Raw genomic sequence first — 57,362 nt, forward strand, 5'->3', positions numbered from 1 at the left:
TGAAGATCAAACAAAAGATGTGTTTCGCGTGACCGTGAAGGAAGGCTCCACACGATTTGCAGCACATGCAGAAATTTATTTTCATCCGGTGACGGGGCATTTGATTAGTATTAACGTGTTTCGGCTATAAAAAAGCACCTCTTTTAAAAAAGAGGTGCTCCAGCCGTAGTCAAACCCTCGCATTCGGTGTCAGTCCGGCACTGGTGCTCACGAATGTCAAATTCGCTCTGCAAAAGCTGCTGTTCTTCCTAAAATCATGTTGAAAAGAAGATTTATTTCATGCTTCCTTGAAGATATGAGCGAATATCCACACCGAGTGAATCCGCTAAACGCTGTCCGTAATCTTCATCTGCACGATAGAAGTTACAGATCGCAAGTAATTTCGTTTTTTCATTTACGTCTTTCAAGTCAGCTGTCAGGTTTTTGATCAATGCTTGTTTCTCTTCTTCAGAGTAGCTTCGATATTTTTCTCCAGCTTGTTTGAAATCATTTGGTTTTTCAATTTTTTGTCTCACCATACGGTCACCATGAAGAACTGGTTCACTTTCTTTGTAGTGAGGGTTTTCTTTTGGCTGATCGTCATAACGGTTTGGTTCATAGTTAATATGACCGCTTGGACGAGTTGTTGTCATAAAGCCATCCTGTTGGTTATTGTGAACAGGCGCATAAGGACAGTTCACTGGGATGCGCATGTAGTTTGCACCTAGGCGGTGACGCTGCGTGTCAGGATAAGAGAACAGACGACCTTGAAGCAGTTTGTCTTCAGATGCTTCAATTCCTGGTACTAGGGCACTTGGCGTGAAAGCAGATTGTTCTGTTTCAGCAAAGAAATTTTCTGGATTGCGGTTCAGTGTCATGCGGCCCACTTTTTGCAGCGGATAATCTTCCTCGCTCCACGTCTTCGTAGGATCACATGGATCATAATCTAGTTCATCATAATCACTGAGCGGCATAAGCTGAACGTAAAGATCCCATGCTGGATAATTTCCTTTTTCAATACGATCATACAAGTCTCTTGTCGCATGCTGGAAGTCGTTTGCTTGAATTTCTGCAGCTTCTTCCATCGATAAATTGCGAATGCCTTCTGATGGTCTCCAGTGATATTTCACATATTTTGTTTCTCCGTATTTGTTTACCCATCTAAACGTATGAACACCAGAACCGCGCATTTCAGCGTAGTTCGCAGGAATACCTTCGTCAGAGAAGAGCCATGTGAGCATGTGAGTGGATTCAGGTGTTAACGTCATAAAATCCCAATAACGGTCAGGATCTTGAATGTTGGTTACAGGATCTGGCTTGAGAGAGTGAACCATATCAGGGAACTTGAGTGCATCACGAATAAAGAAGATCGGCAAGTTGTTACCAACTAGATCATAGTTGCCTTCTTCTGTATAAAATTTGACAGCGAAGCCGCGAGGGTCACGTAATGTTTCAGGTGAACCTTTAGGGTGAATAACCGTTGAGAAACGGACAAAAACATCTGTTTGTTTTCCTTCTTCACTTAAGAAAGCTGCTCTTGTATGTTTCTCCATGCTATTTTCTACTTCAAATACACCATAAGCGCCGGCGCCTCTTGCATGAACAACACGCTCTGGAATACGTTCACGGTCAAAGTGTGCAAGTTTTTCAATCAAATGGTAATCATCAAGAAATGAAGGCCCTCTGTGACCAGCAGTTCTTGAGTTTTGATTATCGCCAACAGGTACGCCTTGGTTCGTTGTCAAATTTTTATGATTAGAATTTGTCATTCTTTTTCTCCTCCTGTAAACAAAAAATGGTTTCTAGCAATCTATATACCCTAATTATATTGAATCAAACATGATAGTCAATATTTATTTATAATAATTTTAAATAAATTATTATTACAAGGAGGTAAAGAAAAAGACGAAAGAAATAAATTCTTTCGCCTTAGAGCAGAAGCTCTCTTAGAGCATCTTTGTTTTGTGTTAAATCTTTTAATGTGTATTGGTCAAGAACGTGTAAATAAGCAGTGAGTGCTTCATGAAGTACGTGCTTTAATGAACAAATCGGGGAGATAATACAGCTGTTTTTCTTCGGATCAAAGCATTCAACCATGACTAAATCATCCTCTGTATAGCGGACAATCTCACCAATATTAATGCTTTCTGGGCTTTTCCCCAGCCTAATCCCACCATTTCTTCCGCGGATCGTTTCTACATAACCACGTTTTCCAAGATGGTAAATGACCTTTGTCAGGTGATTTTTCGAAATGCCATAAATATCGGCAATCTGCTGAATATTTGACAGTTCATTGTTTTCTCTCGAAGCTAAATAAATGAGTACCCTTAATGAGAAATCTGTATAATTCGTAAGTTTCATTTGGACGACCTCTAAACCTAATAGAGTTTTGTATCATCGTAACACATTTTAGACAAAAACTGTTCGAGAAAGTGCTAAATGTGACAACATTTAAAACATGTATTATAAATATTGTTTTTACAGGCCGTCATCCATTACGATAAAGATGTATTTAAAATACATCTTTTGAAAGAAGGAATAACGATGTTATCCACAGATCAAATGAATGCCATTAAACAATCAGCCCCTCTTCTAAAAGCTGAGGGAACAAAACTTGTGACGGTTTTTTATCAAAATATGATTAGACAGCACCCAGAGCTACTCAATCAGTTTAATAAAACAAATCTCATGAATGGAAGCCAGCCAGAGGCGCTTGCCGCAACACTTTATCAAGCTGCACTGCACATCGATCGGTTGGCAGACTTGCTTCCTGCTGTGAAACAAATTGCCCATAAGCATGTCAGTGTCATGGTGAAAAAAGAGCAGTACCCAATCGTCGGATATCACCTTCTTGAAGCAATGAAAGAGGTATTTGGGTTATCAGAGGAAGATGACACATTGTCGGCTTGGAAGGCTGCATATGACATCATTGCGAATATATTCATCACCATTGAGGCAGAAATGATGGCTGAAAATGTGAAAAAACTTGGCGGATGGACAGATGTCAAACCGTTTATGATTAAGAAAAAGAAACAAGAATCTCCATCACTCATTTCCTTTTATTTAGTACCAGAGGATGAATCTGAGCTGCCAATGTATGAAGCTGGTCAATACATTACGGTGCAAGCAAATATGCCGGGTGAAGCTTATGTATGTAGCAGACAATACAGCTTATCAGACCAATATCACCCATCTTATTACCGTATCACAGTGAGACGAGATGGGCATGTCTCCACATTCCTGCATGATGAAATGAGAGAAGGCGATATTCTGCACGTGAGTATGCCGCAGGGAATGTTCTGCTTGCAAGATGAGACCAAAGAACCCGTCTATTTGATTAGTGCCGGTTCTGGTGTCACACCAATGATTGGTTTAGTGAAAACAGCGTCGCATAACAATCAGCCATTCACGATGATTCATGCAGACAGACTAGAGGATGTGACCGCTTTTGAACAAGAGTTTGAACACGTTCTCGCTTCATCTCCAGAGGGGCGTATTATCCTTTGTAACGAACAATTTGATAAAAGTGGAAAGAGTGAGCTGGTTGAGAAGGCGGCTTCCCGTATTGACCGGCCATTTCTCCAATCAGTCATTGATGAAGGGAAAGGCCAATTTTATGTTTGCGGGTCTCCATCATTTACACAAGAGATGATCCTTATTCTAAAAGCGATGGACATCCCGGAAGAGAATATCCATTATGAATCGTTCGGTGGGCAATCTATGAAAGAGATGGAAGTCGTCTAAACAACCGGCTGAACATCATGTTTTATTAGGTACGCTCATATAGTAGGGATAAGTCCGATGAGGAGGGATGGTTTCCTTGAGCGTATCTGAAAAGCGTCTTTTACAACGAGCCATTGATGAAATTACAGAAATTGCAGAAGGATTTGGTCTAGATTTTTATCCGATGAGGTATGAAATCTGTCCCGCGGAGATTATTTATACATTCGGTGCATATGGCATGCCAACACGATTTAGCCACTGGAGCTTTGGAAAGCAATTTCACAAAATGAAGCTTCATTATGATTTAGGATTAAGCAAAATTTATGAGCTGGTGATTAATTCAAATCCTTGCTATGCCTTTCTCCTTGATAACAATTCGCTTGTTCAAAATAAACTAATTGTGGCTCATGTCTTGGCACACTGCGATTTCTTTAAAAACAACTGCCGTTTCCAAAACACAAAACGAGATATGGTGGAAAGTATGTCAGCGGCAGCAGAGCGAATTAAAGAATATGAACATATCCACGGTACAAAAGAAGTCGAGTCCTTTTTAGATGCTGTATTGGCATTGCAGGAGCATATTGATCCGTCGCTTGTTCGTTCAAAATTAAGCTGGAATCTCGACGATGAAGATGAATATGAAGAGGACAAACCAAAACGTCAAACGCCATATGATGATTTGTGGGGAATGGATGAACCGAAAACACGTGAGAAAAAGAAAACGATCAAGCAATTCCCACCAAAGCCAGAAAAAGATATATTGCTCTTTATCGAGGCACATTCCCGGGAGCTAGAGCCTTGGCAGCGGGATGTGCTAACGATGCTGAGAGAGGAAATGCTCTATTTTTGGCCACAGCTAGAAACGAAAATCATGAATGAAGGCTGGGCATCGTATTGGCACCAGCGGATTATGCGTGAACTTGATTTAGATTCAAGTGAATCGATTGAATTTGCAAAATTAAATGCAGGTGTCGTGCAGCCATCTAAGACAGGAATCAATCCTTACTATTTAGGGCTGAAGATTTTTGAAGATATTGAAGAGCGCTACGATCATCCATGCGAGGAATTAAAAAAAGCAGGAGTGGCGGAAGGGTCCGGTCGCAGCAAAATGTTTGAAGTGCGAGAAATTGAATCAGACATTTCTTTTATTCGAAATTACTTAACGAAAGACCTTGTGATGAGGGAAGACTTGTACTTGTTTCAGAAGCAGGGGAGAGACTATAAAGTCATTGATAAAGAATGGAAGGCAGTCCGTGATCAGCTAGTCAGCATGAGGGTCAATGGCGGCTTTCCGTATTTGACAGTCATCGATGGCGACTATTTAAAAAACAACGAACTCTATATTAAACATTGGTATGAAGGCATTGAGCTCGATCTCAAATACTTAGAAAAGGTGCTTCCATATTTGTATCAGCTATGGGGAAGAAGTGTGCACATCGAGTCAGTTCTTGAAGGAAAAGAAGTGATGTTTTCATACGATGGAAAAGGGGTTCATAGGAAGTATCTCGCTTAATGATCATAAAAGATGTCTACGACTAGACATCTTCAGCGTGTAGACAAACCCTCGCATTCGGTGTCAGTCCTGCGCTTCGGTGCTCACGAATGTCAAATTCGCTCCGCGCCGATGCTCGTCCTTCCTAGACTGCAAAGGTTTTCTATCACGCTGAAAAGAAGACAAAGGGCTAAAATAAAGTTCATTTAGCCCTTTGTCAACAATCTGAAGATGTCTACGACTAGACATCTTTTTTTGTGATTAGCACTTTATTGGTTTTTCAGCAGTTTGAAAATGTGTTTCGCTTGATCTGTATTTTCCATGAGCCCTTTTAGCTGTTCGCTTGTTGGTCCATAAGCATAAAATGGTACTTCATCCCCTGTATGACCTGATGTGGTCCAGCCTGTATGAGACCTCGTATTGATGACTTTTTCAATTGCATCATCAATTTGAACAGGATCTTTTGTTTCAGCTGCCTTTTGAATAGAGGCGATCTCCTCTTTTGTGAAATCAAGGTCGATGTATTGTTTGAGCGCAGCCTCGACCGTCATACCCCCTGCAATTTTGTTTGCAATGAAATCAGGTGTCTTTTTTGCAGCTTTGACAGGCTGATAATCCCAGCTGCCCGAGCCGTCTGCTCCGAAGGAAAGACCACCAGTTGAATGATCTGCTGTCGTGATGACTAACGTGTTTTTATCCTTTTTTGCGAAACGAATGGCTTCTTCAAAGGCTTTTTCAAAATCCTTCATCTCACTCATCGCACTGACAATATCGTGGTCATGTCCGGCCCAGTCAATTTGACTGCCTTCAACCATGAGGAAAAATCCTTTTTTGTTTTTAGACAGCTGTTTGATGGCTGAGGATGTCATGTCTTGCAAGGAAGGGGTCGTTTTATCACGATCAATTGCTTTATCGAGACCACCATCAGCAAAAATGCCTAACAGTTTTTGGTGTTTGTTTTTTTGTAAGTCAGCTTTATTGGTTACGTAACGATAGCCTGCTTTTTGAAATTCTTTCGTCAAATCACGATCTTTGCGGACAAAATCGATCAGTCCTCCGCCAAGCATGACATCGACTGTATGCTGTTTGCCAATTTTCTCATCGAAGAAATCATCAGCAATGGCTGCTGTGTTTTTTCTAGAAACATCGTGGGCGGCATACGCAGCAGGTGTCGCATTGGTTAATTCAGATGTGACGACGAGACCAGTAGACTTTCCTTTGCGTTTTGCTTCTTCTAATACTGTTTTTAGTTTTTTGCCATTTTTGTCTACGCCAATAGCATTGTTGTATGTCTTTTGACCAGTTGCCATGGCTGTCCCAGCTGCTGCTGAATCAGTAATGTTACTTTTAGAATCATCAGGGTATGTTTTATGCATGCCAGTGAGGTAAGGGTCAAACGCTGTTTGCTTGGAAAGGTTACCGTTGTGTTTAAATGAGCGGTAAGTTGAAAGATAAGGTGTTCCCATGCCATCTCCAATGAGCACGATCACATTTTGTACGTCATTTTTTGGTTTCTTTTTAGCCTCAGCTTTGTCAGCCTGTCCAAATTCAATTCCTGAAAAAATACCAATCGATAACACAGATGCGGCTGCGATTGCAGCTATTTTCGTTTTCGAGCTTTTCAACACACTCATTCATTTTGCCTCCTCATTGTTTATGTATCGCTCTTACGTTTACAATGGTAGAGCAGAAGTGTGGATTACAAATGACAGCACCGTAAAGTTCACTTTAAAATTGTAAAGGTCCACTTTACATAGAATGAACCAAAAAGAGAAATGAATGTATGATTTATCTATGACAAGATGCATTTGTTTTGTCATGATTGTGTAATAAAAATGAAATAAAAAGAACCCTAAAAAAAAATAATTTTTGCCGAATTAATAAGCATAATGTCGTAGGAAGTCAAGACTATTTCTTCTGGTATTCGATCCTTATAATAGAAAGTAGATAAAAATTCGGATCACGATAGATACATACAGGAGGAACAAATGAAAAAACAATTGATCACAGCTGCAAGTGCAGTTCTACTTGGGACGACATTATTTGCCGGAGCTGCCTCAGCACAATCAGTAAAGGTTCAAAAAGGTGACTCTCTTTCTGTTCTAGCGAAAAAATACAAAACAACCGTGAGTAAGATTAAATCAGACAATAAACTGAAATCTAACACGATTTATGTTGGACAAACCTTAAAAGTGAATGGTACTTCTTCAAACAAGGTAACGAAAACATCAAAAACAACAACAAAAGTAAAAGCGTCTTCAACGACAGCCACTCATAAAGTTGTCAAAGGTGATACTTTATCTAAAATCGGCAAAAAATATGGAATGACAGTGAAAGAGCTGAAATCGTTAAATAAACTCAAAACAGATCTGATTAAAATTGGACAAAAGCTGAAAGTGAAAAAGACATCCAAAGTGAAACCAACACCTGTCAAAGAAAAAACAGTTGCTACTTCTTCTTTAAACACGTCTAAACTCGTAGCAGATGCGAAAGCACAAAACGGTACACCATATAAATGGGGTGGAACGACACCGAAAGGCTTTGATTGCAGCGGTTTTATGTGGTATATCATTAACAAACAAACAAAGATTTCAAGACAAACAACTGAAGGTTTTTGGGGATCAATGAAAAGCGTCTCAACACCTAAAGTTGGAGATTTTGTCTTCTTTACAACCTATAAATCTGGCCCATCTCACATGGGTGTCTACCTTGGGAACAACAAGTTTATCCACGCTGCTTCTGATGGTGTGACGATCAGCGATATGACTTCAAGCTATTGGAAGCCAATTTACCTTGGCGCAAAGACATTTGTAAACTAACATCATCTAGAGACTGCTTATAAAGCAGTCTCAGATTGTTGACAAAGGGCTAAAATGAATTTTATTTTAGCCCTTTGTCTTCTTTTTTCAGCGTGATAGAAAACCTTTGCAGTCAATGAAAGAAAATAAAAACGATATCCTAAAAAGCCCATGCTGCTTGGCATTAGCCAAGTAACACGGGCTTTTTATCTCATGAGATTTAAAAACCTAATTGAAGATCGACATCAATGGAGACGATCGCATAGACACAAACGATGACAAAAATATTCAGAACGACGCCTAGGAAACCTGGTCCAGTGCGGCCTTTTTTAATGAACAGTTCAATCACACCGAATGGAACTGCGGCCATTGCAAAAGGAAGCATTTGAAACGAATAAAATGTCACATTGCTAATAATGGCGAGGTTCAGCATGAGCAGCGATAAAATAGCGGTGCCGACCGAAATCCAGCCAAACACATTATGCTCTTTAAAAATTCTTACCAATTCCATAATTCCACCTCGCTCACTTTGGCCGTTTTAATGCGTTTTGTCTTCACAAATTTCTCTATTTCTTTAGAAGGACCTGTGACAACAGAACCGTAAACCGTGACACCATTTTGATTGATGTAGCGTATTCGGTTAGAGAGGTCAAGTTCAGGTCTGCCAGAGATCATTTTTGCCCAGGACGGATGCTGGTTGACATAGGCGAGGGCATCTTTGAACTGATCAACCTCTGTTTTTGATGTGTGCTGAAGCTCTTTTAAAAATTCAGAGTCTTTCCCTGGGAAACCGATTGGACGCTGATTTCCACTTAATGAATCTTCTGTTTTTATCGCATTCCAAAGCACTTTCATATCATATTTTTTAGCAAATGAATACACGTCTTTCGGTGAGTATGCTTTGTCATAGGATACATACACTTCACTCACTGTTCCTTCAGGCAGCTTGTCTAAAGTGATGAGTGTTTGTTTTTTAGATGTATCTGCCTGCGACGAAGGGTGCGTAAAGAAATCCTCCGTATTACGTGCACTGTCGCCATAATAAGAGATTGTAGGCTGCTTTAATTTATCGAAAAACATTTCAATTTGTTCACTGCCGATGGCTTCTGTTTTATTGCCAATTTGTTTTTGTAGCTTAAGTTCTGTGTTCATACCAAACAGTTTGACCTGCCCTTTTAAATCCTTCATATCAATGGCGACGTTCGGTTTTGTTAGGGCGACTGTTACAGCGGCCGTTTCCATAAAATGATTGCCTTTACTGTCTGCTCCGCCAACGCCGTAGTATAGATAACTACCTAGTGTACAAAGTGGTAAAATAATCAGTGTAGAGATGACAGCCAGCACAGAAATTCGTAAATAGGACTTTCTTTTTCCGTATTGTAAAATGGCTTTTTGTTTTTCAGGACTGATGGAGAAGTCTGTCCAATCTGAGTCATTCAGTTCTTGGCTTAAGCGTTTTTCATTTTCTTCGAGCTCTTCTTCAAACGCCATCATTTCTTCCTCGTTCATCTCGCCATTATTATATTGTTCCCATCGCTTATTAAACTCTTCATTCATCATTAACACCTCTGTTATATAGTGCTTTTAGGCGCTGCCTTGCACGAAATAAAACACTTTTAAAATTTGCTTCAGTAATATTCATGACCTTGGATGCTTCTTTGTAATTGAGTTCTTTTAAATAATACAATGTCAACGCTTCCTTGTAGTTATCTGGAAGCTGTTCCAAATACATGTTGAGGACTTCTTTTATTTCAATCTGTTCAGCAGGACTTTGTACAGACGTTTGTAAAAGGCCGCCAATGAGATCATCCGATATGGTCACTTCTTTTTTATGTTTCCTGACATAATCAATAAAAGCATTTCGTGCCACCTGAAATAACCAAGGTTTCACTTTGCTATGGTCGTAGGAATGAATATGTATATAAGCTCGCATAAAGGTTTCCTGCAATAAGTCTTCTGCCAAATGTTTGTCTTTTGTCATGGAGAGCAGAAACCTGTAAACATCGTTCATATACATTTGATAAATTTCATCGATCGTCACTGATTTTTCTCCCCTCTATGTTATACACGCATAAGAAAGGCATAAAGTTGCACGAAACTTCTCATAGGCCGTACATTACTCATCTCTTTCACCGAATCAAAATCATTTCTCCTTATCATAGCGAAATTTGCATCATTTATAAAGTATTTTCAATAGAACAAATCAGGAAAGAAACTCAAAAAACGACAATTTTGGACACAATTCTTCCTCTATTCTCTCCTAAAAACACATGCTTGAGTACAGAAGGAGCGGTCATCTTAAGTGAAAAGATGATTTTAGTGAACCATCTCTATTTTATCATCACGAGAAAATTTTTAGTACCAGGTAATAAAAAATTTGTTATAATAGAAACAAATCCTTCATTCTTCAAACAAAGGAAGTGCACTATGTATAAATTTTCAGGCTATACCGTCAAAGCATTTTTTGCTCTCCGAGGCGGAATCAAAGTATATCAAAAAGAGAATCTGCCAACAGACCGGGGGTTTGTCATTGCTTGTACGCATGAGGGTTTTGTGGATGTTCTTGCATTAGGCGCAGGAATTCTTCCGTTTGAGATCCACTACATGGCGAAAAAAGAATTGTTTGCAAATAAATGGATCGGCGGATTTTTAAAGAAAATTCATGCTTTTCCAGTTGATCGAGAGAACCCTGGGCCAAGCAGTATTAAAACGCCCATTAAATTATTAAAAGAGGGAAAGATCGTTGGGATTTTTCCAAGCGGAACACGTACATCAGAAGATGTTCCTTTAAAAAGAGGGGCCGTTACAATTGCGCAGCTCGGCAAATCACCAATCGTTCCAGCGGCGTACAAAGGACCTTCTAATGCAAAAAGTCTTTTTAAGAAGGGGAAAATGCGCTTAATTATTGGTGAACCGATTGAGCTGTCTGAATTTGATCATTTGCCGCCAAAAGAAAGATTAGGTGCGATGACAGAAGTATTAAACACAAGAATCAAAGAACTTGAAGCTAAGTTAATCGAAAAGGGATAAAGAAAACGACCACTTGCCTAAGGCAAGGGTCGTTTTTTTTTCTTAAGAAGCGCCTTCTTCAGCTGCTTCTAATAGTTGTTCGTTTAGTTTTTTGACTTCGATGTATGCCACATGGTGTCCATCGACTTCATTAATGATAAATTCATAGCCTTGTTCACGAATCGCGTCATTTTTCTCGACTTCATATTTCTGAGTAAGGAACCAGCCGCCGATTGTGTCGACTTCTTCGTTATCAAGCTGAATACCTAGTAGCAAGTTGACTTGATCCACAAGGACCTTACCATCAAAGATATAGTGGTCTTCTCCAAGTTTACGCACTTCGTTGATTTCATCAATATCGAATTCATCACGAATTTCACCGACGATTTCTTCAAGGATGTCTTCAACTGTCACAAGTCCTGCTGTACCGCCATATTCATCTGATAAAATGGCCATGTGTACACGCTCACGCTGCATTTTAAGCAGTAGATCATGAACAGGAACTGTTTCAATTACATGAATAATCGGGTTTACAAAATGTTCGATCGTATCACTTGTGGAACATTCGCCACTAATACATGCAGTGAGTACTTCTTTAATATTCACAACACCGATAATGTTGTCTTTATCGCCATCTTCAATTGGATAACGTGTATATTTCTCGACTTTAGTCACTTTCAGCATTTCCTCAATCGTAATATCGTGCGGGAAGCTGACAACTTCGGTACGAGGAATCATAATTTCTTTCGCCAGACGGTCATCAAATTCAAAAATTTTATTCACATATTTGAATTCAGACTGGTTAATCTCGCCGCTTTTATAGCTCTCTGATAAAATAATCCGCAATTCTTCTTCAGAGTGCGCCATGTCATGCTCAGAAACTTGCTGAAGACCGAACGCTTTTGTTAACAAACGAGCAGATCCATTTAATACCCAGATAAACGGGAACATCACTTTGTAAAAAATCATAAGCGGTCTAGCAAATAGAAGGGATACTTGCTCAGCCTTTTGAATGGCGAGTGTTTTTGGTGCAAGTTCTCCAACCACAACGTGTAAAAACGTCATAATACTAAACGCAATAATAAAAGTGACAATAGAACTAGCTGATTGAGGAATGGACAGCTCTACAAATAGTGGAGCAAGCATGTGCGCAATTGTTTCTTCCCCTAACCAACCAATCCCAAGGGCGGTAATGGTAATACCGAGCTGACAGGCCGACAGATACTCATCAAGGTGAGTCGTGACATGCTTGACAGCAACTGCTGTTTTATTACCTTCTGCGATTAACTGATCAATTCTTGAGCTTCTTAAGCGAATGATCGCAAACTCTGATGCAACGAAAAATGCGGTTAAAGCTATAAGCAAAGCAACTATAAGTAAATTAACTATGTCCAATTAAGGCCTTCGTTCTGACTTTGAGAACGAAGGTAACACCTCCTGTTTAGTAAAAATTTTAACTTAACAGCAGTAAAAATGATTGGACAGCCGTCATCTTCTCAGGTGTAAGCTGTTCTTTTAATTTTTCACGTTGTTCTGGCTGAAGCTGCTTACAACGTGCCAAAATGCGGTCCATATGCTCATTCATCCGATCAATATCAGATGTTAAATGGACAAGTTCATCAGGATCTTCCTTTTGAGAAGGGAATTGTTCATCTAATCTGGATTTGATGTCAGAAAGAGCCAATCTCTGCTGTTTGCAAAGAACGATTAATTGTAATCGTTTTAAAGCATGTTCATCGTAATAACGATAATTTGAGCAAGATCTAACAGGCGCAAGCAACCCTAGATTCGTATAATAATCTACAGTTCGTTTCGTCACCTGTGCAATCTGTGCTAGTTCACCAATACGATACTTTTTCTCAGCCCCATCTGAACATCTCCTCCTAACCGTCACGTTATAGTTTATGAAAATAGTTTAATATAATTCTAGTCTGAAATACAAGATAATTGTTCAGATTTCCTGCCAATATGAAGAAACAAAGGGCATTTCCTTCAATTTAGGTTGTCATCTTTAAAATACTGTAGCGATACAGGAATTTTCAGATTATTTATGGTAAGATAAAATGAATACCGTTTCATATATATGTAGAGAGACGGATTTTACGTGAACCGGAGGTGGTTAAGTGGGGCCCTCAAAGTAGTCTTATTTAATCAGTTAACCGTTTTGCAAAAGATAACATCATCAATCAGGAGGTGACTCCTTGTTCTTCTAAGAAAGAGCAAGGTTAAATGGACGATATTGTTAATCTGAGTATAGTCGGAGTTTTGATTGCTTTAACAGCTTTCTTTGTTGCATCTGAATTTGCCATTGTAAAGGTGAGAAGTTCAAGAATTAATCAGCTTGTTGCCGAAGGGTCCAAAAAGGCTATCATGGCGAAAAAGGTGACATCAAGGCTAGATGAATATTTGTCAGCCTGCCAGCTCGGTATTACAGTGACATCCCTTGGTTTAGGGTGGATCGGTAAACCGGCAGTAAAAGAACTTTTAGTTCGAGGTTTTGGTTTGACAAACATTCCTGATTCAGCAATCAGCCTGATCTCAGCAACACTTGCGTTCTCTATTATTACCTTTTTGCATGTAGTTGTTGGCGAGCTTGCACCAAAAACACTTGCCATACAAAAGGCAGAAAAAATGACGCTTTGGCTGTCAGGACCGCTGCATGCATTTTATATCCTTATGTACCCTTTCATTTATGTGTTGAACGGGTCAGCCCGTGTACTAACGAAAATGATGGGTATCGATATGGGGTCTGAAAAAGAACATTCCCATTCCGAAGAGGAATTAAAGATTTTATTATCTGAAAGCTTAAAAAATGGGGAAATCAACTCATCAGAGTATAATTATATGAACAAGATATTCGATTTTGATAATCGAATCGCAAGAGAAATTATGATACCGCGAAGAGAAATTTGTGCGATTCCAGAAGATATGCCGTTAGACGAAATACTGGCGATCATGACAAAGGAAAAGTACACACGTTTCCCCGTGTTTTCAGGGGATAAAGACCATGTCATTGGCATGCTCAACAAAAAGCAGCTCTTTGCAGATATTGTGTACCAAGGAGAAAAAGATCAACTGAAGCTTCAAGATTATATTTATCCAGTGATTGAAGTGATTGACACGATTCCAATTCAAGAGCTTCTCGTCAAGATGCAGCGCGATCGAATGCATATGGCGATTTTAACGGATGAATATGGCGGGACATCTGGACTTGTCACAACGGAGGATATTTTAGAAGAGATTGTTGGAGACATTCGAGATGAATTCGATGAAGATGAGCAGCCAGTTATTCAAAAAAGAGCGGATCATCATTATATATTAGATGGAAAAGTGAGATTAGAGGAAGTTCAAGATTTGATCGAAATGTCATATCATGATGAAGAAATTGATACGATAGGCGGGCTAATCTTAAATGAGAACATTGATATCCGAGAAGGACAATCCATTTATCTTGATGATATTCGGATGAAGGTCTTGGAGATGGATGGGCGCTATGTGAAAAAGATCGACCTGAAAAAAGGCGTCACATCATCAGAAAAAGAAAATACACGCACAGGGCTTGATATAAAAGAGCCGCTGCTAGTAAACGAAATGACCTTGAGCGAAAAATAAGCTCAAGGTTTTTTTAGGTATTTAGCCTCTTTTTCAGGAATGTACGTTCGTATATAATGAGAACAAACGTTCGTTAAAGGGGGATGAGACATGCTCTGGTATGAAACAGCAAGTATCACGGAGAAAAAGACCTCAATGAAACGAATTGAGTTTCATTTGAAAAATTTCAAGAACTATCAAGCAGCTATTTTAAATATCGAAAGACAGCTTGAAAAACGGAGTTCTCTCCAACATCATCATATGGCACGTCAAAAATTAGAAGAGCAAAAAAATCAGTATGAACTGATCGTTGCTTGTATTGAAACGGCTCTAAAAGAATTGGATGAAATAGAGCAGCAGCTCATTGATTACAAGTATTTTCGGGATTGGCGTATGGCAAAATGTGCAATAGAAATCGGTTATAGTGAGAAGACACTATTTTTGATGAAGCGCCAGCTGATGGATCAACTGCTCATCAGCCTAGCTGCCATCACAGATATTTAAAACAGAAGTTGTCCTATTTGATAAAACGCCGCAAAAAGGCATAAAGAGCCGATAATCGTCACAAGTAAATAGGCAGCAAGTTTCCCAATTTGACGCTGCATCAGCATCTTCGCAGATTCTACACTAAACGTAGAGAATGTGGTAAAGCCGCCAAAAAAACCGGTTCCTATGATCACAAGCAGTGGATGATTGGACGTTACAGCGCCTGTGAGAAAACCTAAACCGGCTGCACCTAATAAATTAATGAAAATAATACTGTACGGGAAAAGGGCATGGGATGGGGTTTTCTGGATTGTTTGGCTGATGAAGAAACGACATGCACTACCGATCCCTCCAGCTACAGCTGTATAAAAAACAATCATTTATCTGCTTCCTTTCTGCTGCTTATTTTGATGAAATAGCCGTTCTGCAATGATCAGGCCAGCTAAAGCAGCGGCTACTCCAGCCATGACTGAGAGCAGGATGTACATCATACTGAAATTGAACTGCCCTGCCTGTAACAGGAGAACGGTCTCTTTAGAAAAGGTGGACATGGTCGTAAACCCGCCGCAAAACCCAGTTCCAATCAAAGCAGCAAGATATTTTTTCCCTTTCTGAAATAGAAAGTACCCTGTCGCAAAACCAAGAAGCAGACTGCCGGAAATGTTTTCAATCATCGTTGCATAGGGGAATGTCTGGCTGATGACAGTTTGGCTTAGTTCATATCTGCAAAGTGTACCCATCAATCCACCGATAAAAACGGCGAAATAAGTTTTCATCTGCATCATTTCTCCTTTTGAAAGAATAGCGGGTTATCCGTTACCACACCATCAATTGGGTATTTTTTGATTCGATCAGCTGTTTCTTGATCTTTTACAGTCCATATGAATATATCCATTCCGAACGAATGGATGCGATTTATCCACCAGCGGTTTATCATCGTTTTCTTCATATTCAAACAATCTGCAAAGGAGCTGTACATCGATAAATTCCTTTTTGCCAATTTTAAGATAGAAGGCTTTATGATAAAAGCAGTTCGAAGAGAAGGGGCAAGAGCTTTTATTCTTTGAAGTGCAGTCTCATCAAAAGATTGAACCATGAGATGACGAGAATACCCAAATCGACTGATAATATCAGCAACAGCTTTTTCAATTCCAACTTGACGCTTAGGGTGCTTCAACTCAATCAGGATCCCGATGCGCTCACTGTATCTCCCCATCACATCTTGTAATGTAGGAATTCGTTCGTTTGCGTACAGAGGATCAAACCAGCTTCCTGCATCGAGCTTCTTCAATTGCTGAAGAGTATAACTTTTGACCAAACCGCTTCCGTTCGTCGTTCGATCAACGGTATCATCATGGATGACGACGACATGCTGATCCATTGTCATTTGTACGTCTAATTCAATATAATCTGCTCCTTGTTCGACAGCTGCATCAAACGCAGCGATTGTATTTTCTGGGGCAGCGCTTGATGCCCCTCTATGTGCGATAATATACACTTGCTCCAGCTCCCTGACATAAGTTCTGGTCTTATCATATCAAATGCTTTGGTGGTTTTCCTTCTTTACTATATGGAGAAGAAGAGCGCCGTATTATCAAGGAGCCTCATGTACCGAAAAAGCTTGATGTATCATTTTGAAAAGTTAGAGGAATAGAGCAAGCCATGATTGAGTAAATCTGAATAACATCAATTTTTCTTCGATCAATTTTGTCCAAATCGTCAGCGTTCGCCAAAATATTAGTGCTTTCGTCATGTTGACTGAAAATTCTGATGTTTTATAATGATGAAAAGGAGGCGAGATGATTGGGTAAAGGGAGAATTAGAGTGGAAGAACGTATTAAGGCCGAAACGGATGCTGAAATGTTTAAAGCGACTCTCCTTGATCAGGCTCAGAAGAAAAAGTAGTTTGCTGCCCGTCGATATGTCTCAAGCCAAAATTTCATAATTGAACATCATGCCTCGGGATAGGTCCCGAGGCTTTTTATATAGAGGTCAGACATTTAAGAGAGGACATAAACGAAGGTTATATTATAAACTAGAGAGGATTGTTTTAAAGGAGAGAGAAAGAGATGTTTACACAAAAATGGATGGATACATATTTTACAGTCGATATTGCGATCCAAATAGGCATTAGCCTTTGTATTTTATTGCTTTTTTTATTGCTTCGAAAAGTATTTACGAAATACTTGTTTCACCTGCTCTTTAAGCTGACAAATCGGTCAAAAACCGAAGTCATTAATCAAATTGTCGTGGCGTTTGAAAAACCTGCGAGACTGTTTTTTGTGGCACTAGGTTTATATTTTGCGTTACGACAAGCCCCATACTTTGAGCACCATATGGATGTCATTGTCAAATTGTATAGATCCTCTATTATTTTGATGCTGACGTGGGGCCTTTGTAATTTAACCGCAGCTTCTTCCTTCTTATTTCAAAAAGTGAATTCAAAATTTGAATTAGAGATGGATGACATCTTAGCGCCATTTTTATCAAAGGTTCTTCGGTTTATGATCATTGCACTGAGTATTAGCGTCATTGCACAAGAATTTAATTATGATGTGAACGGACTTGTGGCAGGGCTTGGTCTAGGTGGTCTTGCTTTTGCGCTCGCTGCGCAGGATACAGTGGCGAACTTTTTTGGAGGAATTGTGATTATTACAGAGAAGCCTTTTACAATGGGCGATTTTGTAGAGACTCCAAGTGTACTTGGGACTGTAGAGGATATTACTTTCCGAAGCACAAAATTTAGAACACCTGCTGAAGCGGTGGTGACTGTGCCAAATTCGACCCTTTCAAAGGAGCCGATCACAAATTGGACGAGAATGAATAAACGTCAAATTACGTTCTCCGTTCGTGTATCGTACAATACACCGAAGGAAAACATTGATAAGTGTATCAAACGTCTGAAGCAAATGCTTTATGAGCATGATGGGGTTCATAAGGAAACGATTATGGTGAATCTCGATGTGCTGGCAGACAGCTATTTAAACTTATTCTTCAACTTTTACACAAACACAACCTCTTGGTCTGAAAACCTGGATATTAAGCAGGATATTAACTATCGAATCATTGATATTTTCCATGAAGAAGGGGTAGAATTTGCTTTCCCTGGACATACCATTTATATGAAACAAAAAGGTGAGAAACAGCTCGGTGAATAAAGGAGGAATGGTGGTTGGATCAAACAAAAGTGGCAGCGCTAATAGAGAGATTATCAAAGGCCTCACATATTACGGTCCTTTCAGGTGCTGGGATGAGCACAGAATCGGGAATTCCCGATTTTAGATCAACGGGTGGACTATGGACAGAAGATACCTCTCGCATGGAGGCAATGAGCCGGTCCTACTTTTTATCACATCCTCATCAATTTTGGCCGAAATTCAAAGAATTGTTTCAAATGAAGATGAGTGGAGAGTACGAGCCAAACGATGGACATGCTTTTTTAGCCAATTTAGAAAAGCAAGGAAAGCACGTGGATATTTTCACGCAAAATATCGATGGCCTGCATAAAAAAGCGGGAAGCCAGCATGTGTATGAACTGCATGGTTCCATTCAAACAGCTACATGTCCATCATGCGGATCAACATACGAACTGCCTTATTTATTACAAGAAGAGGTGCCGATTTGTGAGCGGATTTCATCAGACGGCCGCGCGTGTGGACGAGTGCTTAAAACAGATGTTGTCCTTTTTGGAGACATGGTGAAGCACTTTGATCAAGTGGAGAAATCACTCCAGCAAACGGACATGCTGCTAGTTATGGGAACTTCCTTAGAAGTGGCACCAGCACGCTATATTCCAGAAGATGCTGCTCATCATCCTTCCATCTTTAAGGTCATGATGAATTTAAGTGAGACGGAATTTGATCCGCTGTTTGATCTTGTCTTTCACGAACGAATTGGCGAGGTTGTGAATGCTTTATAAATCATAAAAAACCCGCATCCAACAGGTGCGGGTTTTCATTATTGCTGCAGTGGTTTCATTGTTTCATCAAGGACTTCAAAGGTGTAGCCCTTCGCCTTTAATTGTGTGATCAGACGGTTTAAGTATTTTGCGGTAGCTGGTTGATCATGCATTAAGATGATTTTTGGCTCTTTCGGGTACTTGGTTTCAAGCACTTGCAGCTGATTTAATACTTCTGGTACATATTTTGAGCTTTTATATTTCCAGTCAAGACTGTCAATGGTCCAGTCCCAGTATACAAAGCCTTTTTGTTTTAAACGTGTTTTTTGCTGGTCTGTTAAGTTTGGAGAACTGCCATAAGGTGTTCTCACAAGATGTGTATATTCACCAGTAACAGAAGCCAATATACGTTGATCTTCTTTCATCTCATTTACAGGAGAATCACTTTTTTGATAAAAGCGTTTCACATCATGCGTGATGCCATGAAGTCCTAATTGATGACCTTCTTGATGAAGTCTTTTTACAGCTGCCGGGTGTTCTTTGATTTGTGGTCCGAGCATAAAGAATGTGGCCTTCACTTGCTGTGATTTTAGCACATCTAACAGCTGATTTGATGTAGCAGAAGGGCCATCATCAAAGGTCAAAAAGATCGTTTGATCCGTTACATGTTTGTTTGGATTGATCTTAAAATGTGCATCTAATGTTTTTGGCGAATCATCTTTTGCTTTCAGACTTGTACTTGTGTCTCGAAATGGACTGCTCGCAGACACTTCATTCGGTTGATCTGCTGCCTGCATATTGGTTTTAGACATATCCCAAATGAAAAAAAGGATCAATGTCAGGATGACTAGACCAATCGCCTTTGAGAGCAGCATCGTGTTTGAAGGTGTCTGTTTTTTCGTAACCCGTTGCATTACAATCGCTCCAATAAATCAGTAGTTTGTGTCGAATCATGTAGTGGATTCTGTCTTTTTTCGCTGTTTTTTGTCGTGCTTATATGGAGTAAGTATACAGGAAAAAAGAGCCTATGAATATAGAAGATGCTAAAAAATTGGAATCTTTTTGGTTATGAATCTATATTTGTTACAATAGAGGGTTATCCAGTCAAATGGATATGAAATAATTCTGAATAATCATTGAAACGTTTACATTTATTCGCTAAGATAGCATCAGACTCAACCATTAAGCGAAGCGAAGGGGAGATTCCATATGAAAGTATTATACAATGGGGATTTTATTGAAAAAAAAGATGCACATGTTGATATTGAAGACAGAGGCTATCAATTTGGCGACGGAGTCTATGAGGTCATCCGCGTATATAATGGGACTTTGTTTACATTAAAGGAGCATACTGAGCGTCTATTCAAGAGTGCAAAGGAAATCGGCATTCATCTGCAAGGTACAGTATCAGATATGGAAGAGAATTTGAAGAAGCTAGTCGCAGATAATCAAGTGATTGATGGCGGCGTGTATATTCAAGTCACGCGAGGCGTCGCACCTCGAAAACATCAATATGGTTCGCTTACCCCTCAGATTACGGCATATACATTTCAAGTGAAAAAGCCTGTTCAAGAGCAGACAGCTGGTGCGAAAGCTCTATTGTCTGAAGATCTTCGCTGGTTAAGATGTGATATTAAAAGCTTAAACCTTTTATATAACGTCATGGAAAAGCAGAAAGCATCTGAAGCTGGTGCGTTTGAAGCGATTTTAATAAGAGACGGCTTTGTGACAGAGGGGACGTCCTCGAATGTATATGCCGTCATTGATGGTGTCATTCGTACACACCCAGCAAATAACCTGATTTTAAACGGCATTACACGTAGAAAGCTGCTAGAGGTTTGTCAGGAAGAAGGATGTCGTGTGGAAGAAACCCGTATTAGTAAAGAGGAACTTTTGCATGCACAGGAAATTTTCATTAGTTCAACGACAGCTGAAGTGATACCAATTGTTGAGATAGATGGTCAGCCAGTTGGGAAAGGTGTTCCAGGGGAGATCACGAAGCGTGTACAGGAAGGGTTCCAGAAAAAAATTAAGCATGAAAGCGAAGCATCTATTTCTTCGTAAAAGGAAAAAGGCTGTAAACCAATGTTTACAGCCTTTCAGCGTGTAGACAAACCCTCGCATTCGGTGTCAGTCCTGCGTGCTGGTGCTCACGAATGTCAAATTCGCTCCGCTCCAGTACTCGGCCATCCTAGACTTCAAAGGTTTTCTATCACGCTAAAAAGAAGACAAAGGGCTAAAATAAAGTTCATTTTAGCCTTTTGTGATGACATTTATTTCACGATCAGTACAGGTATATCTGATTTGGACGATAACTTTTCACTCACACTGCCAAAGAGCATTTTTTTCAATCTGCTTTGGTCACGTGCTCCCATGACGATGAGGTCTGCTGAAATCTCTTCAGCGTATTCGATAATCGCTTCTGCAGGCTCCCCTTCAACAATTTCAATCGCAGCTTCAAACTGCTCTTCATTTAACAGCATTCTTGCTTCTGCAACTACCTCTTCTGTATGGTCTTCAAAAATCAAGGGACTTTGTTGTTCATCATGAGGTACATACACAGGGGGTGTTTGAAGGTCAGCCATGCCGCCTCCGATATAAGCGCCGCCAGTCATTGGGCGAGGTGCATCAAACACCTGTCTGCTGGATTTCCCATTATGAGCGTAGGCAATGGTCAGCTTGGCATGCAAAGTTTTGGCTAAAGCGATTGCCTTCTTTAATGCTTTCTTACTGTCTTCATGTCCATCAAACGCAACGACCATCCGATCAGCTTGAAACAATGTCCTCATTCCTTTCAAAAGGAGTCTATACGTTCATGGTATACCCGATATCTGAAAAAGATACACATAAAGGGTATGAACTTTTTGTTAGAAAATTTCATTTATTGAAAAATATTTATTGACAAAATAGTGACAGCCACTATAAGATAAAAAAAGATTCAAGAGCCAAAAGGAGGAAATGTCATGTGCAACATTGGAAGAATGAAATCAAACTTCATGAATGAGTTGATTCACGTGACAATTACACCTTCATTGGTCATTGAAAAGGAACTCGTATGTTCCAATTGATCGGATGAATCAAGGCGTATGTTGCGTATTTGTCAACATGCGCCTTTTTATCATGTATAAAAGAGGCGTACCAGTCAGCTGGTTGCCTCTTTTTTTGTTGTATACATTTCGCATCTCGAAATAATGGGATGCATCAACAACTAAATGAAGAGGAGTGAAAGCATGTGAACATGCCAAAGGCAAGACAAATGACAAAAGCTCAAAAAACGAAACAAGGTGACAATCAGGAAAATATAGAAAGCGGCTAGCTTTAAAAGGAGAGACAAACATGTTTTCAGTATTTGTGAAATTAGGCTGGTTCTTTAAACAAGAGTGGAGGCGCTATACAATCGCCATTACGTTGCTGCTCATTGTGAATGTGCTTGAAATGCTGCCACCGAGGTATCTAGGTCAAGCAGTTGATGACATTCGGTCTGGTCAATTTACAACATCCAGTATTCTGTTTTACGTAACCATTTTTTGCTTACTTGGTGTCAGTGTCTATGCGCTCACCTATTTTTGGATGTATCAGTTATTTGGCGGCGCGAATGTCATGGAGCGTGTGATGCGCGGAAAATTAATGCGCCACTTACTTAAGATGACACCCACCTTTTATGAAAAGAAAAAAACCGGAAATTTAATGGCGTTAGGTACAAATGATTTGAATGCTGTGGCTTTAACAACAGGCTTTGGCGTTTTAACATTAGTCGATTCCACTGCTTACATGCTGATGATCTTTTTTACGATGGGGCTGACGATCAGCTGGAAATTAACTTTAATGGCCATTATTCCAATGCCACTGATGGCGATTTTGATAGCGTTTTATGGCAGTAAAATTCATGAACGCTTTACAGTCGCTCAAGATGCATTTGGTGATATGAATGATCGTGTATTAGAATCAGTTGCCGGCGTTCGGGTGATCCGTTCTTTTGTACAGGAGAAACAAGACGTGAATCGCTTTCGAGAAATGACAGATGATGTCTTTCAAAAAAATATGAGAGTGGCGATCATTGATTCATTGTTTGAGCCGACGGTGAAATTGCTTGTGGGGATCAGTTATTTAATCGGTATCGGTTACGGCGCATATCTTGTGTTCCAAAGTGATTTAACCATTGGTGAGCTTGTCGCATTTAACGTCTATCTGGGGATGATGATCTGGCCAATGTTTGCCATTGGTGAATTGATTAATATCATGCAAAGAGGAAATGCCTCATTAGACCGGTTGAATCATACACTCAGTTATCAACCGGATGTAACTGACGCAGCCAAGCCAAAAACATTACAAGAGCCTGGCGATATTCAATTTGAACATGTGACATTTAGGTATCCAACTTCCTCTAAAGATAATCTAACGGATGTCTCCTTTACTGTACGAAAAGGGCAAACGATTGGTATTACAGGAAAAACGGGAAGCGGAAAAACAACGATTGTCAAACAGCTTCTTCGTCAGTATCCGACAGGTGATGGAAAGATCTTGTTTTCAGGTGTTCCAATTGAGGACATTGAATTGGATCAGCTGTTCCAATGGATTGGCTATGTTCCGCAAGATCATGTCCTTTTCTCAAAAAGTGTAGAAGAGAATATGCGTTTCGGTCATAGAGACGCGAGAGAAGCTGAATTAGCACAAGCGATTAAAGATGCTTACTTTGAAAAGGATTTACGCCTTTTACCAGAAGGCTTGGAAACGATGGTTGGAGAAAAGGGAGTGGCGCTGTCAGGAGGACAGAAGCAGCGGATTTCCATTGCACGTGCTTTATTAATTGATCCAGACATTTTGATTTTGGATGACTCGTTATCTGCAGTTGATGCAAAAACAGAAACGGCTATTTTAGAGAATTTAAGACAAAATCGTCATGGAAAAACGACATTTATTACAACCCACCGTCTATCAGCTGTAGAGCATGCGGATCTCATTCTTGTCATGGAAGAAGGACGTATTGTTCAAAAGGGAACCCATCAAGCGCTTATTCAGCAAGATGGATGGTATAAAGAGCAATTTCTGCGTCAGCAGCTGACAAATCAGCTGGAAGGAGGGGATGAGGCATGACAACAGGGAGAAGACTTCTTGCCTATGCACTCCTATATAAAAAAATATTGTCTGTTGCTTTAATCTTTCTGATCATTGCAGTTGGTGCTGAGTTGACAGGACCTTTCATTGGGAAAAAAATGATTGATGATCATATTTTAGGTGTAGAAAAACCGTATGTTGAAGTAAATGAAAAAACAGATAAAACGGTTTATTACCAGGGAAATAACTATATACGAAGTGACCGGCTACAGAATCAAAATGAAGCTGGAAAGCAAATCAATGTGGTGCAAGTCGGATTTGGATACTATTTTGTGAATGAACCGATTCGATTTGACGGAAGCCGGACAATAGAAGGGGATCAGCTCATCATTGAAAATGGGAGTAAGCGAGAGACGTATCAAGTACAGCGTTTATCCAAAGAGGAAATTTTCGCTTTTTATCAGCCGGAAATCAGTGGTTTGGTGCAGCTTGTTCTATTTTATTTTGGGATGCTCGTCATTGCGATTTTCTTTCAATATGGGCAGCACTATTTACTCCAGCGTATTGCAAATCGCATTATTCAAAAAATGCGAGTGGACGTATTTGAACATATTCAAACGCTTCCGATTCGGTATTTTGATAATTTACCGGCTGGAAAGGTTGTCGCGCGGATTACGAATGACACAGAAACCATTCGTGATTTGTATGTAACAGTACTCGCTAATTTCGTCACAAGTGCCATTTACATGGTTGGAATTTATATCGCCATGTTCTTATTAAATGTGAAGCTGGCGCTTATATGTTTAGTGGCTGTTCCGATTATTTTCCTATGGTCGATGACTTATCGAAAGTTTGCGTCGGTTTACAATCACCGCATTCGATCCATCATCAGTGAAATTAATGCCAAGCTAAATGAAGCCATTCAAGGAATGACGATTATTCAAGCTTTTCGACATGAACAAGCAACGAAAGAAGAATTTGACGAGCTGAATAACAATCACTTTCGATATCAGCGGAAGATGCTTCATTTAAATTCACTTCTCTCACATAACTTGGTGAATCTGCTTCGGAACTTAGCATATGTGGCACTCATTTGGTATTTTGGAGGTGCGTCCTTAAGTGCCACGAGCATTGTATCAATTGGGGTGCTCTATGCATTTGTCGATTATTTAAATCGATTGTTCCAGCCGATTACAGGCATTGTGAATCAATTTTCTAGATTAGAATTAGCAAGGGTTTCATCTGAACGGGTCTTTCGATTATTAGATGAGCCTGGTACTGAAGTGGAAGAACCGGTTCAGAAGAAAATCGAGGGGCACGTTCAATTTCAGGATGTTACCTTTGCGTATAATGAAGGGAAAAATGTATTAAAGAACATCACCTTTGAGGCGAAAAAAGGTCAGACGGTGGCACTCGTTGGACATACCGGTTCTGGGAAAAGTTCGATCATGAATTTGCTGCTGCGTTTTTATGATATTCAGCATGGGGATATCCTCATTGATGGAAAAAGCATCTATGATCAGTCGCGCCAAACGCTGCGTAAACAAATGGGCATTGTACTTCAAGATCCTTATTTATTTTCTGGAACGATTGCATCCAATGTCAGTTTAGGAAATGAAGACATTAAAAGAGAAACGATTGAAACATCGTTAAAGCAAGTGGGCGCAGTAGAACTATTAAAGCATTTGCCTGAAGGTTTTGATGAACCAGTTGTTGAAAAGGGGAGTACTCTTTCCTCTGGGGAGCGTCAATTGATTTCATTTGCCCGAGCACTGGCATACGATCCAGCGATCTTAATTCTAGATGAAGCGACGGCTAACATCGATACAGAAACAGAAGCCATCATTCAACGGGCACTAGATGTCGTCAAAGAAGGACGAACCACTTTTGTCATTGCACACCGATTATCTACTATTAAGAAAGCTGACATGATTTTGGTGTTAGAAAAGGGTGAGATTGTCGAGCGCGGCAGCCACGAAGAGCTCATGGAGCAAGGCGGATTGTATGCGCAAATGTACGAATTACAAAAGGGAGCTGTGGCTAGCAGCTGATAGGATGAACAGCAAAAAGCCTCTTTCAATTTGAAAGAGGCTCTTTTTCATGGCAATGAAAAAAGTCGAGGCTTCATGATGATCTCGACTTTTACTGGTTGTATATCATTTACACGAATTAAATGGTCAATAAGCGATACCGACGCGTTGATGCACAAATTCCTTTGAGTTTAACTGCTGATACAAAAAGTGTGCGGTATCTTCAACTGAAATTTTCTGTCCATCTATAGGGAGAAAATTCTTTTCATAGCGATATGACCGTGTCACTTCTCCATCTGGTAAATAGGTTGGGCAAATGATTGTCCAATCTAGTTCAGTTGATTGAAGAATTTCAAATGCTTTGGCATGTTCTTTAGCAGCTCGGGAAGTGGTTCGCCTTGATTCATTTGTTTCAAAGCGGTAAAGCTCAGGCTGCTGCCTTGCTTTTAAAATCCCCGCAGTGCCAATCGTTATAATTCTTGATGTTCCTGTTTGCTTCATGGCTTGTACGATATGCTCCATTGAAACAGATAAAGTATCATCACCATCTGTTGATAGACAGCTCACGACAATATCTGATCCTTTAATCGTTTCAAGCACATCCTCTTGATTTCTGGAATTGCCGGTGACTTGAAACATACCCGCAAGCATTTCTTCCCGGTTTGTCCGAATTAACGAGCGAACCATGTAACGATCATCTTCTTTTACGAAACGAAGAAATGCTTGTCCTACACGTCCATGAGCACCGAAAAGAGCTATTTTCATCTGATCGATCCCTCCACTACATACTATAAGTGAAAAGAACTTAAAATGGTACAGTTTTATGTCATGCTTTTTTTATAAAGATGAAAGGACCGAATACTATGAGCATATTCACATAATAGAGAGAGACCGACAAATTGTAGAAGTTCAAAATTCACACCTGAAATAATGTCCATGAAGATCCGCTCCTTTCTAATACATCATATGAATTCAAAAGGAATCGGTGAGGGATAAAACCAAAAAAAGAAGACACCATAAGAGGTGCCTTCTATGATCCAGATATGAAATTAAGCTTTTGTTCCACCAAGGTTTTGCTGAGCGTAAGATACAAGACGTTTAGTGATTTCTCCACCAACTGAACCGTTAGCACGAGCTGTTGTTTCTGCTCCAAGGTTTACACCAAACTCAGAAGCGATTTCGTATTTCATTTGATCGATTGCTTGCGCTGCTCCAGGAACTAGTAATTGATTTGAACTATTAGAATTTGCCATGATGTGAATCTCCTTTTTATATATGATTTTTTGGTTGGGTTTGCTGGAGTCGCACCAGCGAAATGATCAAGTCATTTGCCACTTGGCGAAACCCAATGCGGTAACTGCTTTGTACTAAATATTATGGTTCGCTTCGAAAAAATCATACGGAAAAATAAGATGGTAAATGTTGTTTTTACATACAAAAAACCACCACCCAATGGTGATGGTTTGTGGAACGTCTTCTTATTCAGCTGAGCGAATGCGTAGCTCAGTCTCTGTATCAAAGAAGTGCGCTTTATTCATATCAATGGCAAGAGGGATCGTCTGACCTGCCTGAATATCTGTGCGAGAATCAACACGTGCAATAAACGTTTGACCAGCGAGAGAAGAATAAAGCATCGTCTCGGCTCCCATTAATTCAGCCACTTCTACGTTTGCTTCAATTTTTGTTCCTTCAGAAGCCTCTATAAACACAGGCTCATCATGAAAATCTTCTGGTCTGATGCCTAGAATCACATCTTTTCCGATATAGCCCTGACTACGTAATACTTTCATTTTTCCTTCTGGTACACGAATGTGTGTATTCCCAATGGCAATGGCTCCGTCAGACAGTTTTCCTGTAAAAAAGTTCATCGCTGGAGAGCCAATAAACCCTCCTACAAAGACATTCTCTGGGTTTTCATACACATCTTTTGGTGCGCCAACCTGCTGAATAAAGCCATCTTTCATGACAACAAGCCGAGTAGCCATTGTCATGGCTTCTGTTTGATCGTGTGTGACATAAATGAATGTCGTCTGCAGCCGCTGATGAAGTTTAGAAATTTCGGCACGCATCTGAACACGAAGTTTAGCATCTAAATTAGAGAGGGGTTCATCCAAAAGAAAGACTTTTGCATCACGCACAATGGCCCTTCCAAGTGCAACACGCTGTCTTTGACCTCCAGACAAGGCCTTAGGTTTTCGATCTAAGTACTGTTCAAGCCCTAATATTTTTGCAGCGTTTCGTACCCGCTCATCAATTTCTGCTTTAGGAAATTTTCGAAGCTTTAATCCAAAAGCCATATTATCGTATACATTCATATGAGGGTATAAGGCATAGTTTTGGAAAACCATTGCAATATCCCGATCTTTTGGTGCCACGTCATTCATCCGTTTACCGTCTAATAAAAAGTCGCCTTGTGAAATTTCTTCAAGCCCTGCAATCATGCGGAGGGTTGTTGATTTTCCGCAGCCTGATGGACCAACAAACACAATAAATTCTTTATCCTCAATATGTAGATTAAAGTTATCTACTGCCGTTACTTTGTTATCGTACACTTTATAAATTTGATTCAGCATCATTTCAGCCATAGGTGGTAGCCTCCCAGTCCTTTTTTGAAAGCGCTTTACTTATAAAAGAAGTGTATAAAAAGGAAGGGTGTCTGTAAATGGACAACGTGCACAACATCTTATTTTCATTTTTAGGCAAGGTGCTCATGTTAGGATCATTTAAGAAAGATCGAGAAGATTCATCATGAAATAAGCAGCTGACGCTTCTTGAAAATGCCGTATATCTAGCCCTGTCCGTTCAATAAATTTATCAATCCGATACTGAAGGCTGTTTCGATGAACATATAAAGCTTTTGCTGCCTGCGATGCATTTAAATTACATTGCATATAGGTCATGAGAGTCCGGTAAACGTCCCGATCAAAGATTGTTTCTGTAAATGCATCTGATATAGCGGCAGAAACCATGTCTGTATCATGGCGAATGAAGGCAGGTAGACATTGATAAAATGTTGCAACCCCTGACCTAAGTTTTCCTTGCTTCAGATGCCATAAAAAGAGCTGATGTTCATTTAATAATCTCATTTTTAAATTTCCATTCGGCAAATGCAGCTGTCCTTGCATGAAGACAACGTCTGTTAAAAAATCACTTGTGATGGCTTGAGACAAATCATGTAGCTGTTCAAGTTGACCATTTTCTGATGTAGCGTTTGTTTGAATGAGCATAGCTGTTTCAGTGCCTGTCCATATGAAATGAATATGTTCGAGGCTGCTGTTCACAGCCTCTTTTATTTGCTGCCTTTGTTCTGCTTGGTGATCCATTTTAAAAAAATGAACACGGACGGAGTGATCGATGGTGATTGATTTGTTTTCAAAGAGATAGCTGTACCATTTCTGTTCTTCTTCCGTTTCCTGCGTATGAGGTACATCAATTGGTGTGAGGAATGAATTGAGAAGAAGCGTTTCCCTTTCTGTTAGCTCCGTTTTGTTTACTCCGAATATTTCGCCTTCGTCTGTTTGATACCAGAGAATTTGTTTATCATTTGTTGGTGAACTGATGATATGGTGTCCGTAAACAAGTTTTAGCTTTTCTAACATGGCGAGGCTCCTTAAACAGTTTAATCATATACATGAAATAGCATTAATTCGTGGATTTCTTCTTTTAAGGTTGGTTCAACTTCATGAGGCGGAAGCTGAGAGCCCCATTCAATATCACCCGTTTTGTGATAAATGCCTTCATAGTGTGAACCATTGTGAAAAAAGGATATTTTCCAGCCAGGTAATTGCGCTTTTTTAAAGAGAGGTTTCCATTGAAAATGAGAAATCATATCATCATTGCCTCCTTGCTTTTATTGATGAAGCAATAAATACACACGACAATACGGAAACAACCTTGAACTTGGTTTTATTGTATCTCATCTGATGAAAAGAGCATAGGGAAAGCACAGATTTCAGAGACAAGAAAAGAAAACATCAGTAGGCGTTTGCATGGTCTGTAGGAGTAAGAGCCATTTGTGTTAGGTAAGATGCGTATTCAACGATTCTTTTCCCAATCAGCCATTCTGAGTTTTTCAATGGTGCATGCAGAAAAATCTCGCGGCCAGGACGAGAATTGGCTTCAAACATCCAGATAGCACCTGAGTGATCAATACCTAAGTCAAAACCAATTTCGCCAATTAGACCGGGCATTTTTTCATCTATCACACGACTAAGTGCGAGGGCAGTATCAGATAGCTCTTGCAAAACGTTCAAACGTTTCTCTGCATTAGGAAAGATATCATACAGTGTTTTTACTGAACCACCATGCAGTTGATGGGTTGTGACTGTGTGATCTCCTGAAACCTTTCCAGCAGCGGCTGTAACAGTCCAATGACCATACTTATTTTTATTCGTATGGATTCTAAAATCCAGTGGTTGATTGTCTATTTGAAGAAGCTCAATGCCTTGTTGTGCAATCAAGTCGTGAATTGCCCAATTTTTTCGCAGTTTTTTCACGAAATGGTCTACGGAATGATATGAAGTGGATTTCCCTTTATTTGAGCAGACAGTGATCCCGTTTTCCGTCTTCTTTAACTGATAAATACCGTCTCCGTGACTGCCGTTCGTTGGTTTTAAATAAATGACATGATGCAGATGAAGGAGTGTTTCTATTTTATTTAAAGCATCAACAGGATCTAATCGGATGGAATGTGGCAGGAAAGAGCTTGTTTTTTCATCTGTTAATAGTTGCTCATGAATGTCCCATTTATTAAAAAAATAAGGATTGAACCAAGGGATATCGTAGTCTTGAGTGAGTTTTCGTTTTGTTTCTTGAATGAATGCCGACTGAGTAGCCTTTCTATTAGGCAGCCGGTCATAAACAACGGATGGGAGGGGCATCTGCTTTTTTACCCAGCGCTCCTCTTGGTAAAGCAAACCTTCTACTATTCCTTTTTCCCAATCGATAGAATGAGTACCAAAAAGATATGCAAAACCAGCATGCTGCCTGCAAGATTGCAGCAGTTTCATAAAATAGGAAGACCTAGCGCCCAAAGGTGATGAATTTTGTTTGAATCCTGCAGTGAAAATGCCAATGAGAGGTCCTATATAGAGTGTATGTTGAACAAATAGAACATCAGCTTTTGTTTTGTATGGAATGAGTAAAGCGTGATAAAGGTCTTCTGATAATAAAATCCTTTGAGATTCATGATGATAGGAAATGGTGAAATCATCTACTAAACAAGAACCTAAAGCAATCGATAAAATTGCCCCCTCGTCTTTAAACTGGACAGGGAGGTGTACTGTTTTTTCACTTGCGAAATGAGGAGCGATGATGTAGCGTTTTCTCTTCATAAGGGACCTCCTTTTCTTCAGCCATCATTGATTTGGCATGTTCAAGTATGATCTGAATCAATTGATTCTCCTTCTCAGGATAAACTTTTAAAAAAGAGGATCGTCCTGGCTTTGATCTTACATTTGAGATAAAAAGTCTGCCTTCATTTGTATGAAGCAAGTCTACAGCGAATTCAATACACGGTGAGAAATTTTTGTCTATAAACGCTGGAAGAGAAGACTGAATGGAGGCAATATCATCTAACAGCAGCTCCTTGATGTGTGGCTTTAAAGAGTTTATATAGTGATCAAAGGCTACCACATGAACGGAATTTTGTTTATTGCTTAAAAGACTGTTTTCTACTGATGATTTTGTAAGAATCCCTATGCTATTCCATTGATTTTGTAAGTTTTTTATAAGAAAAATCCTAATTTCATTGAATAAAACGTCTTTTTGATCATTCGTGTTAAAAAATTGAAGGAAAGATCGGCCGATATACTTTTTGCACCAGCGCTCAACCTCTGCTGAATGTGAAAAGGTGATGATTTGCCCAGAGTTTAGCTGCACAGTAATGAGTGATTTGTCTCTTAAAGAAATGAAGCAAGAGGGTACTGCGTGCTGTTGAGAAAGCGGCTGTATTTTACAATATCCGCCCTTTCTGACCAAGTTGAGAAGGTCTGAAGGCTCTGTCAATAGAGAGCAGACAGGTAAGTAAGGTTGTATAGAAGGAAGGAGACGGAGCTGCTCGAATAGCCGCATTTTATTTGAAATTCCAGTATTCAAAAAAATGGTTTTTGGATACTTTTTTAACCAATTCATGATAGGTTTTGCTTTTTTAGATTGTGCGTCATGCTGATAAAGACAACGATCATAAATCAAGTCAGGAATCTGAAATTCTGACGCTTCAAATCCTTTGCCAGTCGTAAATTTTTGACCGTGAATGACATTTGAAGCAGGCTTTAAATCTAGAGGTGAAAAACGAACAACTTCTAAATCAAAAGTAGAGGCAGCTTTGGCAAGCTGAAGTGTGAATGCCTCTTCATGCTTCGGAGAAAGAGTGACAATGCCGAGCGTTGACGTCATGAAACAACACCTACTTTTCAAATTCTTTTTTTAACATCTGAAAAACACTTTTTGTTGATTTTACATAAACTTGGCGTTCCTATATCATTACGACAGATCGTTGTCTCATATGTCACATTGAATGCTTCATTTGCTTGGGCTCTTGACAACAACTATAATACGTATAGATAAAAACAATAAACTTCAGGTGTTGTTTGAAAGGTAGATGACGACTTTGGATATATTCACAACGTTTATCTTTATGATTGTGATAGGTGCAGTGATAGGTGCAGCAACAAACCATCTCGCAATTAAAATGCTTTTTCGTCCGTATAAGCCATATTATTTATTTGGGAAGCAGCTCCCATTTACACCGGGTCTCATTCCTAAAAGGAGAGATGAAGTAGCCAAGCAGGTTGGTGTCATGGTGATGGAGCATTTACTAACGCCAGAGGGTATTAAAAAACGAGTTGAATCATCAGAGGCAAAGCAAGAGGTATTGCAGACAGTGCACCGATACATTGATAAAGGTGCTGACATGGAAATGACGGTTGTCTCCATGTTAGAAAAATACGGTTTTTCACAGGCTGATATTAAAGCTGACGCATGGCTTCATCAGTGGACTGATCATAAGCTCCACTCACTGCTTGAAAAGTATGATCAGCAAACGTTGTCTGAGCTGCTGCCACAGGATGTAGAAAACAAGATTGCATCAAAAATTCCAGATGCCGCAGATTATATTTTAAAGAGAGGCATTCATTACTTTGAAAGTGATGAGGGGAAAGCAAGACTCGGTCATATGATAGATGATTTCTTAAAAGAACGAGGAATGCTTGGCAGTATGGTCCAAATGTTTTTAGGGAATTCAAGCTTAATTGATCGCGTGCATCCTGAAATGATGAAGTTCTTAAAGAATGCAGAGACAAAAAGGTTTTTATCAGATTTACTTGTTCAAGAATGGGACAAGGTAAAGCAATTTTCTTTACATGAGCTTGATGAAAAATGGAATGTGAAGGAGCTTCTATTTAGTGTGAAAAAGCAATTGCTTTCACATTTTTCTACAAAGGTGCTGTTAGATAGACCAGTAGGCGTTTATATCAGTGCAGTAGCGGATGATCTTAAAACTAAGTTTGCTCCATCTCTCATTGATAAAGGGATTGAAGCCGCATCTAATGCGCTTGAGGGGCTACTCGCAAAGCTCCAATTTGAAGAAATTATTCGTGAACAAATTGAACTTTTCCCGCTTGAAAAAATGGAAGAGCTTGTGATCAGCATATCTAATAAGGAGCTGAAGATGATCACATTTTTAGGCGGTCTTTTAGGTGGATTGATCGGTGCTGTACAAGCGATTTTTGTCACCTTATTCTAAGGCAAGATCGAGAAATTTCGATGAATTTATTGTATATATGTGAAACGAAAGCCATAGTTTGTTATAGTGGAGTGGTGTCCGCCGATCCATATCGGTGATAACGGATAGAAAGGAGACATAACATGTCTGTAAATCTTTATGATGTTGCATATGACCTTGAAAAAGCACTGCGTCATAGCGAAGAATATTCAGCGTTAAGAAATCTTTATGATGAGGTAAACGGGGATGAGTCCTCTAAAAGAATGTTTGAGAACTTCCGTGACATTCAAGTAAACCTTCAACAAAAACAAATGACTGGTCAAGAGATTACACAAGAAGAAGTAGAGCAAGCGCAAAAAACGGTTGCACTTGTGCAGCAGCACGATAAAATCTCTCAGTTGATGGAAGCAGAACAACGCGTAAGTGTTCTCATCGGTGAATTAAATAAAATTATCATGAAGCCTCTTGAAGAGCTTTATGGAAATGCAGAAGAAAATTAATTGAAAGGGCGATCATATTCGCCCTTTTTTTCATTCATATCGCCGCTTCTATATCTTTAAAAAAAGGGTTGTCGAAGCTCATAAATTCTGCGATAATACTTATTGAAAGTGCTTTCAAAAAGCGCTATCGTGATGAATTGGGTGCGTTCCACTTTGGGTTTACGGCGATGAGCCAAATGAGAGAGAAGCGCTTCTGGGAGAAAAGCAAAGCATAAGGGGATATGATATAAGCAATGCTTTGGTGTGTGAAAGATGAGGGGATCATGGGGAGCTTCATCACGCCATTGTTACGCATCCAAACCATACATAAAAAAAAGCCTAGGGGTAGGCTTTTTTTATTTGCGATTGAGGCATAAAACAAGGGCTGCTTCAACTGCATGTTCTAAAGCGATAAGCTAGGGCATATCCTCATCGTAAGTACAGTCATCAAGAAGGGGGATGCCTCAGTGTCAAAAAAGCTACTTGCACTCAATATAGATGGAACGTTACTTCGTTCCAATGGGAAAATCCATTCCGCTACAAAAGAAGCTGTGGAATATGTTAAGAAAAAAGGGGTTTACGTGACGATTGTCACCAACCGTCATTTTCGATCTGCACAAAAAATTGCCAAGGCGTTGAAAATACCAACTTCAACTCTTGTGACGCATAGTGGTGCATTTATCGCGGATAAGCTTGATGAGCCGCTCCATGTGAAGAAATTAACGGAAGAGAAAACATTTAATCTTGTGCAGATCCTTGAAAGCTTTGATTGTAATGTTCGCTTGCTGCATGAAAAATTCTCAATCGGCAATCGGAAAAAAACACAGTCTCAACTGATGGGGAAAACGTTGATTCATCCGTCTGATCCAATTTTCTATCCCGTTCAATTTGTTGAATCATTAAGTGATATGCTCATGGATGAACCGGTTAGTACACCTGTCATTGAAGTGTATTCGACGGCAGCACTTCAGCCTGAAATCCACACAACCATTCAACAAGCATTCCCATCTGTTGATCTGATTAAGATCAGTGATGAGAAAATGAATATTGTATGCAAAGGGGTATCGAAAGAAGCAGGACTTTCTCTTTTAACCTCAGCACTAGGTTTTACATTAGAAGATACGGTCGTGATCGGTCACGGGACAGACGACATCCCGATGCTTGAGTTAGCTGGCTTAGGCGTTGCGATGGGGAATGCACCTCATTCGGTCAAACGTAAAGCCGATTGGGTGACACGTTCTCATGATGAACAGGGTGTTGCTTATATGATCAAAGAATACTTTAGAATGCAGCAAAGGGAAGGTTTTTTACATCAATTTGATATTAAACGATAATACAGTGAAGGCCCTGTCTATTAAGAACTGACAGGGCCTTCGTCTGTTCTCTTCATTGCTTTTCCTAGATGAATTTTGTAAAATGAAACAAGTTTGAAGATAAAGGTGATACGATGCGAATTTTAATTAAAGGGCTGTCTGATGAACGATTTCATCGACCGCTTGTCAATATAGCCAATTTATTCGAAGAAGATAGTGAAGTGCTGTTTGAGTCCGGTGAAGTGGATGATGGCCTAGTGATGGTGTTTGATTGGAAAGAAACCCATGGTAGGGTGGAGGCTTCTGGCCATATCGCTGGATCCGATATGACGAGTCGTTTTTCAAGAGAGATGTCAGAGGGCTTGAATGAAAAAGAGCGCTGGAAGCAAATCAAAAACACTGTGCTGTCTGTTTATTTACATCTGCTTCAGGAACATACAGGAATGACGCAAAAATGGGGGATTCTTACGGGGATACGCCCTACAAAATTACTTCATAAGATGCTAAGAGAAGGCATGACAAAGGAAGAAGCACATGCAGCGTTAAAGCGCGATTACTTGATTCATGATGAAAAAATCAATTTGATGCAGGAGATTGTTGATCGCCAAATCAAAGCCATTCCAGATCTGTACGACCTACAGGAAGAAGTGAGTATTTATATCGGTATTCCTTTCTGTCCAACAAAATGTGCTTATTGCACGTTCCCTGCTTATGCCATTCAAGGACAAGCTGGAAGAGTAGGAACGTTTCTTTTTGGGCTGCATTATGAGATGCAAAAAATGGGCGAATGGTTAAAGGAACATGGGATTAAAGTGACGACAGTTTATTTTGGCGGAGGTACTCCAACGAGTATTACAGCAGAAGAAATGGATTTGCTGTATGAGGAGATGTATCGCTCATTTCCAGATGTGAAACATATTCGGGAAGTCACTGTAGAAGCGGGACGACCTGATACGATTTCACCTGATAAGCTGGAAGTGCTCAACCGTTATCATATTGACCGGATTAGTATCAATCCGCAATCATATGAGAATGAAACATTGAAAGCGATTGGCCGGCACCATAGTGTGGAAGAAACGATTGAAAAGTATCATCTATCAAGGCAGTATGGCATGAATAATATTAACATGGACTTAATCATCGGGCTGCCAGGAGAAGGGCTAAAGGAATTCCAGCATTCCTTGAACAAGACAGAAGAACTGAAGCCTGAATCTTTAACGGTGCATACCCTTTCCTTTAAGAGAGCGTCTGAAATGACCCGCAATAAGGAAAAGTATCAAGTGGCAGACCGAGAAGAGATCACACGTATGATGGATGAAGCGGTTGCTTGGACAAAGGCACATGACTATTATCCGTACTATTTATACAGACAAAAAAACATTTTGGGGAATCTCGAAAATGTCGGGTATTCGTTAGATGGACAGGAAAGTTTGTATAATATTATCATTATGGAAGAGGTGCAGACGATCATTGGCATTGGATGCGGCGCTGCGAGTAAATTCATTGATCCGCGAACCGGAAAAATTACGCAGTATGCCAATCCAAAAGATCCAAAGTCTTATAATGATCGTTATGAGCACTATACGGAAGAGAAGATTCAGTTTCTTGAGTCATTATTTGTTTCTCACATGTAAACACTGCGGTGACGCAGTGTTTTTTTCATTTGTAAAAGGGTATATAGGGGGTAAAAAGGTAAAGCAGGTGTACATATGATGGATGTGATCGGAATTGGGATTGGGCCAGCAAATTTAGGATTGGCCGCTTTATTAGAGGAGTATGAAGATGTGACATGCTGTTTTTTTGAACAGGAAACCGAATTTGCTTGGCATCCTGGTATGCTGATCAAAGGAACGGACTTACAAGTTTCCTTTCTAGCGGACCTTGTGACAATGGCTAATCCAAGGAGCAAGTATACATTTTTAAATTATTTACATGAATCAAACAAGCTTCACCGCTTTTATACATTTGAACAATTTGATATCCCCCGGAGAGAATTCAATGAGTATTTATCATGGGTTGCAGATGAATTAGACAGCTGTCAGTTCGGGATGAAGGTGGAGGAAGTGACCGACTGTGAAGGCGGGTATCTTGTAAAAGTTCGGCGGTTGAAAGATGGGGCGCTTTCTGAATATCGTGCAAAGCATGTCGTCCTTGGAACTGGAAGCAAGCCGATGATTCCTGTCGATGTGCCAGAAGTTGCGTTGCCGGATGTGACCCATAGCAGCCGTTATGTAGATCAACAAAAAGAACTTCATGAAGCTGAAACGGTGGCGGTGATTGGTTCAGGTCAGAGTGCAGCTGAAATTTTCTTAGACCTGCTTCAGCATCAGAAGAAAGGACAGCAGCTTTCATGGTTTACACGTTCAAGTGAATTTAGAGAACTAGAGACAGCGGAGCTTGGTCAGGAGCTATTTACACCTAAGTATGTTGAATATTTTCATTCCCTTCCTTATGAAGAACGGATGAACACATTGCCTAGACTGGCAGGATTAAGGAATGGCATAGATGCATCGACGCTTTCTCGCATTTATCAGGAATTGTACCATCGCTCCGTTTCAGGTGAAGAGCCTTCTGTACTCATTCAGCCAATGACGGAGCTTGAAGCGATACATATGGAGAATGACCAGCAGTTAGAGCTGCATTTGAAACAATGGCAGCTGAAGAAAGAAAAGAAAATCACAGTCGATCATGTTGTATTGGCTACAGGATATAAGCCTAATATTCCGGAATGGTTTAGCGCATATGAACCATTGATTGAATGGGAAAGCGATGAGCATTTTAAAGTGACAGACGACTTCAGGCTTGTGTTTAGAGACAAACGGTCTCATCATCTCTTTACATTCACGAACCTCGATCACTCTCATGGAACAGCGGCGACCAATTTAAAACTATCGATCTACCGCAATCAGAAAGTCATCCGAACCATTCGCGGGGATACGCAAGAACAAGAGAAGCAAGAAACAGCATTTCAGCAATTTGAATAGTTATAAAAAAGGGCCCCTGCACAGGGCCCTTTTCAATTAAATGGTTGTTTCTCTTTTTACTTTTGGTTTTTCAGTTTTCCATTTGAAGATTTTGTTTAGGATTTGATAGATACGCTTTGATTCTTTCGTCACTAGCGGTCCTAAAATCGCAAGGATTAATACATATAATGCAGCAAATGGCTTCAATGTAGCGGCAAGCCCGCCTGCAATCCCAAGTTCGGCTACAATGATGGAAAACTCTCCTCTTGATACGATGGTTAATCCAATATTAGAAGAGGCTTTATGAGAGAAACCGGCTCTTCTTCCAGCAAACATCCCCGCGGTGAAGTTCCCGATCAAGGTGAGAATGACAGCGCCGATCGCAAGCCAGAAGGCATCTCCTAATGTAAATGGATCAATACTTAGTCCAAAGCTGAAGAAGAACATGGCGCCAAAGAAATCTCTAAAAGGAACAACGAGATGTTCAATGCGGTCTGAGTGCTCTGTTTCTGAGAACACAAGACCGAGTAAGAGAGCGCCAATGGCCTCTGCGACGTGAATCGTCTCTGAAAAACCAGCTACGAAGAACAAAGCGGCAAAAATGACAATGATAAATACTTCATTTGAACGGATATCGAATAGTTTGTTTAATAGTTTTGGCAGCTTACGCGCGATGATAAAGAAAATCATCATGTAACCAAAAGCGATTAAAATAGATAATAAGGCACCGCCAACGGATGTGGCATCTCCAAGGACAAGACCGGATACAACAGATAAATAGACGGCGAGAAAAATATCCTCAAACATAATAATCCCGAGAATTAACTCTGTTTCAGGGTTCGCTGTCCGTTTTAAATCGACAAGGACTTTGGCTACAATGGCACTTGATGAAATGGTGATAACGCCTGCCATAATGAGAACTTCAAGGAATCCAAAGCCTGTGATAAACCCATAAAGCAATCCTAAGCTAAAGTTGATCAAAATATAAATAGATCCGCCGACTGCAATGGATTTACCCGATTTTATGAGTTTGCCGACAGAGAACTCAAGCCCGAGGTAGAATAGAAGGAACAGGACACCCATTCTACCGAAAAACGAAATAATCTCGGTGCTCTCGATAAACTTCAAATCAATGATTCCGATGGTTGGTGCATGCGGACCAACCATCATCCCAAGGACAATGAGAAAAGGAATGATAGAAAATTTAATTTTATTGGCGATTAAGCTGGCAATGGCGATGAGAATAAGCGCCGTTCCAACTTCAAAGACTAAATGATCCATTCATCACTCTCCCCCTCTAGAAAGAAAATCACGTATCAATCGCTTCAAGTGTTTTCTTTCGCCTGAAATGACCATCGTATCATTTGCTTGAATAATCGAATCGGCACCGGGGTTGAGTAATTTTTCATTTGTATGTTTAATGATCGCAATGACGGTGACTTCATAATTTTGTCTCACATCTAAATCGCCGAGTGTATGTCCAACCGCTTTTGCGTCTTTTTCAACCTTAAACCATTCAATGATCAAATCATTGAACGCCATTTCGATCGTTTCAAGTGCTTGCGGCTTATACACCATACCGCCAATAATGGCAGCAATTTGCCGGGCTTCAGCATCATCGAGAGAAATGGTGGACAGTACTTCATCTGGATCTTCATCGTCGAAACGATAAATCTCCCGTCTGCCATCATCATGAATCACAATCGTCATCTTTTCTCTATTTCTCGTTTCAATTTCAAATTTCTTTCCAATCCCAGGAAGATCATTTTCTTTAATGTTCATTTTATCCCTCCGAATATGATAGGTTTTGTTTTTCATATAGTGAGTACGGATGAAATAAAATGAATCAGTCGAGGTAATTTGATTGGTACATAATGGGGATTGCACACTTCATTTCTAAAAAACATAAATCAATAGACAACGCTATGGTTGGTGTAAGCTTTACAAGAAAAGCTTTTGAAGCGCCCATTGATAACCTCTGTTTTAACAGAAGAGATGCGGCATGTTTTTTTGAAAATGGAGGTGTCTTCACAGCATTGATTTCTTCATCATAAATCGATGGAGAAATCAGGCTGGGTGTGCTCGCTTCTGCTTGTGAAGCAAAAACGACATTTGAAAAGGGAGAAAACATGACGATGCAGCTAATCAATATACATATGGAACTTCTTATCAATCATCCTCCCCCTTTCAAATGATTTTTATTTCTTATTTTACTATATAAAAATATATTTCTTGTTTCAACAATTATGCTTATTTTAGTATCAATTGATCTTGAAATTTTTTATGTAGAGGAAAAGGAATTACTTGATGGAAATTGAAGTAAGTCATGAGCTTGAAAAGAAAGAGGGGGAATAGTTGATGGCATATATCAATTGTCAGGTAGATGGGGATATTTTTGAAATCGCTTTCAATAGATCTGAAGCGTATAACTCGTTTCATGTTGACATGTTTGCTGAATTGAAGGAAGCGTGTGATACAGCCAGTGAAAGCAGTACAAAAATTGTTGTACTTAAGGGGATGGGCAAAGGGTTTTCAGCAGGCGGAGATATTGGAATGATGCTAAAGCAAGATCGTGAAGAAGATTTTCATCGCGTGATGGATTTGATCGAGGGAATTACACTTTCTTTAGCCGGTATGAAAAAAGTGACGATTGCACTTGTCCACGGGGCAGCGGCTGGTCTTGCTTTTAGCTTTGCCCTTAGCTGTGACTATTTGTTTATGCATCAAGATGCTAAACTTGCCATGAACTTTAATGGAATTGGGTTAATCCCAGATGGCGGAGGGCATTTTTTCCTCACCAAAAGAGTTAGTGAACAAACCGCCAAGCAATTGATTTGGAGCGGACAAAAGTTGCCGGCTGAAGAAGCGCTCAAGCTTCGCCTTGCAGACGGCGTGTTTCAAGATGAGGTGGATACGTATCAAAAAGCGTGTGTCAAGCCATTTTTAAATATGCCGCTCCAAGCCTTTGTTGAAACAAAGATGATTTATTTTCAGCAGTCAGAATCACAGCTGTTAGCCGTTCTTCAAAAAGAGCGTGCTGCACAAGCTAGACTGAGACAAAGCCGTGATCATCAGGAGGGTGTTCAAGCGTTTTTAGAAAAAAGACGTCCTGTGTTTCATTAAATAGAAGAATGAATGGCCGGCGGATGCCGGCTTCAGCGTGTAGACAAACCCTCGCATTCTTTGTCAGTCCTGCGCGCTGGTACTCACGAATGTCAAATTCGCTCCGTGCCAGTGCTCCTCCTTCCTAGACTGCAAAGGTTTTCTATCACGCTGAAAAGAAGACAAAGGGCTAAAATCAAGTTCATTTTAGCCCTTTGTCAACAATCTGTGGCCGGCGGATGCCGGCTTTTTTAACGTTCAAATAAAAGCAGTTTACCTGCATCATTTACAAGTCGATGAGAATGCTTTGTGTATTGTTGTTCGATTAAAAGGTGACGTCCTAATTCCTTTGCTTTTTCATCACTATCTGTGGTGATTTTTTCGTTTAATAAGGTTTCACCTGAAGAATCAAATACAGTCAAAAAATAGGTTTTCTCCATCTCTGATCTTCCCTTTCTTCTTGTTTTTTAATGAATTATACAAGGAGGAAGTTAAAACCTCTTTTTTCACCCCTAAAAATGTGTTTTTTAGAATGAGAGCGATAGAACGTGCATTCGTAAAAACGGCGTGATAAAATATGGACAACTACAGTAACGTACAAGGAGATAGACGTTTGACGAAGCTTACTTTTATTCATGCCGCAGATCTTCATTTAGATAGTCCGTTTGCGGGAATGTCCAATATACCGAACCGAATTTTTAAGAGGTTGAAAGAAAGCACATTTCAAAGTGCCAAGAACATGTTTGATCTTGCGATTGATCGAGAAGTAGACTTTGTGCTGCTGAGCGGAGATCTATTTGACGAATCGAATCGCAGCCTAAAAGCACAGCTTTTTTTAAGAAATCAGTTTCTTCAGCTGCAATCACACGGGATTGAAGTGTTTATTATTTATGGTAATCATGATCATTTAGGTGGTGAATGGACACCAATTGAGTGGCCAGAGAATGTTCACGTTTTTTTGAGCAGTACACCAAGTGAGCAAGCCTTTTATAGAGAAGGTCAGCTTGTGGCAAGTATTTACGGGTTCAGCTACAAAGAGCGAGCTGTCCATGAAAATATGACACCTTATTATGAAAAAACAACAGATGCTCCCTATCATATTGCGATGCTTCACGGCACATTAGCAGGTCAAGAAGGGCATGATGCGTATGCGCCATTTCAGCTTCAGCAGCTTCTAGCGCGGGATTTCGATTATTGGGCTCTTGGACATATTCATAAGCGGGCTCTTCTGCATGAAGATCCAAAGGTGATCTATCCTGGAAACGTGCAAGGAAGACATATAAAAGAAACAGGAGAAAAAGGCTGTTATGTCGTTTGCCTATCTGAAGATGCTCAAAGAGCGGAGTTTATGGGCTGTTCAGATGTCATCTTTGAGACAGTGACAATAGATATCACAGATACCGCTCATATGACCGATCTTGTTACACTTGTGGACAAAAAGATGAGTGGACTGAAAGAAAGAGGTGTTCCTCATTTTGTGAAAATAGAACTAACTGGCGATGCTCCTGCTTATATGGAGCTCACGCAGCTTGAAGTGCTTGAGGAGCTGATGGCTGTTCTTCATGAACAGGAGGAAGATGAAGATTTGTTCGTTTGGGTGATGTCGATTGACTGCCGGACACATGAAGATGCCGTTTATCCAGAAGATTCTTTTTTGACAGAACTAACAGCAGAAATTGCCGAGTTTGATGCGTATGATGAGCTGCTTTCACCGATCAAGCGTCATCCAGCTTATAGAAAGGCAGGAAGAGCTTTTACAAAAGAGGACGAAATCGATATTAAAGAAGAGGCACAAAGGCTGCTGGCAGAACAGCTGAAGCAATTATGAGAAAAGGAGAGACATGATGAAAATACGTTCACTCCATATTGCGAATTTCGGGAAATTTTCCAATCAAACCTTCCACTTTTCTGATGACGGTTTTCAGTTAGTTTATGGCCTGAATGAATCGGGGAAAACGACATTAAAGGCGTTTATTGAATCGATGTTATTTGGTTTTTCAAAAATCCATATGTATAAGCCAAAGCATGGCTCATTTTATGGCGGGTCTCTTACATGTTTAGATGAGGAATTAGGTGTGATTCATATTGAAAGAACATCTGATCATGGCGGCCAAGCTCAGGTGTTGCTGCCAAATGGTGAAGTGAAAGATGAAGCGTTTCTACATGCGATGTTAAAGGGAACGGATCGCAGATTATACCAATCGATCTATTCTTTTGACGTGTTTGGTCTGCAAAATGTACAAGCATTAAATCAAGATCAAATAGGGGAATTTCTACTCTTTTCAAGTTTGTTTGGCTCAGATGCGGCATCCAAAATGGACAGCAGGCTGCTAAAACAGCAGGAGCAGCTTTTTAAACCGAATGGACGTAAGCCTGAATTAAATCAGCAGCTTGAACATTTAAAAGAGCTGTCAGGTAAATTGAAACAGGCCAAATTGGCAGAAAGCCGTTATACCGAAAAGAAAAAAGAACAAGCTGAATTAACCGAGAAAATAGAAATGCTTCAGCATGATATGAGACAGACTGCAGAAGAGATTCAGCATTTGACTGAACATATTCGGCTTTATCCTATGATAGAAAACAAGATAGAGTTAAAAAAAGATTTGGCTAGTTATCCAGAACGAGTCAAACGGTTTAGACCGGAAACCACGCATGAACTTGATAAATTAGAATCACATCTTCACCCCAAAAAGGCGCAAGTGACGGCACTGAAACAAAAATTAGATCATTTGCAAACGTCGCTCACGCAAGTTCAGCCACTCTATGACAAGGATACGGTATTGGAGATGAAGCGAGTCATAGCTGAATCATCTGATGCTGAACTTGTGAAGAAACGCTTAGCAGAAAGGAAAACAGAGCAGAATTCTTTGAAACAAAAAATAGAAGAAGCATCAGCGAAGCTAAAGTGGCAGCGGCCAATCAAGCTTGATCAGCTGGATGATTCACTTGACTTTGAGTGGGAATTAAAGGAGGCTGTGAGCCAATACGTTCGTTTAATGGATAGGAAAACGCAGCTCGATGACCGGTTTGATCATGCAAGACATGAGCTGGAAGAAGCGGAAACCGCTCTAAAAGGATTAAAGGAACAGCCCGTTAAACAGCAAGGTGCAGAAGATGTCAGGGGCACAAGGGCTACAGTGGAACAGAATCATTCCAGAGCGGGGTTATTCCCGCTGATGTTCGTGCTATGTGCTGTCATTCTCACGATCTTATTCGTTTTAGCAGAGAGCTGGGTGACGTTACTGTTTGCAGGATTTTCCGTATTTATCTTGATAGCGATTTATCCAGTGCTTAAACAGACTCAGATGAGGGAAGTCGACGACAGTAACGCCTATCATTCCCTTCACGTTCAAACAGCTTCAGCTGAAACGCTAGTGAAGCAAAAGGGGCTTCTATACGAAAGAATGATACAGCAATATGAAGACTGGGAGCGAGAACTGGAACCTGTACAGCAGCAAGTAGAAGATATGAGAAGGCAGCTGGGTTTGTCCTCAGAGCTCTCATTCCTTGTGGAAGCTTTCCATATCTTGAAACAATTAAAAGCGAATACAGCGGCTTATGAGGCGCTTAACAAGGAAATAGAGATGCTCACACATCAGCAATCGACCTACGAGCAAAGAGTTTCAGCGCTCATGAGTCTCCTTCAAAGAAAAGAAGGGACCATTCAAGAGAATATCTCAGCCTTTCAAGAGATATTGAAAGATGAGGAAAAAAGAGAAAAAGAACGTCAGGCACTGCACGTATCCATTCAACATGTAGAGCAGCAGCTGACAACACTAGAAGGAGAAGTTCAATATTATGAAAAACAAACGGACGAGCTTTTTCGTCATGTAGAAGCAGAGTCAAAAGAAGATTATCATGTCCTATCTCATCTATCCAAAGAATACCGGGAGCGACTGTACAATTTGCAGCAGCTGAACCAAGAGCTGCACAGAAGCGGTTATGTAGATGAGGAAGAGGGCATTGCTCGTAAAGGTTTACGCACCCTTGAGGAGCAGTGTGCACAAGCAAATAGACGTCTGAATGACATGCAAGAGAATGTGACGAATATGAAAAAACGCTTGGCAGAATTAGCAGTGGAAATACGCCAAATAGAAGCATCAGGTACGGTGTCTGATTTGACTCATCAGCTTGCTGTAGAGCAGGAGCAGGCAAAGCACCTAGCGAAAAAATGGGCGGCTATTCAACTTGTTCGTTCCGTCATTCGAGAGAAACTCAATGAGCATAAAGAAACGAGGCTGCCAGCACTCCTCCAAACAGCTTCCCGGTTTATTCAGCCGTTAACGAATGATCGATATGAAGTGATTTTATTTTCTGCCGAAGATGACCGTCTGATTGTGAAACGGAGGGATGGACGCCTATTCCGCCCGGAGGAGCTTTCACAAGCAACATGTGAGCAAATTTATCTCTCGATTCGTTTTGCACTTGCTTTGTCCCACCAGCAAGATTGTCAGCTTCCATTTATGATGGATGACAGTTTTGTTCACTTTGATCATGTCCGTCTAGACAGGGTGCTGGAGCTGATGAATGAACTCACTCGTTTTGAAACACAGCTGTTTTATTTCACTTGTCATCATTATATGAAACAAGCAGCGGAAGACGGGCAGATTACGAGTTTAGCAGTGGAATGATTGACAAATTATGACTTATGTTATACTTATATGAGCAGAAACATGGAAGGAGCATTTATTGAATGGCTAAAGGGATCATGACCTATGACGTCGGCGAACAAGTTGACCTGCATTTATTAATTAAATCATCTACTAAAGGGATTGCGAGTAATGGCAAACCATTTTTAACGTTAATTCTTCAAGATCAAAGTGGAGATATTGAGGCGAAACTATGGGATGCAAAGCAGAATGATGAACTCACATATGCCGCGCAAACCATTGTGAAGGTAGTGGGTGATATTCATCATTATCGCGGAAGGAATCAGCTGAAGCTTAGGAATATACGTCCTGTTGCTGAAAACGAGCAAATCCGCATTGATGATTTTCTAGAAACAGCTCCTATTCCAAAGCACGATATGATGGATACCATCATGCAATATATTTTTGATATGAAAAACCCTAATATTCAGCGTGTCACAAGACATTTGCTGAAGAAATATGGACAGGAATTCGCTGATTACCCAGCAGCTACGAAAAACCATCACGAGTTTGTTTCGGGTCTTGCCTATCATGTGGTATCGATGCTTCATTTAGCGAAATCCATTGTTGATTTATACCCATCACTTGATCGAGATCTTTTATATTCTGGGATCATTCTACATGATTTAGGGAAAGTCAAAGAACTTTCGGGTCCTGTCTCCACCACATATACAGTGGAAGGGAACTTAATTGGCCACATTTCTATTATGGTGACAGAAATTGCGAAAGCCGCAGAGGAGCTTGGCATTGATTCTGAGGAAATTCTGATTCTGCAGCATTTAGTACTGAGTCATCACGGAAAAGGGGAGTGGGGCAGTCCTAAACCACCAATGGTGAAGGAAGCCGAAATTCTCCACTATATAGATAATTTAGATGCAAAAATGAACATGATGGATCGTGCGCTTGAGCATGTGAAGCCAGGAGAATATACAGAGCGTATTTTTGCACTAGAGAATCGTTCGTTTTATAAACCAACCTTCCACAATGAATCATCATGATAAAACGCCCGTTTGATGCGGGCGTTTTTTTTTCATAACTTGTCTTCTTTTTGCATAAGCATGTAACACGAAGGAAGAGAGATTGGTCCTAAAAAAGGAGGCGAAGACAATGTTATTTTTTCCATGGTGGGTATATGCATGTATCATTGGTATTATCTTTTGTGCCTATAAATTAATGACGACAGCCAAAGAGGAGCAAGAGATTGATCAATCCTTTATTGAAAAAGAGGGAGAAATCTTTATCGAACGAATGGAGCAGGAAAGAGAGCGTAGACGTCAAGGACAGCAAATGGAAATGAAACGATCTCAGGAAACGGCGAAGCATGAGGACCATTCGATTGCATAACCAATAAGAATACAAACAACCCCTCTACAAAGTCATGTAGAGGGGTTGTTTTGCGTTCATTATTGGTTTGTTGTTTGTTGTGTGGTTTCCTCAGATTTTTCTTTGAATGTATTTTCAAGTTCCTTATCTTTTACTTTCACATCAGCATCTTTCACCAATTTGTTTAAGATCGTTTGAATTTCATTGTTGTCTGCTTGTTTTTGATCAAGCAGTTCTTTTTTCAAGTCTGCTTTCATGTCATCGTATTTACCGCGTTCTTCGGTCTTTTTAATGATATGGTAGCCAAATTGTGATTTTACTGGTTTGCTGATTTCATTTACTTTTAGTTTGAAGGCAGCTTTACTGAAGTTCTCATCCATTTGACCATCTTTTGCGAACCAGCCTACATCGCCGCCTTGTGCTGCTGAAGCGGTGTCAGTTGAATATTCAGATACAAGGTCATCCCATTTTTCGCCTTTATCTAATTTCTTTTCTACTTCTTCAGCTGTTTTCTTATCAGCAACTAAAATGTGGCTTGCGCGGATTTTCCCTTTCAGGTCATCGTAATACGCTTTCACTTCTTTATCAGTGATTTTGATGTTAGCTTTGGCAGCCTTTTGAGTCAGCAGCTCGTATTTCACTTGATCTTTGATGTAGTCTTTCCCATATTCATCTTGAAGCTGTTTTAAACGATCTTCACCGAGTGTCTTTTTATATTCTTTCAGTTTCTTTTCAATTTCTTTATCTGATACTTTGTATTTGTCAGCAAGAACCTTTTGTTGAACAAGTAGGTTTAAAGCATCTCCACCTGCTTGTTTCTTAAGTGTTGTGTAAAGCTCTTCTTTTGTGACATCTCCTGATTTTGTTGTTGCGATCACTTCTTTATCACCGCTACTGCATGCGCCAAGAGTTAAAACACTTACTGCTGTTACAGCTGCTAAAGCCATTTTTTTCATTCAAAAAACACTCCTAATCTTTCCAAATTATTTATCATTGCTTGTATCATAACATATTGTGACATGCTGTAAAAAGAAATGCAAATGGGAGGGCATTCGTCTAGTCAAATTTTTGCGACCAACATACACATATATTGATCACAAAAAGGAGGCTGAATTATATGGGAGCAGGATATTCTAATGGGTTTGCTTTATTGGTCGTGCTATTCATTTTGCTGATCATCGTTGGTGCAGCATATCTTTATTAATTAAATCGCTGTTACAGAAAGGAGCCGTCCTGCCATGCGTGCGGGCGCTTCTTTTTTAAAACGATGACAAGTGCCTAAACGTTTTAAAATTTTCTGCATACACTGAGCTTAGAACAGAGGAAGAACTGGCAGGAGGTGTTTTCACATGGGAGGAGAAGTCTTTGCTGGCGGTTTTGCACTAGTCGTCGTGTTATTCATCTTATTGATCATTATCGGTGCATCTTGGATTTGCTAATAGATCATCATACACAAAAAGCTGCCATCAAACAGGCAGCTTTTGCTTTGAACTTAAATAGAAATGGTAATTTCAACAAATGATGAGATCAGTAAGATCAGTATCGATACATTGATAAAGCGAAACACCTTATCTTGCCGTTCTTCAGGAATCTCTCTGACAAGGCATAATGTATTAGTAAGCCTGTTTATTGAATACACAATAAACGCGGCAAAGATGATGAAGTAAAATAAAACTATCGGAGATCCCCCCTCTCTATGCTATTCCCATACTACATTACCAAATTTTTTATGAAAAAGATAGAAGTTGGCTTTAAAAACCTCATGATGAGGAAGTTGGGTCAACTAAAATATCAAACTCGTCTTGGGCTTGATCAATGATGCATGATTTTGGCGCTTTTAGCAGTTTCCAAGCAAATAAAAAGTCAGGCAAACAATAGCCTGCATGAATACTTGCGATCATGATAAAATAGTGTGCGTACATTGGAAATGCCATTCCTAAAACAAAGTAAACAGGTGAGATGACACAAAACGGGCTGAGCAGTGAGAAAAGCATCACTCTCTTAGGCACGCGCTGCCAGCAATTTCGTTTAAATAACGTCATTTTTTTCTTATGTTTCATGACTGGGATCAAGTGAACCACGCGGTGGACAAGCAATGTCGCAAGTAAAAGCACGACAAAAAGTGGTGCATTGTGACTGCTGAGTCTCGTTTCAGGATGAGTCAGTTGAAAACATAAAAATGCCATAATGAAAAAAAATACAGTAAGACATATGGCTGAAATCATCATTCTCGTATAACCATAATCCTTTTCAAGATTAATGGTCTTCCAACAATTCATTTTTCATCCTTCCAATCTCAAAAAAACTAATTGAATATCTCAAGATAATTTACTCTTCCTGAGGATAAAAATCAATGGTTTTCAAGAAAAAAAATAAATTGTTACATTCATATGGATTAAAGAGAGGAAACTTTGGGTTTTTCAAGAAAAAAAGACATAAGGGGGAGGTTCGTCTCTTTCGTCAATGAGTAATTTCGGCTAAAATAGAATGACTAAGAGAAAGAGGGAACGTACATGAGTATTGAGGAACGAATGAGCCAGCTCGAATATTATATGGAACTGTTACTGACGGCGACAGATATGAGCCGTTATCCATATTATGCGCTATTGATCCGGCAGCGTGTATCGAAAGAAGAGGCAAAGGACATTGAGCGTATTTGTGCTGAGCTCTCAGATGAAATGGACAAGCAAAAAGCACAAGGATATGTCATGTTCGACGATCTCCTTGCGCTGTTTGCGGGACAGTTAATTGAAAAGCTGGATGTTCATGAGACGATTTTTGCTTTGCATGATCAAGGGCTGTTTCAGCCGTTAATGAATGAATTTATAAAGATCATTAAACAATTTGATTTGCTTTAGCCGCTTTTTCCTCTGCTGAGTCTTCAAGTTCTTCAGGCTTTTTCGTGACTTTCCCACGTTCATTCAAAAAGTCCTTCTCAATGTTTGAAAACGATTTCTCAAAAATCTCCATGAAGTCCTCACCATAAATGTTTCGGATAATACACATCATTTCTAAAATTTCAGGGAACTTTCCGTAAATGTCATGAAGCGGCTGTGCGCCTTTGACAATACCAGTTCGGGCCGGGTCATAATCTTCGAGTAGTTTATGGAATGTCTCTTCGCCTTTTGGCGTTAGCTCAATATACGTATTGCGTTTATCGTTTAACTTTTTAGAAAATTTTAAAAGTCCTCGTTCCTCCAGTTTCTTGGAGAAGTTAAACGCCGTTGATACATGCATGACGCCAAACTTTGCAATTTCTGATATTGAAGCTCCTTTTAATTGATACGCAATCCACAAAATATGATGTTCATTGATATTTAGGTTATACGGTTTGATCCACTGCTGCCAGTCCTTTTCAATGGATTTCCAAAGAGCTTTGCTCAATTGGGCCATTCTTTGACTGAATAAAAGTGCTTCTTTTACATCGAAAGGCTGTTCCGAATGATTCATCCATTTCACCTACTTCTCTTTTTCTTGTAATTCTATTATGCCAATAAAATAAAGATTAATAAAGCTGAAAATTCAAGAATTTTTAAAAGTCATGAAAAACATTGACAAAATAACCTTTTTTCAACAAAAAAAGTGCGGGATACGCACCCCGCACACTTTTGTAAACGAATATTTTTTTGTGAGTATATTAGTTTTGTAAGGTTTTCTCCAGTTGTTTAAGCTTTTCCTCAATTTCCTGAATTTCCTTTTGTAAGTCCTGCTGATGAGGTTTGATTTCCTCGCGCCATTGCTGTATCGATGTTTGTAATTCAGTTCCGACCTCTTTAATGACCTCAGCACTTTCTTTTGCGGTTTCAACAATCTGCTCTTTTAAAGCTTGTCCATCTCTTTTTAATCTTGTCAGCGTATCTTCGAATTTGTCATAGCCGTCTTTCATCTTTCCGCGTACATCTCTGCCAGAAGAGGGAGTCGTCAGGAGCACTGCCGCACCTCCGAGGAGACCGCCTACAAATAATCCTGTTAATAAAGAACGTCCACTAGCCATTCCAATCACCTCTAGTCAAATTTTACACATTCGCATGTTCTCTCTGAGCTGACGATCAGCTTCATTGAACTTCCATACATAGCTTGCTTTATTTTAGCATACTTTTGAAGAAAAGGGAGGGGAGAAGGTTGTCTGTCTTTCTGTTCGTTTTTACGTGTATGTGTGTGATTTTCGCAGGTGGTTCTATTCATTATGTAAGGCAGCTTGGGTATGCCGGGTCTTATCCGCCAAAACATGTATTAAGACAAAAAGCAATTGTGTGTGCAGCAGGTGCAGGGATTTCGCTCTCCATTTTGCTGCTTACCCTTTTTCTTTTATAGAAGCATGAAAAAACCTCTTCATCCAATGAAGAGGTTCCAGCATGTAGACAAACCCTCGCATTCGCCCGCAGTCCTGCGTGCAGGTGCTCACGAATGTCAAATTCGCTCCGCGTCAGTACTCGTCCTTCCTAGACTTCAAGGGCTTTCAATCATGCTGAAAAGAAGACAAAGGGCTAAAATAAAGAATCATTTTAGCCCTTTGTCAACGATATGAAAAAAACCTCTTCATCCAATGAAGAGGTTCGGTTATTCGTTAAGCGACTTCAATCATTCTTGCGCGCTTTAATATGGACTGAGCAATCGGGTAGACAAATACCATAGCTATCGTATTTATCACAGTTGCTGGCAGGACAACACCTACAAGAAGTGCTGGTAACGCAGCCGGCAGTCCAGTAATCAGTAAAGCGGCAGATAGGAAAATCACGCCCGATACGACGGTCCCAACAGCGGTGAGTACAGCGGTCAGAACGACTTTGTTCTTGATCTTCAGGCAAGATAAGAAAAGGGCTAAGAAGATAAAGGCTGTCACCGGTTTATCAATCATATTTGGAATTTGTCCGCCTGGAAAACCTGTTGTCAAAGCGGAAATGACCCCAGTGACTAGGGCGATCACAACGACATGCTGTACCTTCGGAAAAAGGATGATGCTTAAAAACATCATGACCAGCATCATATCAGGTTTCATTCCGAAAAAGATGGGCGGGAAAATCGTATGCAAAACAGCTCCCATTGCTGCAAGCAATGACATAATCACTAATTCTTTTGTTTTCATTTCTATGCTCTCCTCTGCTAAGCTCTTAGAACTCTCCAATAATATGGCTGATCATTTATTGCAAGAGTCATAACTTTATATTTCTCGTTATTATAACAAATTTATTTCACGATAGAAAAGCCTTTTTACTCATTTTCTTGCTGGAACTTTTTCATAAAGTCCGCAAGCTTTTGGCAGTCTTCTATAGAGACGGCGTTGTAAATAGAGGCTCTGCATCCGCCAACAGAACGGTGGCCGGCGAGTCCAACCATTTGTTCTTGTTTTGCTTTCTCCACAAAGGATGCAGTGAGTGCATCATCACGCAGGGTAAACGTGACATTCATATGCGAACGGCTGTCAGCACGTGCATGTCCTTTGTAAAAACCGCCACTTTGGTCAATCGCATCATATAGAAGCGCGGCTTTCTGTTCATTGCGTTTTTCCGCTGCTTCTACGCCGCCTGCCTGTTTTACATGCTCAAGGACAAGGGACAGCATATAAATCGCAAAAGTTGGTGGTGTGTGATAAAGAGAATTGGCTTTGGCATGTGTTGAATATTTTAATATTTTAGGTGTGCCGCTTTTTTCTTTCTCTAATAAACGTTTGTGCGCGATTACAATCGTGATACCAGAAGGCCCTAGATTTTTCTGTGCCCCGGCATAAATGAAATCAAATGAAGACACGTCTATTTTTTTGCTGAGAATATCACTGGACATGTCGGCAATAAGCGGGAGTGACGTGTTCGGGAACGTTTTCCACTGAGTACCGAAAATGGTATTGTTCGATGTGATGTGCAAGTAAGCACCGTCATTTAAAACGGAAGCATCTACATCTGGAATATACGAATAGTTGTCGTCTTCACTTGAGGCAAACACTGATGTTTCACCAAACCCTTTTGCTTCTGACAAGGCTTTCTCTGACCAAGCACCTGTTTGGATGAAATGAGCCGTTTCGCCTTCATGTAAGAAGTTCATCGGAATCATTGCAAATTGAAGACTTGCCCCGCCTTGTAAAAAGAGGACCTCATAATCTTCTGGAATGTCCATCAATTCTACCAAGAGTGCTTTCGCTTTATTGTGGACTTCTTCATACTCACCGCTGCGATGAGAAAGTTCCATCACAGACATCCCGGTTTGTTTAAAATCAACAAGTTCTTCCTGTGCTTTTTGAAGCACTTCTAGCGGCAGCGCCGCCGGACCAGCATTAAAATTCGTCGTTCGCTTCATCACAATCTCTCCCTATTTCTCGCGTTAATGGATCAAAAGATAAAACCATCCTATCACAAATTTGAAGCATTTGGACAAAAAATTTGAATCGTCCTAAATATCTTACGATTCAGAGGATAAGCTCAGAAAAGAGGTGAAAAAAAGAAAAACCTCATCAATTAAGATGAGGTAAGGCGCGTATGGATGGCAGAAGAAATATCTTTTAAATCCTCTGATGTATATTGATCTTGGTGAGATTTCCATACGGCACCAAAGCCATCGCCTTTGCCATAGCGAGGAATGATGTGCATATGGTAATGGAACACAGATTGACCAGCTTTTTCACCGTTGTTGTTCAGAAGGTTTAAACCAATTGGTTCAAATTCTTGTTTGATCGCTCTGGCGATTTTTGGAATCGCTTGGAAGTAATGATTAGACACTTCTGGTGTCATGTCATAAATGTTTTCTTTATGTATTTTCGGGATTACAAGGGTATGTCCTTTCGTTACTTGGCTAATATCAAGAAAAGCCAATACATGCTCATCTTCATATACTTTTGCACATGGAATGTCTCCATCAATGATCTTGCAAAAAATGCAGTCGCTCACGCCATGTCACTCCTCATTATTTTTCTTTATCGTATCACAAAAAGAAGTAAAAAAGAAAACAGGACAAGCGAACTCCTTTGGTCGCTCATCCTGCTCCTGCAGAAGAAATGCTGATGCTTTCATTTGATATGCCTTTTGAATTCTCTATTTACTGAAATAAAGAATTCATATGCCTGCTATTTCTGCCGTAAACACCTCATTTGACGTTTTGGTTCGTCGTATACATATTTGTATAGGACACAAAAATCAAGAATCAGTGAAGCAAAACAGAAGCTAAGGTTTTTAGATGAAAAACCAATTTGTCATGCGGTTCATTGCCTTTAACAAACACCTCATTTACGTATTGGTCATCAAGTTCATTTCTTCTACATACATTATGATGACCAGTATGCCTATATTTTATTCATGAGTTGTCTATAGGTAAACATTTCAAATTGTCTTTCGTTTTTGGTACTATAAAGGAAAAAAGAAAGAAAGGAACGAACTGATGTCCCTTCTAACTGTAAAAGATGTAACGGGTGGATATACAAAGAATCCCGTTCTGAAAAATATTTCATTTGAATTAGAAAGAAACCAAATCGTTGGTCTCATTGGCTTAAACGGGGCGGGAAAAAGTACAACCATTCGTCATATTATTGGATTAATGAAACCTCATAAAGGGGTAATTGAACTGAACGGACGAACCCTTCAAGAAGATCAAGAGGCGTATCGTTCACAATTTACATTTATTCCAGAGACACCTGTCTTATATGAAGAACTAACATTAAAAGAGCATTTAGAGCTGACAGCAATGGCTTACGGCCTTTCAAAAGAACAATTAGAAGAACGTCTGCCGTCTTTGCTGAAGGAATTCCGAATGGAGAAGCGATTGAAATGGTTCCCTGCTCATTTTTCTAAAGGGATGAAGCAGAAGGTGATGATTATGTGTGCGTTTCTTGTGGAGCCAGAGTTGTATATTATCGATGAGCCGTTTTTAGGGCTTGATCCGCTTGCGATCAACGCACTATTAGAACGTATGAATGCGGCGAAACAAAATGGCGCAAGTGTTCTGATGTCAACGCATATTTTAGCCACAGCGGAACGTTATTGTGATTCCTTTATTATTTTGCATGAAGGGGAAATTAGAGCGAAAGGAACACTGACAGAACTAAGAGAGCAGTTCAACATGAGAGATGCGACACTCGATGATCTTTATTTGGAATTAACAAAGGAAGAAAGCTATGAGTAAAACAACGCAAACCATTTGGAAATCACGATTAGAAGAACACGTACAAGAAACAAGAAAATATTTAAAATATATGTTCAACGATCATCTTGTGATTGTGCTCATTTTTTTCCTTGCAGGCGGGGCGAGCTGGTACAGTAATTGGCTGAAGCATATTCCAACTCATTTCCCATCCTATTGGGTCATGGCAGTTGTTTTCTCATTGGTACTGACTAGTTCTTACGTGCGAACGTTGATCAAAGAGGCAGATCTTGTGTTTATGCTTCCTTTGGAAGCTAAGATGGACCCTTATTTAAAACAAGCGTTTAACTTTAGCTTCATTTCTCAGTTATTTCCTTTGATTGCCGTGTCCATTATTGCACTTCCGCTATATTCGGCTGTCTCCTCAGGCGATCTGATGCTATATGTGCTCATTTTGGCGCAAATGATCTTAATAAAAGGTCTGAATACAGCAATTCAGTGGAGAATCACTTATTTTCAAGGGAAACATGTCAGATGGATTGATGCAGTGATTCGTTTTCTGCTCAATACAATGTTAATGTATACCGTTTTACAAGCAGCTTATGCCATTGCCATCGTTTTTTATCTTTTATATGCTGTCTATCTCATTTATCTAACAAATGCAGTAAAAAAACAGCCCTTTCAATGGGAATTGCATATTTCTGATGAGTTAAAACGAAAACAGCGTTTTTACCGCTTGGCAAACTTATTTACGGATGTCCCTCATTTAAAGAAACAAGTGAAAAGAAGGGCGTATATGGACTGGGTCTTGCAGTTTGTCCCTTATGAACAGCGTAAAGCTTTTTCTTATATGTATGTGAGGGCGTTTTTACGTTCAAATGACTATTTTGGTCTTGTGTTTAGGTTAACGGTCGTGTTTGTGCTCATCCTCTTGTATACAGGTGCAGCAGGCTGGGTGGGGGCATTACTTGTCTTGTTTACAGTCTTTATCACAGGTGTACAGCTTGTCCCGTTAACAAAGCACTTTGCTCATCTGTCGCTACAGGCACTTTATCCTGTGTCTCAGCAAGAAAAAGATCGAAGCTTTTTTGTTCTCGTACGAAATGTACTCATCGTCCAGTCAATTTTACTGAGCTCCGCCGTTTTCCCAGCAGGTGGATGGAAGGGAAGCGGACTTGCTCTTCTCATTTCATTGGTATTTGTGCTTGTCCTATTCAAGCCTTACGTACAAAGTAGATTAAAAAAGATGAGATAAGCATTTTTTACAGCGTGTGTATGATGTCATCAAGGAGGGAACCGGGATGAATGCAGCTGAACGGGAACTGTATGAAGAGGCCATTCTTTTTCAAATGCGTTTTTTAAGAAAACCATCCAAGATCGAGCGGTTTTCAAAAGGCGTTCAGCAGCAAGTGAATCGCCGAATCCCTGCTCGATTTCATCAAGTCATCACAAGTGCAGTGAAAACAATGGTTGAATCCACCGTATCAGGAAGCCATTTTACTTCATTTACAGTCATTGATGAACAATTGTCTATTGTAGAGCGAAATGAGCTGGCAAAGGAAAAGGTGACATATTATCAAAAGGCTGCTGCGATTGAAGGGATTGGCACAGGTGCGGGTGGATTGTTTCTCGGAATGGCGGATTTCCCTCTCCTTTTGAGTATTAAAATGAAATGTCTATATGAG

At 40.0% G+C, this 57,362-nt stretch carries 62 protein-coding genes (2 of these 62 running past the window's edge); 30 read left to right on the top strand and 32 right to left on the bottom strand.

The genetic code is table 11. From position 1 onward, the window contains the following. Positions 1-130 carry the final stretch of a YqzG/YhdC family protein gene (locus NST57_RS05015; RefSeq protein WP_142154611.1) on the top strand. 254 nt of this gene lie to the left of the window's left edge, so only the last 130 of its 384 coding nucleotides appear in the window; the start codon falls outside the window, past its left edge; it ends in the stop codon at positions 128-130. Between the two features lie 142 nt (positions 131-272). Here the strand turns inward: NST57_RS05015 and NST57_RS05020 are convergent, their stop codons facing one another. Both NST57_RS05020 and NST57_RS05025 read right to left on the bottom strand, forming a co-directional pair. Beyond that, complete coding sequence (locus tag NST57_RS05020) at positions 273-1,748, bottom strand: catalase (protein WP_035703421.1); 1,476 nt, start codon at positions 1,746-1,748, stop codon at positions 273-275. A 160-nt stretch (positions 1,749-1,908) separates the two neighbouring features. Then, positions 1,909-2,340 carry an Rrf2 family transcriptional regulator gene (locus NST57_RS05025; RefSeq protein ID WP_341298167.1) on the bottom strand — a complete coding sequence of 144 codons (432 nt, stop codon included), beginning with the start codon at positions 2,338-2,340 and terminating at the stop codon, positions 1,909-1,911. Positions 2,341-2,523: 183 nt separating this feature from the next. On the opposite strand from NST57_RS05025, the gene NST57_RS05030 reads away from it, so the two are divergent. Both NST57_RS05030 and NST57_RS05035 read left to right on the top strand, forming a co-directional pair. Beyond that, positions 2,524-3,723, top strand: a complete 1,200-nt coding sequence (locus NST57_RS05030; protein ID WP_341298168.1) for a globin domain-containing protein — start codon at positions 2,524-2,526, stop codon at positions 3,721-3,723. A 67-nt stretch (positions 3,724-3,790) separates the two neighbouring features. After that, entirely contained in the window at positions 3,791-5,215 is a 1,425-nt protein-coding gene (locus NST57_RS05035; RefSeq protein WP_445818781.1) for a SpoVR family protein, read from the top strand. A gap of 248 nt (positions 5,216-5,463) precedes the next feature. Here the strand turns inward: NST57_RS05035 and NST57_RS05040 are convergent, their stop codons facing one another. Then, complete coding sequence (locus NST57_RS05040) at positions 5,464-6,828, bottom strand: alkaline phosphatase (RefSeq protein ID WP_341298170.1); 1,365 nt, start codon at positions 6,826-6,828, stop codon at positions 5,464-5,466. Positions 6,829-7,182: 354 nt separating this feature from the next. Between NST57_RS05040 and NST57_RS05045 the strand changes: the two genes are divergently transcribed. After that, positions 7,183-8,013, top strand: a complete 831-nt coding sequence (locus NST57_RS05045) for a C40 family peptidase (RefSeq protein WP_341298171.1) — start codon at positions 7,183-7,185, stop codon at positions 8,011-8,013. Between the two features lie 199 nt (positions 8,014-8,212). Here NST57_RS05045 and NST57_RS05050 read toward each other — a convergent pair whose 3' ends face one another. Genes NST57_RS05050 through NST57_RS05060 form a run of 3 tightly spaced genes read right to left on the bottom strand, consistent with a single transcriptional unit; the run spans position 8,213 to position 10,033 of the window. Next, complete coding sequence (locus NST57_RS05050) at positions 8,213-8,503, bottom strand: hypothetical protein (protein WP_008348984.1); 291 nt, start codon at positions 8,501-8,503, stop codon at positions 8,213-8,215. Further along, positions 8,491-9,549 (bottom strand): anti-sigma factor, encoded by a 1,059-nt coding sequence (locus NST57_RS05055; RefSeq protein ID WP_341298172.1) that lies wholly within the window; start codon positions 9,547-9,549, stop codon positions 8,491-8,493. Before NST57_RS05055 ends, NST57_RS05050 begins: the two co-directional genes overlap by 13 nt. Then, entirely contained in the window at positions 9,542-10,033 is a 492-nt protein-coding gene (locus tag NST57_RS05060) for a sigma-70 family RNA polymerase sigma factor (RefSeq protein WP_008348979.1), read from the bottom strand. Before NST57_RS05060 ends, NST57_RS05055 begins: the two co-directional genes overlap by 8 nt. A 386-nt stretch (positions 10,034-10,419) precedes the next feature. Here NST57_RS05060 and NST57_RS05065 point away from each other — a divergent pair, with 386 nt between their 5' ends. Continuing rightward, the gene (locus NST57_RS05065; protein WP_142154624.1) at positions 10,420-11,022 is read left to right on the top strand and encodes a 1-acylglycerol-3-phosphate O-acyltransferase; all 603 of its coding nucleotides are present in this window, start codon (positions 10,420-10,422) and stop codon (positions 11,020-11,022) included. 42 nt (positions 11,023-11,064) lie between these two features. Here the strand turns inward: NST57_RS05065 and NST57_RS05070 are convergent, their stop codons facing one another. Both NST57_RS05070 and NST57_RS05075 read right to left on the bottom strand, forming a co-directional pair. Beyond that, positions 11,065-12,396, bottom strand: coding sequence for a hemolysin family protein (locus NST57_RS05070; protein WP_008348975.1), 1,332 nt, complete (start codon positions 12,394-12,396; stop codon positions 11,065-11,067). Between the two features lie 58 nt (positions 12,397-12,454). Further along, the gene (locus tag NST57_RS05075; RefSeq protein WP_008348973.1) at positions 12,455-12,895 is read right to left on the bottom strand and encodes a MerR family transcriptional regulator; all 441 of its coding nucleotides are present in this window, start codon (positions 12,893-12,895) and stop codon (positions 12,455-12,457) included. 335 nt (positions 12,896-13,230) lie between these two features. On the opposite strand from NST57_RS05075, the gene NST57_RS05080 reads away from it, so the two are divergent. Together NST57_RS05080 and NST57_RS05085 are read left to right on the top strand one after the other, a co-directional pair. After that, positions 13,231-14,613 (top strand): hemolysin family protein, encoded by a 1,383-nt coding sequence (locus NST57_RS05080; protein ID WP_341298173.1) that lies wholly within the window; start codon positions 13,231-13,233, stop codon positions 14,611-14,613. A 90-nt stretch (positions 14,614-14,703) separates the two neighbouring features. Then, positions 14,704-15,096 carry a hypothetical protein gene (locus NST57_RS05085; RefSeq protein WP_046343072.1) on the top strand — a complete coding sequence of 131 codons (393 nt, stop codon included), beginning with the start codon at positions 14,704-14,706 and terminating at the stop codon, positions 15,094-15,096. Here the strand turns inward: NST57_RS05085 and crcB (NST57_RS05090) are convergent. Genes crcB (NST57_RS05090) through NST57_RS05100 form a run of 3 tightly spaced genes read right to left on the bottom strand, consistent with a single transcriptional unit; the run spans position 15,093 to position 16,576 of the window. Then, the gene (gene crcB / locus NST57_RS05090; RefSeq protein WP_341298174.1) at positions 15,093-15,458 is read right to left on the bottom strand and encodes a fluoride efflux transporter CrcB; all 366 of its coding nucleotides are present in this window, start codon (positions 15,456-15,458) and stop codon (positions 15,093-15,095) included. The genes NST57_RS05085 and crcB (NST57_RS05090) overlap by 4 nt on opposite strands. After that, the gene (gene crcB / locus NST57_RS05095) at positions 15,459-15,860 is read right to left on the bottom strand and encodes a fluoride efflux transporter CrcB (protein ID WP_341298175.1); all 402 of its coding nucleotides are present in this window, start codon (positions 15,858-15,860) and stop codon (positions 15,459-15,461) included. It abuts the gene before it with no gap. Then, the gene (locus NST57_RS05100) at positions 15,860-16,576 is read right to left on the bottom strand and encodes a glycerophosphodiester phosphodiesterase (RefSeq protein ID WP_341298176.1); all 717 of its coding nucleotides are present in this window, start codon (positions 16,574-16,576) and stop codon (positions 15,860-15,862) included. Before NST57_RS05100 ends, crcB (NST57_RS05095) begins: the two co-directional genes overlap by 1 nt. 305 nt (positions 16,577-16,881) lie before the next feature. On the opposite strand from NST57_RS05100, the gene NST57_RS05105 reads away from it, so the two are divergent. From NST57_RS05105 to NST57_RS05115, 3 genes are all read left to right on the top strand, one after another. Continuing rightward, a complete protein-coding gene (locus tag NST57_RS05105) occupies positions 16,882-16,983 on the top strand; it encodes a YhdX family protein (RefSeq protein WP_017360338.1) in 102 nt (33 codons plus the stop codon). Positions 16,984-17,147: 164 nt separating this feature from the next. Further along, on the top strand, positions 17,148-18,236 hold the full coding sequence (locus tag NST57_RS05110; protein ID WP_341298177.1) for a mechanosensitive ion channel family protein: 1,089 nt from the start codon (positions 17,148-17,150) through the stop codon (positions 18,234-18,236). A gap of 14 nt (positions 18,237-18,250) precedes the next feature. Continuing rightward, on the top strand, positions 18,251-18,997 hold the full coding sequence (locus NST57_RS05115; protein ID WP_341298178.1) for an NAD-dependent protein deacylase: 747 nt from the start codon (positions 18,251-18,253) through the stop codon (positions 18,995-18,997). Positions 18,998-19,035: 38 nt separating this feature from the next. On the opposite strand, the gene NST57_RS05120 is transcribed toward NST57_RS05115, so the two are convergent. After that, entirely contained in the window at positions 19,036-19,890 is an 855-nt protein-coding gene (locus tag NST57_RS05120) for a polysaccharide deacetylase family protein (protein ID WP_142154635.1), read from the bottom strand. A 295-nt stretch (positions 19,891-20,185) separates the two neighbouring features. Here NST57_RS05120 and dat point away from each other — a divergent pair, with 295 nt between their 5' ends. Beyond that, positions 20,186-21,040, top strand: coding sequence for a D-amino-acid transaminase (gene dat / locus NST57_RS05125; RefSeq protein ID WP_142154637.1), 855 nt, complete (start codon positions 20,186-20,188; stop codon positions 21,038-21,040). A 209-nt stretch (positions 21,041-21,249) separates the two neighbouring features. Here dat and NST57_RS05130 read toward each other — a convergent pair whose 3' ends face one another. Beyond that, complete coding sequence (locus tag NST57_RS05130; RefSeq protein ID WP_341298179.1) at positions 21,250-21,756, bottom strand: universal stress protein; 507 nt, start codon at positions 21,754-21,756, stop codon at positions 21,250-21,252. A gap of 556 nt (positions 21,757-22,312) precedes the next feature. Here NST57_RS05130 and NST57_RS05135 point away from each other — a divergent pair. Next, positions 22,313-24,070, top strand: a complete 1,758-nt coding sequence (locus NST57_RS05135) for an ABC transporter ATP-binding protein (RefSeq protein ID WP_142154641.1) — start codon at positions 22,313-22,315, stop codon at positions 24,068-24,070. Next, a complete protein-coding gene (locus tag NST57_RS05140; protein WP_341298180.1) occupies positions 24,067-26,082 on the top strand; it encodes an ABC transporter ATP-binding protein in 2,016 nt (671 codons plus the stop codon). Before NST57_RS05135 ends, NST57_RS05140 begins: the two co-directional genes overlap by 4 nt. 126 nt (positions 26,083-26,208) lie before the next feature. Here the strand turns inward: NST57_RS05140 and NST57_RS05145 are convergent, their stop codons facing one another. From NST57_RS05145 to NST57_RS05175, 7 genes are all read right to left on the bottom strand, one after another. Beyond that, a complete protein-coding gene (locus NST57_RS05145; RefSeq protein WP_008348943.1) occupies positions 26,209-26,826 on the bottom strand; it encodes an NAD(P)-dependent oxidoreductase in 618 nt (205 codons plus the stop codon). A gap of 284 nt (positions 26,827-27,110) precedes the next feature. Continuing rightward, positions 27,111-27,314, bottom strand: coding sequence for an alpha/beta-type small acid-soluble spore protein (locus NST57_RS05150; protein ID WP_008348940.1), 204 nt, complete (start codon positions 27,312-27,314; stop codon positions 27,111-27,113). Positions 27,315-27,539: 225 nt separating this feature from the next. Beyond that, positions 27,540-28,646, bottom strand: coding sequence for an ABC transporter ATP-binding protein (locus NST57_RS05155; protein ID WP_024719977.1), 1,107 nt, complete (start codon positions 28,644-28,646; stop codon positions 27,540-27,542). 138 nt (positions 28,647-28,784) lie between these two features. Further along, a complete protein-coding gene (locus NST57_RS05160; protein WP_142154645.1) occupies positions 28,785-29,660 on the bottom strand; it encodes a helix-turn-helix domain-containing protein in 876 nt (291 codons plus the stop codon). Between the two features lie 20 nt (positions 29,661-29,680). Further along, complete coding sequence (locus tag NST57_RS05165) at positions 29,681-29,890, bottom strand: YheE family protein (RefSeq protein WP_008348933.1); 210 nt, start codon at positions 29,888-29,890, stop codon at positions 29,681-29,683. A 145-nt stretch (positions 29,891-30,035) separates the two neighbouring features. Then, a complete protein-coding gene (locus NST57_RS05170; protein WP_142154647.1) occupies positions 30,036-31,394 on the bottom strand; it encodes a YheC/YheD family protein in 1,359 nt (452 codons plus the stop codon). Continuing rightward, complete coding sequence (locus tag NST57_RS05175) at positions 31,351-32,457, bottom strand: YheC/YheD family protein (protein WP_142154649.1); 1,107 nt, start codon at positions 32,455-32,457, stop codon at positions 31,351-31,353. Before NST57_RS05175 ends, NST57_RS05170 begins: the two co-directional genes overlap by 44 nt. Before the next feature lie 214 nt (positions 32,458-32,671). Between NST57_RS05175 and NST57_RS05180 the strand changes: the two genes are divergently transcribed. From NST57_RS05180 to NST57_RS05200, 5 genes are all read left to right on the top strand, one after another. Continuing rightward, positions 32,672-33,805, top strand: coding sequence for a DUF445 domain-containing protein (locus NST57_RS05180; RefSeq protein WP_341298181.1), 1,134 nt, complete (start codon positions 32,672-32,674; stop codon positions 33,803-33,805). Between the two features lie 122 nt (positions 33,806-33,927). Beyond that, positions 33,928-34,284 carry a YlbF family regulator gene (locus tag NST57_RS05185; protein WP_007497132.1) on the top strand — a complete coding sequence of 119 codons (357 nt, stop codon included), beginning with the start codon at positions 33,928-33,930 and terminating at the stop codon, positions 34,282-34,284. A 446-nt stretch (positions 34,285-34,730) separates the two neighbouring features. After that, positions 34,731-35,597 (top strand): Cof-type HAD-IIB family hydrolase, encoded by an 867-nt coding sequence (locus tag NST57_RS05190; RefSeq protein ID WP_008348923.1) that lies wholly within the window; start codon positions 34,731-34,733, stop codon positions 35,595-35,597. Between the two features lie 113 nt (positions 35,598-35,710). Beyond that, positions 35,711-37,210 (top strand): coproporphyrinogen III oxidase, encoded by a 1,500-nt coding sequence (locus NST57_RS05195; protein ID WP_341298182.1) that lies wholly within the window; start codon positions 35,711-35,713, stop codon positions 37,208-37,210. A 75-nt stretch (positions 37,211-37,285) separates the two neighbouring features. Beyond that, on the top strand, positions 37,286-38,560 hold the full coding sequence (locus NST57_RS05200) for a lysine N(6)-hydroxylase/L-ornithine N(5)-oxygenase family protein (RefSeq protein WP_341298183.1): 1,275 nt from the start codon (positions 37,286-37,288) through the stop codon (positions 38,558-38,560). Between the two features lie 36 nt (positions 38,561-38,596). On the opposite strand, the gene NST57_RS05205 is transcribed toward NST57_RS05200, so the two are convergent. The 3 genes from NST57_RS05205 to NST57_RS05215 form a co-directional block, all read right to left on the bottom strand. Continuing rightward, on the bottom strand, positions 38,597-39,820 hold the full coding sequence (locus NST57_RS05205; protein ID WP_142154657.1) for a cation:proton antiporter: 1,224 nt from the start codon (positions 39,818-39,820) through the stop codon (positions 38,597-38,599). A gap of 3 nt (positions 39,821-39,823) precedes the next feature. Beyond that, on the bottom strand, positions 39,824-40,321 hold the full coding sequence (locus NST57_RS05210) for a cation:proton antiporter regulatory subunit (RefSeq protein ID WP_017366937.1): 498 nt from the start codon (positions 40,319-40,321) through the stop codon (positions 39,824-39,826). 64 nt (positions 40,322-40,385) lie between these two features. Next, positions 40,386-40,712 carry a potassium:proton antiporter gene (locus NST57_RS05215; RefSeq protein WP_341298184.1) on the bottom strand — a complete coding sequence of 109 codons (327 nt, stop codon included), beginning with the start codon at positions 40,710-40,712 and terminating at the stop codon, positions 40,386-40,388. A gap of 185 nt (positions 40,713-40,897) precedes the next feature. On the opposite strand from NST57_RS05215, the gene NST57_RS05220 reads away from it, so the two are divergent. Further along, a complete protein-coding gene (locus NST57_RS05220; protein WP_341298185.1) occupies positions 40,898-41,662 on the top strand; it encodes an enoyl-CoA hydratase in 765 nt (254 codons plus the stop codon). A gap of 230 nt (positions 41,663-41,892) precedes the next feature. On the opposite strand, the gene NST57_RS05225 is transcribed toward NST57_RS05220, so the two are convergent. Continuing rightward, the gene (locus NST57_RS05225) at positions 41,893-42,081 is read right to left on the bottom strand and encodes a YhzD family protein (RefSeq protein WP_142154662.1); all 189 of its coding nucleotides are present in this window, start codon (positions 42,079-42,081) and stop codon (positions 41,893-41,895) included. 173 nt (positions 42,082-42,254) lie between these two features. Between NST57_RS05225 and NST57_RS05230 the strand changes: the two genes are divergently transcribed. The 4 genes from NST57_RS05230 (at position 42,255) to NST57_RS05245 (ending at position 47,634) form a co-directional block, all read left to right on the top strand. Next, the gene (locus tag NST57_RS05230) at positions 42,255-43,469 is read left to right on the top strand and encodes a metallophosphoesterase family protein (RefSeq protein WP_341298186.1); all 1,215 of its coding nucleotides are present in this window, start codon (positions 42,255-42,257) and stop codon (positions 43,467-43,469) included. Between the two features lie 16 nt (positions 43,470-43,485). Next, on the top strand, positions 43,486-46,272 hold the full coding sequence (locus NST57_RS05235) for an ATP-binding protein (protein WP_341298187.1): 2,787 nt from the start codon (positions 43,486-43,488) through the stop codon (positions 46,270-46,272). 62 nt (positions 46,273-46,334) lie between these two features. Beyond that, positions 46,335-47,288 carry a 3'-5' exoribonuclease YhaM gene (yhaM, locus tag NST57_RS05240; RefSeq protein WP_007497151.1) on the top strand — a complete coding sequence of 318 codons (954 nt, stop codon included), beginning with the start codon at positions 46,335-46,337 and terminating at the stop codon, positions 47,286-47,288. Between the two features lie 109 nt (positions 47,289-47,397). Further along, positions 47,398-47,634, top strand: a complete 237-nt coding sequence (locus tag NST57_RS05245) for a sporulation YhaL family protein (protein ID WP_142154666.1) — start codon at positions 47,398-47,400, stop codon at positions 47,632-47,634. A 59-nt stretch (positions 47,635-47,693) separates the two neighbouring features. Here the strand turns inward: NST57_RS05245 and NST57_RS05250 are convergent, their stop codons facing one another. Next, complete coding sequence (locus NST57_RS05250) at positions 47,694-48,569, bottom strand: peptidylprolyl isomerase (RefSeq protein ID WP_073415420.1); 876 nt, start codon at positions 48,567-48,569, stop codon at positions 47,694-47,696. A gap of 161 nt (positions 48,570-48,730) precedes the next feature. Between NST57_RS05250 and NST57_RS05255 the strand changes: the two genes are divergently transcribed. Then, positions 48,731-48,817: a YjcZ family sporulation protein gene (locus NST57_RS05255; RefSeq protein WP_008361129.1), complete on the top strand. Its 87-nt coding sequence runs from the start codon at positions 48,731-48,733 to the stop codon at positions 48,815-48,817. A gap of 145 nt (positions 48,818-48,962) precedes the next feature. After that, on the top strand, positions 48,963-49,052 hold the full coding sequence (locus NST57_RS05260; protein WP_017360317.1) for a YjcZ family sporulation protein: 90 nt from the start codon (positions 48,963-48,965) through the stop codon (positions 49,050-49,052). A gap of 53 nt (positions 49,053-49,105) precedes the next feature. Here NST57_RS05260 and NST57_RS05265 read toward each other — a convergent pair whose 3' ends face one another. Together NST57_RS05265 and NST57_RS05270 are read right to left on the bottom strand one after the other, a co-directional pair. Further along, positions 49,106-49,291, bottom strand: a complete 186-nt coding sequence (locus NST57_RS05265) for a hypothetical protein (RefSeq protein WP_142156148.1) — start codon at positions 49,289-49,291, stop codon at positions 49,106-49,108. An 82-nt stretch (positions 49,292-49,373) separates the two neighbouring features. Continuing rightward, on the bottom strand, positions 49,374-49,892 hold the full coding sequence (locus NST57_RS05270; RefSeq protein ID WP_007497155.1) for a DUF3267 domain-containing protein: 519 nt from the start codon (positions 49,890-49,892) through the stop codon (positions 49,374-49,376). A gap of 234 nt (positions 49,893-50,126) precedes the next feature. On the opposite strand from NST57_RS05270, the gene NST57_RS05275 reads away from it, so the two are divergent. Further along, positions 50,127-50,471, top strand: a complete 345-nt coding sequence (locus NST57_RS05275; protein ID WP_007497157.1) for a YhaI family protein — start codon at positions 50,127-50,129, stop codon at positions 50,469-50,471. Here NST57_RS05275 and NST57_RS05280 read toward each other — a convergent pair. Further along, positions 50,449-51,063: an HTH-type transcriptional regulator Hpr gene (locus NST57_RS05280; RefSeq protein ID WP_341298188.1), complete on the bottom strand. Its 615-nt coding sequence runs from the start codon at positions 51,061-51,063 to the stop codon at positions 50,449-50,451. The genes NST57_RS05275 and NST57_RS05280 overlap by 23 nt on opposite strands. A gap of 187 nt (positions 51,064-51,250) precedes the next feature. Next, positions 51,251-51,607, bottom strand: a complete 357-nt coding sequence (locus NST57_RS05285) for a YtxH domain-containing protein (RefSeq protein WP_007497160.1) — start codon at positions 51,605-51,607, stop codon at positions 51,251-51,253. 128 nt (positions 51,608-51,735) lie between these two features. On the opposite strand from NST57_RS05285, the gene NST57_RS05290 reads away from it, so the two are divergent. Continuing rightward, positions 51,736-51,927, top strand: coding sequence for a hypothetical protein (locus NST57_RS05290; protein WP_008348888.1), 192 nt, complete (start codon positions 51,736-51,738; stop codon positions 51,925-51,927). 253 nt (positions 51,928-52,180) lie between these two features. Here NST57_RS05290 and NST57_RS05295 read toward each other — a convergent pair whose 3' ends face one another. The 3 genes from NST57_RS05295 to NST57_RS05305 form a co-directional block, all read right to left on the bottom strand. Further along, positions 52,181-52,699, bottom strand: a complete 519-nt coding sequence (locus tag NST57_RS05295) for a tryptophan transporter (protein ID WP_341298189.1) — start codon at positions 52,697-52,699, stop codon at positions 52,181-52,183. 125 nt (positions 52,700-52,824) lie between these two features. Beyond that, entirely contained in the window at positions 52,825-53,904 is a 1,080-nt protein-coding gene (gene serC / locus NST57_RS05300; protein WP_341298190.1) for a 3-phosphoserine/phosphohydroxythreonine transaminase, read from the bottom strand. Between the two features lie 158 nt (positions 53,905-54,062). After that, positions 54,063-54,491 (bottom strand): HIT family protein, encoded by a 429-nt coding sequence (locus tag NST57_RS05305; RefSeq protein WP_008348883.1) that lies wholly within the window; start codon positions 54,489-54,491, stop codon positions 54,063-54,065. Between the two features lie 487 nt (positions 54,492-54,978). Between NST57_RS05305 and NST57_RS05310 the strand changes: the two genes are divergently transcribed. The 3 genes in view from NST57_RS05310 to NST57_RS05320 are tightly spaced (at most 46 nt apart) and all read left to right on the top strand, a layout consistent with a single transcriptional unit that may run on beyond the window. After that, positions 54,979-55,719, top strand: a complete 741-nt coding sequence (locus tag NST57_RS05310) for an ABC transporter ATP-binding protein (protein ID WP_008348877.1) — start codon at positions 54,979-54,981, stop codon at positions 55,717-55,719. Continuing rightward, complete coding sequence (locus NST57_RS05315; RefSeq protein WP_341298191.1) at positions 55,712-56,932, top strand: ABC transporter permease; 1,221 nt, start codon at positions 55,712-55,714, stop codon at positions 56,930-56,932. Before NST57_RS05310 ends, NST57_RS05315 begins: the two co-directional genes overlap by 8 nt. A 46-nt stretch (positions 56,933-56,978) precedes the next feature. After that, positions 56,979-57,362, top strand: partial view of an EcsC family protein gene (locus tag NST57_RS05320; protein WP_341298192.1) — the 5' portion only. Its footprint extends 324 nt past the window's final position; only the first 384 of its 708 coding nucleotides appear in the window; the start codon lies at positions 56,979-56,981; the stop codon falls past the right edge of the window.

The organism is Bacillus sp. FSL M8-0077 (genome assembly GCF_038050255.1).
In the GTDB taxonomy this organism is placed as follows: domain Bacteria; phylum Bacillota; class Bacilli; order Bacillales; family Bacillaceae; genus Bacillus; species Bacillus altitudinis.

Coding starts and splice junctions, on each gene's coding strand:
- NST57_RS05020 (WP_035703421.1), bottom strand. CDS start 1,748: ATGACAAATTCTAATCATAAAAATTTGACAACGAACCAAGGCGTACCT.
- NST57_RS05025 (WP_341298167.1), bottom strand. CDS start 2,340: ATGAAACTTACGAATTATACAGATTTCTCATTAAGGGTACTCATTTAT.
- NST57_RS05030 (WP_341298168.1), top strand. CDS start 2,524: ATGTTATCCACAGATCAAATGAATGCCATTAAACAATCAGCCCCTCTT.
- NST57_RS05035 (WP_445818781.1), top strand. CDS start 3,791: ATGGTTTCCTTGAGCGTATCTGAAAAGCGTCTTTTACAACGAGCCATT.
- NST57_RS05040 (WP_341298170.1), bottom strand. CDS start 6,828: ATGAGTGTGTTGAAAAGCTCGAAAACGAAAATAGCTGCAATCGCAGCC.
- NST57_RS05045 (WP_341298171.1), top strand. CDS start 7,183: ATGAAAAAACAATTGATCACAGCTGCAAGTGCAGTTCTACTTGGGACG.
- NST57_RS05050 (WP_008348984.1), bottom strand. CDS start 8,503: ATGGAATTGGTAAGAATTTTTAAAGAGCATAATGTGTTTGGCTGGATT.
- NST57_RS05055 (WP_341298172.1), bottom strand. CDS start 9,549: ATGAATGAAGAGTTTAATAAGCGATGGGAACAATATAATAATGGCGAG.
- NST57_RS05065 (WP_142154624.1), top strand. CDS start 10,420: ATGTATAAATTTTCAGGCTATACCGTCAAAGCATTTTTTGCTCTCCGA.
- NST57_RS05080 (WP_341298173.1), top strand. CDS start 13,231: ATGGACGATATTGTTAATCTGAGTATAGTCGGAGTTTTGATTGCTTTA.
- NST57_RS05085 (WP_046343072.1), top strand. CDS start 14,704: ATGCTCTGGTATGAAACAGCAAGTATCACGGAGAAAAAGACCTCAATG.
- crcB (WP_341298174.1), bottom strand. CDS start 15,458: ATGATTGTTTTTTATACAGCTGTAGCTGGAGGGATCGGTAGTGCATGT.
- crcB (WP_341298175.1), bottom strand. CDS start 15,860: ATGCAGATGAAAACTTATTTCGCCGTTTTTATCGGTGGATTGATGGGT.
- NST57_RS05110 (WP_341298177.1), top strand. CDS start 17,148: ATGTTTACACAAAAATGGATGGATACATATTTTACAGTCGATATTGCG.
- NST57_RS05120 (WP_142154635.1), bottom strand. CDS start 19,890: ATGCAACGGGTTACGAAAAAACAGACACCTTCAAACACGATGCTGCTC.
- dat (WP_142154637.1), top strand. CDS start 20,186: ATGAAAGTATTATACAATGGGGATTTTATTGAAAAAAAAGATGCACAT.
- NST57_RS05135 (WP_142154641.1), top strand. CDS start 22,313: ATGTTTTCAGTATTTGTGAAATTAGGCTGGTTCTTTAAACAAGAGTGG.
- NST57_RS05140 (WP_341298180.1), top strand. CDS start 24,067: ATGACAACAGGGAGAAGACTTCTTGCCTATGCACTCCTATATAAAAAA.
- NST57_RS05145 (WP_008348943.1), bottom strand. CDS start 26,826: ATGAAAATAGCTCTTTTCGGTGCTCATGGACGTGTAGGACAAGCATTT.
- NST57_RS05150 (WP_008348940.1), bottom strand. CDS start 27,314: ATGGCAAATTCTAATAGTTCAAATCAATTACTAGTTCCTGGAGCAGCG.
- NST57_RS05155 (WP_024719977.1), bottom strand. CDS start 28,646: ATGGCTGAAATGATGCTGAATCAAATTTATAAAGTGTACGATAACAAA.
- NST57_RS05160 (WP_142154645.1), bottom strand. CDS start 29,660: ATGTTAGAAAAGCTAAAACTTGTTTACGGACACCATATCATCAGTTCA.
- NST57_RS05165 (WP_008348933.1), bottom strand. CDS start 29,890: ATGATTTCTCATTTTCAATGGAAACCTCTCTTTAAAAAAGCGCAATTA.
- NST57_RS05170 (WP_142154647.1), bottom strand. CDS start 31,394: ATGAAGAGAAAACGCTACATCATCGCTCCTCATTTCGCAAGTGAAAAA.
- NST57_RS05175 (WP_142154649.1), bottom strand. CDS start 32,457: ATGACGTCAACGCTCGGCATTGTCACTCTTTCTCCGAAGCATGAAGAG.
- NST57_RS05185 (WP_007497132.1), top strand. CDS start 33,928: ATGTCTGTAAATCTTTATGATGTTGCATATGACCTTGAAAAAGCACTG.
- NST57_RS05195 (WP_341298182.1), top strand. CDS start 35,711: ATGCGAATTTTAATTAAAGGGCTGTCTGATGAACGATTTCATCGACCG.
- NST57_RS05200 (WP_341298183.1), top strand. CDS start 37,286: ATGATGGATGTGATCGGAATTGGGATTGGGCCAGCAAATTTAGGATTG.
- NST57_RS05205 (WP_142154657.1), bottom strand. CDS start 39,820: ATGGATCATTTAGTCTTTGAAGTTGGAACGGCGCTTATTCTCATCGCC.
- NST57_RS05210 (WP_017366937.1), bottom strand. CDS start 40,321: ATGAACATTAAAGAAAATGATCTTCCTGGGATTGGAAAGAAATTTGAA.
- NST57_RS05220 (WP_341298185.1), top strand. CDS start 40,898: ATGGCATATATCAATTGTCAGGTAGATGGGGATATTTTTGAAATCGCT.
- NST57_RS05225 (WP_142154662.1), bottom strand. CDS start 42,081: ATGGAGAAAACCTATTTTTTGACTGTATTTGATTCTTCAGGTGAAACC.
- NST57_RS05235 (WP_341298187.1), top strand. CDS start 43,486: ATGAAAATACGTTCACTCCATATTGCGAATTTCGGGAAATTTTCCAAT.
- yhaM (WP_007497151.1), top strand. CDS start 46,335: ATGGCTAAAGGGATCATGACCTATGACGTCGGCGAACAAGTTGACCTG.
- NST57_RS05245 (WP_142154666.1), top strand. CDS start 47,398: ATGTTATTTTTTCCATGGTGGGTATATGCATGTATCATTGGTATTATC.
- NST57_RS05250 (WP_073415420.1), bottom strand. CDS start 48,569: ATGAAAAAAATGGCTTTAGCAGCTGTAACAGCAGTAAGTGTTTTAACT.
- NST57_RS05255 (WP_008361129.1), top strand. CDS start 48,731: ATGGGAGCAGGATATTCTAATGGGTTTGCTTTATTGGTCGTGCTATTC.
- NST57_RS05260 (WP_017360317.1), top strand. CDS start 48,963: ATGGGAGGAGAAGTCTTTGCTGGCGGTTTTGCACTAGTCGTCGTGTTA.
- NST57_RS05270 (WP_007497155.1), bottom strand. CDS start 49,892: ATGAATTGTTGGAAGACCATTAATCTTGAAAAGGATTATGGTTATACG.
- NST57_RS05275 (WP_007497157.1), top strand. CDS start 50,127: ATGAGTATTGAGGAACGAATGAGCCAGCTCGAATATTATATGGAACTG.
- NST57_RS05280 (WP_341298188.1), bottom strand. CDS start 51,063: ATGAATCATTCGGAACAGCCTTTCGATGTAAAAGAAGCACTTTTATTC.
- NST57_RS05285 (WP_007497160.1), bottom strand. CDS start 51,607: ATGGCTAGTGGACGTTCTTTATTAACAGGATTATTTGTAGGCGGTCTC.
- NST57_RS05295 (WP_341298189.1), bottom strand. CDS start 52,699: ATGAAAACAAAAGAATTAGTGATTATGTCATTGCTTGCAGCAATGGGA.
- serC (WP_341298190.1), bottom strand. CDS start 53,904: ATGAAGCGAACGACGAATTTTAATGCTGGTCCGGCGGCGCTGCCGCTA.
- NST57_RS05310 (WP_008348877.1), top strand. CDS start 54,979: ATGTCCCTTCTAACTGTAAAAGATGTAACGGGTGGATATACAAAGAAT.
- NST57_RS05315 (WP_341298191.1), top strand. CDS start 55,712: ATGAGTAAAACAACGCAAACCATTTGGAAATCACGATTAGAAGAACAC.